The sequence below is a fragment of the Brenneria nigrifluens DSM 30175 = ATCC 13028 genome (assembly GCF_005484965.1).
Lineage (GTDB): Bacteria > Pseudomonadota > Gammaproteobacteria > Enterobacterales > Enterobacteriaceae > Brenneria > Brenneria nigrifluens.
The window spans coordinates 2120571-2178241 of the sequence record NZ_CP034036.1; the positions used below are offsets into that span (position 1 = coordinate 2120571).

Below are 57671 nucleotides of genomic sequence, written 5' to 3' on the forward strand. Positions count from 1 at the left end.
GATGAGGATGATTTTCGTATCCGTGTGCTATACGCCTATCAGCATCCGCTGCAGGGTGGCGCCGAGGCCGATTATGTCCAGTGGGCCACATCGGTGGCCGGTGTGACACGCGCCTGGTGCCTTAAACACATTCTGGGGATTGGCTCGGTTGGGGTCTACATCATGACCGATGGTGATGAGCGCAGCAACTTTGCCGGGTTCCCGGCCGGCACCGACGGCGTGGCGACCAAAGAAGTTTGGGGGCTTGACGGGACGGGAACGGGCGCCGCAACTGGTATGCAGTTGGCTGTTGCGGATTATATTTGGGGGCAACAGCCGGTCACGGCGCTGGTATGGGTGTGCTCACCGATCGCCAAATCCGTGGATTTCGTCATTGATGGCATATCCGGCGCCGACAGTACGGTAAAAGAGGCCATCGCCGCCGCTATCGACGGCGTGTTTTTCGACAAGGGCGATCCGCGGGGGTCCGCCGGTGCTGGCGTTATCTACCTCTCCGATCTTGTCTATGCGATAGCGGACGTGTCTGGCTCAACCGGGTTTGTTCTAACATCTCCCTCCGCAAACATTACGCTGGGAACCGGTGAGTTGCCCGTTCTGGGTAACGTGGAGTACACATGAGCGCACGTTACGGTACTGACGAATACACCTCAGCCATCCAGTCATTATTTCCCGTCGGCCGAGTCTGGCCCCGCGCCTCTGATTCGGTAATGACAACTCTGATCCGGGCGTTGGCGGCGGCGTACCGGCAAAATGATGCCGACGCCGTCCAGTTGTTGGTGGATGCTTTCCCCAAAACTGCCTCCGCACTGCTGCCGGAATGGGAGGCTACTTTGGGTCTGCCGGATGATTGTGCCTGTAACGCGTCCAGCGATGAAGCGCTGCGGCGGCAGGCGGTAGTATCGAAACTCATCGGCTCAGGCGGGCAGTCGGCAGCCTATTTTATATCGCTGGCAGAGGCGATGGGATATGGCATATCAATCAAACAGTACCGACAAGCCCGCGCTGGACTGTCTGTGTGTGGCGACGCTCTTAATGGGGATCGCTGGCCGTATGTTTGGGAGGCCACAGTTACCGATGTCAGTAATGATGCTACCTGTTCACTGAAATTATTATTATGCCGATTGTCAGAATTCTCTCCCGCTCACACTAAATTTTCGTCGTCTTACGATGTTTCGTCTCTATACGGGATCGGCATAGCTCTGTCTCTTGTAAACGGAATTTTGTCTGGCACCGTAACCGGAACCTCATGTATTGATGTTGCTGATGTTGATATCACGCTGATTTACACGCTACCTGATGGCTCGACAGTAACCGAGCGGCTGGTTACGGATGCCGCCGGTCAGTTCAGTACTGTGCCTGATGTCGGCGCTGATTTTACTGTTGTGGCTCGCGCGCAGGTTCTGACGCCTCTATGCGAATGGGAGAACGTAGAAAGCGGTGAGGTGATTACGAACATTTTTTTTAATGGGGCCGTGACGTATAGCGGCCAGTACACATACAGGGGTTGAAATGGCTAATCTGACCGAAACCGCAGAATTTACGGCGGACGTGCTGCGACTGGATACCGACACGCCGGTGCGCGGGTATGACGGGACGGATATTGGTCCGGCGAACGAACAGGCGCAGGCGTTGGCGAACCGCACAAAATTTCTGAAACAACGCATCGACAATATGAGTGCAACTCAGGTACGGTCTGTCAACGGCAAATCTGGCACTGTCACGCTGGAATATAGCGATGTGGGCGCTGACGCGGCGGGAACGGCCGACGCACTTATTACAGCGCATATCAATGATGCCGATCCGCATCCGCAGTATTTTAACGAGTCCCGCGGCGATGCGCGGTATGTGCAAACGTCGCTGGCAAACACCGGTAACGGCTGGCTGCAACTGGATGCATCCGGTAAAATCCCCGCGGCGCTGCTGCAAACGCTGACGTCCAGGTATGTTGTTGTTGCGGACGAGGCGGCACGGCTGGCGCTGGCGTCGTCGTCGAACCTGACCATATGCGCGCAGGCAGATATCGATACATTGTTTTATCTGAATGGCGGGGATAACCCGGCAGTGGCGGCAAACTGGGTTCAGGGGCAGGCGGCCACAGTTTCCGGCGTGTCGTCGGTGTTCGGGCGCACTGGCGCGGTGACGGCGCAGGCTGGGGATTATGACGCTGACCAGATTAATGAGACGGCGAACCGCAAATTTGCTACTCCCGCCGAGAAAACGGCTTGGAACGCGAAACAAGCGGCGCTCGTTTCCGCCACCAATATCCGTTCGCTGTTCGGCCAGTCGCTGCTGGGTTCCGGCAATCTAGCGCCCACACCGGCGCAAATGGGCGCAGCGGCAGCGTCGCATACGCACACCGTTTCTGACATCACAGATTTCACCCAGCAGGCGCAGGCATTAATTATCAACTCGCTGGAGGCGGGGCCGGGCGTCACGCTGGGACAAAACCCTGTTAGCGGTAAAACTATTATCAGCGCGTCAGGCGGCGGTTCTGGTGGCGGTGGTGGTTATATTGTTGTTGATCGCCCCAGCGCGACAGCCGAGCAAAATCACTCATTCAGTTTCAGCGTGCAGAGTGCATTTAATTTGACGGCGTACGCACTGAAAGAAGTCGCTGGCGCGACGAATCAGACGTATGTCATCGATGATTTTAATGCTGAGAGTGAATTGGATTACGACGCAACGAACGCTGCTGTTTTTGATGGCTCACTGAAACCATATACTGGCAGCACCCAGGCATTAATGGCTGATGGGGCGTTTTATTCTACCGATGTTCGCTCAGACGGAGAATATCTGTCATTGCAAAATGCAGCAAACTCCATTATTCCTGCAATGACATCAAACACGACCCCCACCGGATATGTTGCCAGCGCCAGCAGCCAGCAATCGCCGTACTTGCCGTACAGGGCGTTTGACGCAACCCAGCCGAATAACACGTATCAAAACTCATGGGTTAGCAGTACGGCTCCATCTGAATCATCGCCTCAATGGTTGAGAATAGATTTACCCTCAAAACAGATGATCACCAGATATACATTAATAAACCGTCCCCACACCAGCAATAACCCAAATGATGTTTTTGCCCCTATTTCATGGACGTTGCAGGGTAGCGATAATGGAACAGATTGGGATAATATTCATTCTGTCGTTGATGATGACCAGAATATTTACAAGGAACAAATCAGAAATTTTGAATTATCATCTCCTGTTAGCTATGCAAACTACAGGCTGTTATTTACTAAATCATATTATACTCGGGTTTCATTGCATAAATTTATAATAATGTCCGACAGTAAATTTATTATCGGATATGATGGGTCATATTACACAGCAGAAAATGGGCAGTTAACAGAGATAACCGATGAAATTAATAGTGAAACAATTACACAGCGTGGCGTTACTGGAATAAATAAACTGGATACAGAAAGCTATACTGGCATGTTTCGTGTTATATCAGTTAGTCAGTTTAATATTAAATCGGTTTATTTCCCATATTCTCAAATTGTCATTAATCAGCAGCTTATGTCGGCTGCGGCATGGTCACAAATCAACTCCGCAACCCTAACAGCAACGCAGACGAATGACGGCGCGGTTCGTGTGGCTGTTACGCGGGATTTAGTGAACTGGCATGTATGGCGCGGCGGGCAATGGGTTGATATCGGTGCGCTGACTACGGACACGGTAGGAGCGACAAAACTCATCACTGACGGTATGACGCCCGCAGATATCGGCGGCATCAACGCAGCACAGTGGACGCAGTTTTTTGACGCCAACGGCGGTGTACCGGACTATCTCGCGTTTGCGTTTGCTCTTGATATCACAGACCCGGCGACCGACGTTGCGACAATCGACCGCCTGGTGCTGAACGTCAACGAGGCATCAAGTTGGAAGTTGCAGACGCCGGCAGAAGTGGAAGTTCGTTGGCGCACCGACAGCGTGACGTTCCGCACCGTGACCGCAGGAAATTACAAACTGGCATACCAAATCCCGTAACGACTTACCTTAAAACCAAATACCCATAGCCGATATCGCGGCTTTTTTCATTTCTGGATAATACTATGCGAAAAATTGGTTCTCTGACAAACACCGCTGATAATAATGGTGAATTTACTGATGGCTATGCGGCGGCAGGTATTAAACCGACGCTATTACTGGCTGGTTGGCATAATACTATTCAGCGCGAGTTAGCCGCTATTGTTGAAGGAGCTGGAGAAGATTTAGACCCTAATGACGACGAACAAATAAGTAAAATTATTGGGCAAATGTCAGCGGTTATTAGTCATTATAGAAACTACGGTTATCCGGAATGGGAGAGTGCAATCCCATATTATGAGGGAGCCGTGGTTTATTATAACGGCTACCTGTATTTATCGCTGTTGGATAATAATGTTGCGCAAGTCCCTGGCACTGATGATTCAAAATGGCAACCGTACATCCAGCGCGAGGCCACCGAGGCGGAGGCGATCGCGGGCGAGGGTAGCGAGCAAGTTATTACGCCCAGACGCTTGCATGCTGGCGCCAGTTATCTCGACGACCAACTAAAAACTGCGTTGACGCCGTATCTAACTGGTATCGGTGAAATAACCCTCTGGGGTGGACCCGAATCATTAATCCCGAAAGGGAAGTTGAGATGTAACGGACAGTCATTTGATGTTGAGTTGAACCCAATTTTAGCACTGCAGTATCCGGACGGACGCGTACCAAACATAGATGACCGCTATGTCATTGGCGCCAGCGACAGCAACCCGGTAGGAACACTGAGAGAGGCTGATTGGGAACATTATCACCCTGTTGGGCAGTGGCAAGCCGATAGTGGATATGGAGCTGACGACGCGGATTTTATATCCGGTAGAAGCATTTCAAAAAGTGGTGGTGATTTATCTAAATGGGGAGGGAAAAATTACTATTCGCGAGGCAATTCAGGAGAGTGGCAAGGAATAGCAGAGAACACGGTACCGCGGCAAAATGCATCTGACAGTATCGATACTGGGGATCTTATACCCATAAACGATGGTGGCATGCACCCCGCTGATATCGGTCTTTATTACATTATAAAAACCGATCAGGCCGAATCCGAGCAAGGGACTGGGGCACCCACAGCTATCGTTATCACACCGGCTGCCGTGACAGTTAACGCAGGCACGACGCGGCAATTCACCGGAACCGTTCTACCAGCATCGCTCGCTGACGATTATCCGGTGTCGTGGGCTGTATCCGATCCAACGCTGGGCAGCATAGACAGTAACGGGCTGTATACTGCTACGGCGGGCCAGAGCGGCACGCAAACGATTATTGCCAGTATTTCAACCGGATTGACCGCTACAGCTACGGTGACGCAGCATATTTATCTCACGTCAATTACCATTGGAACCGTACCACTGGAGCTTATCGCTGGGAATACCTACAACATCCCTATTGCGTACTCGCCAGCCGGTTATACAGAATCCGTTAATCCCGCGTCCTCTGACGCATCAGTTGCCGCACTATCATCCGCCGGCACATTAACAATTAGCGGAGCGGGTACAGCTACGCTATCCCTTACAGGCGCTAGTTCCGGCGTAACAGCCTTGGTAACGATTACGGCGACAGAAGAGGAAGTGCCGGAGGTTTATCTCCAGATTGAAAACAATCTTTCTGAGATTGCCGCCGCCGGCGCGACTGCGCAGAGCGAAGCGCGGGACGCTCTGGACCTGGGCGAACTTGCGACGAAAGATAGCCTGACGGCCAGCGATGTCGGCGCTGTCCCGCAGTCCACGGAATCGCTCGGAACTGCGGACCTGAACACCGTTTTGACGCCGGGGCGCGAATTCCAGTCGCTGACGAGTAACGCAACGCTCGCCCGTAATTATCCCATTGCGCTGGCCGGCATGCTGGACGTTATCAAAACAACCGCATCGGGTATTCGGCAGGTGTATTACCCGTACAACAATACCGACGTTTATCACCGCTACTGTGTTGATGTTGGCACCAATCCGATGGTTTTCGGTACGTGGGTGAAAGGTGGCGGTTTTCTGGAAGCCAGCCAAAACCTCGCTGATGTCGCCGACGTAGCGCAGTCACGCCAGAATCTCGGGGTGAGTTACACAATATCGGCCGACGTCGCGCCGACCGACGCAACGGGATACGCTGCGGGCCATATCTGGTATCAGATCGAGGAATAATCATGCCGATTTATCGCAAAACAGAAGGGGGCGTTTTCGCCCTTATTTCGGCTCTGAATGTCAATGACGGCGGAGAATTTAAATCTGTTGCTGCCGCCTGGATCAATGACAACGGAACGTTTAAAAAAGTATTCCCCAGCTATACGGAATATGAAGACCCATCCGCATATTACGATATTGCCAACGCCACAACACTCACATTGACGCAGGGGAATGCATCTGAAACGACAAACCGCCTGTCGTGGATTGCGAATAGTGTTCGAATCCCATTGCTGAGTAATTTAGACAGTATTGGAACAGATGTGGATTGGTCGTACTACGACTACATCGTCGTAGAGACGGGGGAGGTCGTCCCTGTTGATATGTTTTCTACTGGCTCAAACCAGCCTACAGCCATAGGCGTGAAATACGACAGTGGCAGTTCGTCAGCATTAATACCCAGCACAGGGGCGTACCTGACATTACAAACATCAAACCCCACACTCCTCGACAGACAAACATTCTTGGGGTGGAATGCAAGCGGGGGGTATCAATACTTTAAAGTCCAACAGCAGGATTATTCATCTTTCTACGGGAAACAATTGGGCCTGCGTTGGCGCTGGCACAGCACTATCAACGATAAATACTTTGAGTACATTTTCACGAATGAGAATTTCGTGCTAACAGCACTGTAATACTCACGCAAAAAACGTGTGCCGCTCGGCAATAATGTCGAGCGCATCCTCAAGCGTCGGAACAGGATCGATGTGAATTGCTGCAGCTTCGGTCTCTCCGACGATAACTACGACGTAAAAACCTGAATCTTCAACAACAGCGTATGCGCCGAGCGGGCACTCAGTCAGCATGTCATTGTCTTCTAAAACGCAGATTGTCGTTCCGTGATAGTCGATAGTTTTCATTACAACACCCGCTAAAGCACCTGTTAATATGGAGTGGATATAAAAACAAGACTTAACTTATTGAATTACTTGGTACGCCCTACAGGATTCGAACCTGTGACCTACGGCTTAGAAGGGGCCAATATACAATATGATGCATCAACGATGCTATGGCGCAGCGACTCTTTGGTACGGAATCGATAAGAAAGGGTCATGAAATACGCAGTATTGTATGACGAGGTGATCGTCACGCTGTTTCTCGCCAGCCCGCGCCAACGGACGCTACCGTTGCAGATGTTTGCCGGCATTCGCGAAAACCTCGACCCGACCATCGCCGCCGCCGCGTCCATGATGGTGGGAACCGCGCTGATTCTGCTGATTGTGATGGAAATTTTACGCCGCCGCGCGGAGCGTCTGCGGGCAGGGCATTAACCCGGCGCCGCATCTCTTATCCCCCTCACACAATAAAAAGCAAATTACCTGACTGTTGCGAGAAAACAGGAAGGTAGTTTGCTTTTTTTATCATCGACGCAAAACCCGTTCCGCTTTGATGACAGGGATTTGCATAAATAGTCATACTGAAATTATTATTTATTACGCTATTTTATATTGAATTAAATAAAATTAATTATTGCTGAATCATATATTATTCAGCATATTGAGCTTGATAAGTAACGCCTCTACTATACCTGAGAAAATGTATTGATTCTCAGGGATGGAAGCCATGCGTGATTTTTTCAGGCTGCTGTTTATATCGCCGATTTTATTTTCTTATTGCGTATTTTCGGCCCCGCTTAACCCGGCGGACAGAAATGAAATACAACAACGGCAGGCGGAAGTTATTGAGCAGGCTAAACAGCAGCGGGAATCATTATTATTGTTAAATCAAACGCCGGCACGCAAGGCGGCCCATGATGATGTCGGCAGTGAAAACTGCTTTCCTATCAACGAAATTCAATATCGTCATGCTTCTCTGCTGCAGGCTAAAGATAAAAAAATATTAAATGAAAATTATATTAATCGTTGTATTAATGTTAATAAAATAAATCAGCTGATTCACGACGTCAGTAATTGGTATATAGAGCGGGGATATATAACCAGCCGCGCTTTTATCAGCGCGCAGGATTTATCAGACGGCGTGCTGAGGATCGATATCATGGAGGGGCGGCTGGAATATATCCGCATAAATAATCAATCCGCCCGCATGCTAAGCCAGGTATTTCCCGGCCTTGAAGGGGAGATTCTCAATCTGCGGGACATCGAGCAGGGAATGGAGCAGATCAACCGCATGCCCACCCAGCAGGTGAGCATTGAAATTCTGCCGGGAAGCCGGCCGGGGTACTCCATCGTCAACCTGACGCGCCAAAAACAGCTGCCGCTGAGCGTCAGCCTCGGTTTTGACAATAGCGGACAGAAAAGCACCGGAGAGCAGCAGCTAAACGGCAGCCTGTGGGCCGACAATCTGTTGGGCATCGCCGATCAATGGTTTGTCAGCGGCGGACGCAGCAGCAAATTCTCCTCCGGCCGCAATGCGGAAAATCTGCAAACGGGCGTGTCGTTGCCTTACGGCTACTGGAATCTCAGTTACGACTACGCCAGAAGCGATTACCGCAACGATTTCCTCAACCGGGATTTCCTCTGGCGCTCAACCGGCGACAGCCAGACGCATCGTCTGTCCCTGTCCAGGGTGATCTTTCGCAACGGCGAGATGAAGACCAGCCTGTCGGCGGGTATGACCCATCGCATCGGCCATAACTACCTGAATGACGTGTTACTGCAATCCAGCAGCCGAAGACTCAGCAGCGCCATTATCGGCATCAGCCACAGCCAGAAATTGTGGGGCGGGCTGGCCACCTTTAATCCGGCCTACAGCCGGGGCACGCGCTGGTTCGGCGCGGAAAGCGATAGCGGCAAATCCGCCGACGCGCCGCGGGCCGAATTTAACAAATTGACGCTGTCGGCGAGCTATTACTACCCGCTCGCCGACAGCGTCGGCTACCTCACCAGCCTGTACGGGCAATATTCGCCGCAGGCGTTATACGGCAGCGAGCAGTTGACGCTGGGCGGGGAAAGCTCGGTGCGCGGTTTCAAGGAGCAATATATTTCCGGCAACCGGGGCGGCTACTGGCGCAACGAAGTCAACTGGCAGGCGATGCGGCTCCCGGTGCTGGGCGACGTAACGTTCACCGCGGCGTTGGACGGCGGCCGTTTATCGGCTCATCAGCATGACTCGGAATCGGTCGGCACGCTATGGGGCGCGGCGGTCGGGGCGGCGATTGCCAACCGGCATCTGTCGCAGCAGGTAACGGTCGGCCGGCCGCTGCACTATCCGCGCTGGCTGAAACCCGATGCGCTGTCGGTCTATTACCGCATCGGCCTGTCTTTTTAAGCGTGGAAAGCGGAGGTTAGGGATGAAACCGATTAAAACATCGCAGCGGTTAATGGCCTATACGTTGATTAACCTGATTGCCTTTCAGCCCGTACTGCCGGCGATGGCGGCCGGCGTCAAGGTCGCCGCGGGCAATACCGCGCTGGATAACGCCGGGAACGGCGTTCCGGTGGTGAATATCGCCACGCCGAACGGCGCCGGGATCTCCCATAACCAATACCACGATTTTAACGTCGACAAGCAGGGACTGATCCTCAACAACGGCACCGCCCAGCTTAATCCCACCCAGTTGGGCGGATTGATCCAGAATAACCCCAACCTGACGGGAAAAGCGGCGGACGCCATCATCAATAGTGGTGTCGCCCAATCGCAGCACGCTCGCCGGTTACCTCGAGGTCGGGGGAAAGCAGGCCAGCGTGATGGTGGCCAATCCTTACGGCATCACCTGTGACGGCTGCGGATTTATCAATACGCCGCAGGTAACGCTGACTACGGGTACGCCCCAGTTTGACGCCCAGGGCCGTTTGCAGGCGCTTGAGGTTAAAGGCGGCGATATCACTCTGAGCGGCAAAGGGCTGGACGCCAGCCAGAGCGACTATTTAAGCCTGATTTCCCGCACGGCGCAGATTAACGCCGGATTAAACGCCAACGATACCCGCATCGTGCTGGGGGCGAATAACGTCAGCGAGGAGGGCGGCGTTACCGCCAGAGAGGACGCCGCCGGTGGAACCAGGGTGGCGCTGGATACCGGGGCGCTGGGCGGCATGTACAGCAACCGCATCAGGCTGGTATCCAGCGACAAAGGGGTCGGCGTCAACGTCGGTAATCTGAGCGCCCGCAGCGGCGACATCACCCTGTCGGCGAACGGCAAACTCAGCGTCGGCGACGCGATCGCCGCAGGCGATATTCGCGCCCAGGGAGAATCGCTGGCGTTGCAGGGCAAACAGCAGGCCGGCGGTGAAATCGCGCTGGGCGCGGCTGGCGGGATCGCGCTAACGGACGCCGCGTTACGGGCGGGGCAATCCGTCGCCCTGGCCGCCGAGGGCGAATTGAGCGCCACCGATTCGCGCATCAGCGCCGGCGTCGATGCGCAAGGGGCGGTGACTTCCGGCTATCAGCTGTCAATAAAGGGTGACGGTGTAACGTTCAGTAACAGCCAATTGGCCGCGGATAAGGTGGCGGTCAAGGCCGACAACGCATTACGCCAGGATGAGCAAAGCGCCATCAAAGCCGATAGCGAATTAACCCTGCACGGCAAGGATATTGCGCTGTCCGGCGCGGCGGACGCGCAGCATATCCGACTCGAGGCGCAAACGCTGACCGCCGCCGGCAGCGCCCGGTTGCAGGCTAAAGATAGCGCCGTGGTTCGTGCCGCCGAGCAAGGCGACTGGCAGGGCAATCTGACCGCGGGAGAAGACCTGACGCTGGAGGGCGGGAAAATCGTTCTGCGTGGCACCCTGGCCGGGAAAACGCTGAACCTGAAGCTGGATTCGCTGGATAATCAAGGCGATATCGCCTCATTGCAGGGACTGTCATTTGTCGGCGGCCAGCTTATTAACGGCGGTTCGCTGGCGGCGGCGGAGCAACTGACGCTCAAGGCGAACCGCCTTGACAACGCCGGGTTGCTCAGCGCCCGCGGCGAGTTGCGGCTCGAACTGCAAACCCTGCTGAATAATCAGGGAAAAATCCTCACCGAAAATCATTTGGTTATGCTGGCCGACAGCCTGAACAATCATGGCGTCGTGCAGGCGGAAAGTCTGGCATTGCACGGCGCCAATATCGCCAATCAGGGGGCTATCACGGCGCAGCAGAGTATCGATCTGTACGGCGGTACGATCGATAACCAGGGCGCCATTAATGCCGGTCAGGGGATCGATCTGCACGGCGGCGCCGCGCTTAACGGCGGCACGCTTAGCGCGGGAGGGACGCTGGCCGCCAATCTGGATACGCATCTTGATAACAGCGGAATGCTGCTGGCCGGAAAGGCTTTGGATATCCGCGCCGCGGGCGTCACCAATAGCGGTACGCTGACCGCGCCGGACCTACAGCTGCAAAGCGCTTCCCTCGACAATCAGGGGATAATTCAGGCCGAGAATTCTCTGACCGTCGACGCCGGGCAACGGCTGGTACAGCGTGCGGACGGCAAGTTACTGGCTGGGGATGCGCTGACGCTCACCGCCGCCGATGTGGAAACGGACGGCGAGTTGCAGGCGAAACAGTTTTTACTCAATGCGCAGCGCTGGCTTAACCAGGGCAAAATCAGCATCGGCGGCGATGCGCAGGCAGCGGCATACTCTCTTGATAATACCGGTAGCCTGCTGGCGCAGGGAAACTGGCGGCTGTCGGGCCATGATCTGGTCAATCAGGGGATATTGCAGGGCGAGCGGTTGGAGCTGCGCGCCAATAGCATCGTCAATAGCGGCCGCGCACAATCGCTCCAGTCAAGCGTGTTGCAGGGGGATAACGGCCTGATCAACAGCGGGGAGTGGCTTAGTGGCGATGCCTTGCAGCTAACATCCGCGGATATGGATAACTCAGGCAGCCTGCGGGCGCTGACCATACGGGCGCAGAGCGATCGGGTAAACAACAGCGGACAGATCAACGCCATCCACCGTCTCGATTTAACTATTGCCGACCGTCTGAACAATCAGGGAACGCTGTACGCCGATCGGTTGGCCCTTAGCGCGGGAGAGGTAAACCAGCAGGGTACGCTGGAAGGACGCTCGCTGCGGGTGGACGCCAGCGAACTGGATAACCAGGGAACGATAGTGGGCGTCGATGCGCTGACATTGGCGATTGGCGACAGGCTGCATAATCAGGGCGAACTGCTTAGTCAGGGCGACAGTACGTCCACGGCGCGGCTGATTGATAACCAGGGAGAGTGGCAGGCGCAGACGATAATGCTGCATGCGGACCGGGTATCCAATGCCGGTAAAATCCTCGGCATTGCGGCGCTGACGCTGACGGCACAAGACGCGCTGGTTAATCACCCGTCCGGTAAATTGCTTTCTCAGGGCGTGGCGGCGTTAACCGCGGCGGATACCGTGAATGCGGGAGACTGGCAGGCGGCCAGCCTGACGCTGGAGGCAGGAAATCTGAGCAATAGCGGCCGGATTCAGGGCGTTCAGGCGCTGACGGTGGCGGCGGGGAATCTGAGCAATGACGGATCGCTGATTTCGGGCGGCGATAGCCTGCTGTCGGCGCGTCAGATAGATAACCAGGGGACGTTACAGGGTAACAATATCGCCATCGCCGCCGATAGCCTGGATAACGCGGGCAAAATAAGCGGCGCGGACAGGCTGATGCTGGCGCTGGAGCAGAGTCTGGACAACAGCGGGGATTTGCATAGTGATCGGCTGCGGATTGACGCCGCCGGGGTGAACAACCGGGGCGGGCTGTTCGGCGTCAGCGATCTGCAACTGCAACTGCGGGGCGATCTGGATAACGCCGGTACGCTGAGCGGCAAGGCATTGGACTTGACGGCGCAAAACATCTTCCAGAACGGTCTTCTGGAAGGGCAAAGGCTGGATGTGAACGCCGGCACGTTCGACAATCAGGGCAAAACGCTGGGAGTGGACGCCCTGACGCTGGCGATCGGCGAAGGCTTGCACAATAGCGGCGTTTTACTAAGCCAGGGCGACAGTACGGTGACGGCGCAAACCGTCGACAACCACGGTCAGTGGCAGGCCGGAAATATCGCCCTGACCGCCGATGAGGTCAGCAATGCCGGGCAGATCGTCGGTATTGCGGCGCTGACGCTAACCGCCAACCAGTCACTTCGCAATCTACAAAGCGGCAAATTGCTGACGCAGGGCGTCGCCACGCTGCGGGCGGCAGATGCCCTTAATCAGGGAGAGTGGCAGGCGGGGAGTCTGCTGCTGGCGGCCCAGGGTTTCACCAACCAGGGCACAATTATTTCCGCCGGCGACACGCAGTTGAGCGCCCGCCAGATTAATAATCAGGGGGTGTTGTCCGGCAGCGGCGCTACGCTGCTGGTGGGCGAGGATATTCGTAATGACGGCGATCTGCTGGCCGCGGCCTCACTGTCGGTGGACGGGAATTATCAGGGCGCGGGGCGGTTACAAACCGACGGCACGCTAACGCTGCGCGGCGACAGCCTGCGTAACGGCGGGGATTGGCAAGGAGATATCCTCCGGCTACGCGGGCTGACGCTGGAGAATCAGGGAACGCTGCTCGGCAATACCATCGACGTCAGAGCCAATAATATGGTGAACGGCGGCGAGATTGCGGCGGTCGACGCATTGCGCTTAACCCTTGACGGTGGTTTGGAAAACCAGGGATCGCTATACGCCGCGGCGCTGACGCTTGGCGCCGCCGACCTTTTCAACCAGGGCGATATCAGCGCAGAGAGTCGCCTGACCCTCGATCTGAACAATACCCTGCAAAATAGCGGTGATATCTACGGCAATCTGCTGGCGGTCAACGCCGCTCAAGCCGCGAATGACGGCACGCTGACCGGCGTCGAGGGGCTGTCGGTCAATCTTGCCGGGGATCTGGTCAATCAGGGCGATATCGCCAGCCGATTGCTGTCCGTTGAGGCCGACAATCTGACCAACCAGGGCAATATGCTGGGGGTCAATGGCTTTCGGCTGGCGTTACAAAACGATCTGCACAACGGCGGGCTGATTAGCGGCAGCCAGGCGCTGGAGGTGACGGCGAAAAACATCGATCAGCGCGGGACGCTGGAAGGCCGAACCCTGACGATTCGGGCGGCCAATCTGGCTAATCAGGGAAAAATGCTGGGTGTGGACGCGCTTACGGTGACCCTTGATGCCGCCGATGGCGGACGGTTGCTGAATCAGGGCGTGCTGCTTTCCGGCGACGACACTCGGCTTTCCGCCTCGCAAATCGACAATCAGGGCATCATTTCCGGCAGTGGCGCGACGGTGCTGACCAGCGGTGAAACGCGTAACGACGGCGAGATTCTGGCGGCGCAATCTCTGTCGCTATACGGCGACTATCAAGGCCAGGGGTCGTTGAATACCGACGGCGCGCTAACGCTGCGCGGCGGTTATCTGCGTAACGCCGGTTACTGGGAAAGCCGGGCGTTGGCATTGGCCGGCGATACCATCGCCAATCAGGGAACCATCGTCGGCACTGTTGCCGAAATTATCGCCAAAGATGTCATCAACGACGGCGAGATTAGGGGCGTCAACGAACTGACATTCACGCTTGAGAATTCGTTAAGCAATCAGGGCGCGCTGAACGGCACGCTGCTGGAGGTAAGCGCCAATCGATTAAGCAATAAAAGAGAGATAAACGCCGTTGACGGGCTGACGCTGGCCGTCAACGATGGTCTGGATAATCAGGGCGCCTTATATGGCGCGGCGTTGACGATTGCCGCCCGCGATCTGGTCAACCGCGGCGCTATCACCGGCATCGACAGCCTGAAACTGAACCTTGCGCAGTCGCTGAACAATATCGGGTCGTTGAACAGTAATCTTCTGACGGCGGAAGCGGCGCAAGGGACGAATGACGGGCAAATCATCGGCGTTAACGGCTTATCGCTTTCGTTTAGCGGCGATCTGGATAATAACGGCTTGATTAGCGGCAACAATACGCTAAACGTCGCGGCCGGGCGACTTAACCAGCGCGACACGCTGGAGGGCCGCACGCTGCATTTACAGGCGGATGAGCTGGATAATCAGGGAAAAATGCTGGGCGTGGATGCGCTGACGCTGGCAATCAGCGGGAACGCCCGCAATCAGGGGAAATGGCTGAGCCAGGGCAACAGCACCCTGACGGCGGAGCGGGTGGAGAACCTCGGTGTGTGGCAGGCGGATACCATCGATGCCGCCGCCGCTCTGCTAACCAATAACGGTCAGATCGTCGGCCTTTCAGCGCTGAACCTGACGGTAAACGACGCTTTCAGCAACCAACAGGGCGCGCTGATTTCCAGCGGCGACGGCCGGCTTTCCGCCGGACGATTCGATAACCGGGGAACCTGGTCCAGCAGCGGGCAGACAACCCTCAACGGCACGGCTATCCGCAATGACGGCGATATCATCGCCAGCGCCGGACTGTCGCTGAACGGCGAGTATCAGGGCGACGGCCTGCTGTATACCTCGGGGCTGTTGGCGCTGCGCGGCAACCGGTTGACCAACACCGGTCGTTGGGAAAGCCGCGCCCTGCAACTGACCGCAGGGTCGTTGGACAATCAGGGCACGATTATCGGTGAACAGAGCCTTGAACTGGATCTGAGCGGGGATCTCACCGTCGGCGCCGACGGACAACTGCTGACCAACGGCGAATTGCTGGCCCAGGCGGCAAGCGTCAGCAATCAGGGATTCTGGCAGGGGAAACTGCTGGCGTTGACCGCCGACGCCTTGCTCAACCACGGCACGCTGGTGGGACAAAATATGCTCCGGCTGGCTTTGCAGCAGAGCTATCAGGGGAATGAGCGTTCGCAGCTGCTCAGTGACGGCCATGCCATCCTGACGGCAAACCGGGTAATGCAGAACGGGGAGGTGGCGGCCGATAACCTGCAACTGAATAGCGAAACGCTGGAGAACGCCGGCCGCCTGCTGGGGCTGAATCATCTGCAGATAACCAGCCAGGAAGCGCTGACCAACCGGGAGGGCGGCGAAATACTCACCAATGGCGACGCGGTGATTAACAGCGCCCGGTTCAGCAACGGCGGCGCGCTGCTGGCCGGCGATCTGCTGCTTAGCGCCGGACGGGTAGAAAATCAGGGCGAGATCTTCTCTCAGGGAACGGCAGCCTTAAGCGGCACGGCCTTTGATAACGGCGGAACCGTCACCGGCATCGGCGGCCTTGACCTGCAATTCACCGATTCGCTGCTTAACCGATCGTCGGGCCGTTTATTGAGCGGCGGCGTCGGCGCCATTAACACCGATAGGTTAATCAATCAGGGACTGTGGCAGTCTGACGACCTGCGGCTTATCGCCCGCGAGCTGGATAATCAGGGGCAGATGCTGGGGATTACGCAGGCCGCGCTGCAACTGAGCGGCGACTACCGGGGCGCGGCCGATAGCCAGTTGGTCAGCGGCGGCGCGCTAAGCGTTCAGGCGGGGGATATCGATAATCAGGGCGTCATCAATGCCGCCGACCTGACGCTACGCGGCGCTAACGGGCTAAATAATAACGGCGTGCTGCAGGGATCAACATCATTACGGCTTGAGAGCGCCGGGCAACTGAGCAACCAACAGGCCGGGCAGATTTTGTCGGACGGCACGACGACGCTGCAAGCTGCCGCGCTGGATAATACGGGCTGGTTGCAGGGGCGGGATCTGGACGTGCAAGCGCAGCAGTTCAGCCAGCAGGGCAGCCTGATTGCCCAGGATAAGTTGACGTTGCGTATTCCGCAGTGGGTGAATCACGGCCTGATTCAGGCGCAACGGGCGGAAATTATCGCCGATGTGCTGGAAAATCAGGGAACCTTGCTCGGTTTAACCCAGCTAGCGCTGCAAACCCGGCGGCTGATCAATCAGTCGGGCGGCAAGATCTACAGCGCGCAGGATCTAAGCCTTAAAACCGCCGAACTGCAACAGGACGGGCAACTGCTGGCGTTGGGCAATCTAACGGCCGATATCGGCGGACCGCTGGTGTTTACCCAGCTATTGGCGGCCGGGAAAAAATTAACGCTAAATGTCGCCGGCGATCTCGATCAGCGCGGTACGCTTCAGGGGCAATCGGTGGCGCTTACCAGCACCGGTTCGCTGACCAATCAGGGCGCTATTCTGGCCGGTGACGGCGATTCCACGATTAGCGCGCAAAATATTATTCAGCGGGAAGCGGGCAGTATTCAGGCCGGCGGCAACTTATCCCTGGCAAGTGAAAAAAATATTGATAATCAGGGTTTGATTGGCGCCGCCGGTGATTTATTGATGCAGGCTGGTTCAGCATTGAATAATACCAGTCTGCTGTATGCCGGCGGCAATATGCGGCTGTTTTCTGATTCGCTCAGCAATATATTCGGCAATATTCTGGCGGGTAATAATCTGTGGATTCAACGCGACGCTCAGGGCAATGCCAGCGCCTCGGTATTAAATAGCTCCGGCACCATCGAAACGCAGTCCGGGGATATTAATATTGTTACCGAAACCTTGACCAATCAGCGTGAGGGGCTGGTGGTGACGGAGACGGAATTGGCGGCGGAGTCTGTGCCGGATTGGGCGGGGGCGACGACGGTAAATATACCTCTCGAATGGTTTAACCCAGAGGATTATGGGTTGGTAACAAGCAGATCCGAACGATCGGTTGGAGGAATAAATACTCGATCCTACTTTTCATATAGATCGTCCTATGTTCCCTATGAAACTGCCGATATTCAGAAGGTGGCGATTACCAGTCAATCGATCAGCGTCTCCGCACAAGGGAACGCGGGAAAGATCAGTTCAGGAAGGGGGTTACTTATCACATCCGAGCAATTAACCAATGAAGCATCGCAGTTATTGTCAGCAAAGGATATAATCCTTATCGGTGATAGCTTAAATAACCAATCCTATCATGCCGGTTTTTTAACCGAATACTTAACATATATATATAAAGGGAAACAGCGGCCCAAGGAATATTACGAAGAGGGTAAATTAAAGAGCACTACCTATTCTGGTGGTTATTACAAAAGTGCCAACAGAGCCAGATATATTCCTTATCAATTAATCGACTCCCCAACCTACGAACAAACCGTTGGCGAAAGCTATAACTCCCTGATTCAGGCAGGCGGCACTATTACTGCCGACTTTAAAGAGGATATCAGCAATACCACGCTGCAACCGGGCAGCGGCGGGTTTATTCCCGGCACGGTAACGCCGGTATTAGCCTCCACGCAGACGCTGTCGCCGTTGCAGCAGCAAACCACGCGCCAACTGGCGGGTAACGATGCGTTGCTCAACCTGGGAGCAGTTAATCTAAGTAACACCCACGGAGATGCCGCGACATTGGCGGACAACGCCCAGGCGGTGGGCGCGACGGCTAAAAACGTATCTTTAAGCCAAGTGACGGACCCCGGTGCCCCGGCGGAGGGAACGACAACGCTGGAAAACGCCCAACGGCAGGCGCTAACCAAAAATGATGCCCTGGTGTTGCAACAGCCGGGACAGACTAATCCCGCTGCAACGGAAATCGCGTTAAGCAACAATGGCCAAATTTCGCCGCAACAGCCCGGCCCGTCGATTGATCGACCCGCACAGACAAATATCGAGCAGCCACAGGCGGTTGCGTTAAATCCGCTGGATGCCGCCGTCGGTACTGTGGCCGCCCCGGAAACACCGCAGCTCGCCGCGGATACCGCGGCGACGCCCATCAACGTTGAGTCGTCGGCGCCGTTTAGCCAGCTCTCGGTGGCGGAGCTGTTAAGCTCGATCGGTAACGGTCTGCAAGCATTAAGCGCTAACCCTCTGGCGGACTATCCGCTGCCTACGGGCAACAACGGGCTGCTGGTGGTCGATCCGGCCAGCGACAGCCGCTATCTGATTCACAGCAATCCCCAGTTGGAACAGCTGGGGCAAGTGGATAACGCGCTGTTCAGCGACCTGCAAAATATGCTGGGTCAACAGCCGTCCACTGCGGCGCAGATTGAAACCAGCGCCCAGTGGACGCAGGCGGACAAGGTGCTGGGGTCCGCCTATCTGCTGGATAAACTGAACCTGGATGCCGACCATGATTACCGCTTTCTGGGGGACGCCGCATTCGATACCCGCTATATCAGCAACGCGGTATTGAGCCAGAGCGGGAAGCGCTATCTTGAGGGCACCGGCTCAGATTTGTCGCAAATGCAGATGCTGCTGGATAACGCCGCCGCGGCGCAAAAAGGGCTGGATCTGCAATTGGGCGTCAGCCTGACGGCGGATCAGGTGGCCAACCTCAGCCAGAGCATCGTCTGGTGGGAAAATATCGAGGTTAACGGGCAAACCGTGCTGGCGCCGAAGCTGTATCTGGCGCAGGCCGACCAGAACAACCTGCAGGGCAGCGCCATCGTCGCCAATCAGGTGCAGTTGAGCGCGGGCGGCAGCGTCACCAATAGCGGTACGATTAACGCGGTGGAATTACTGGCCATCGCCAGCGGTGATAACATCGATAACCAGGAAGGAGGGCTGCTCAAGGCGGACGGCAGCCTGAACCTGGTGGCCTTGAACAATATCACCAACAGCGGCAGCCGTATTGAAGGCGGCACGCTGCATCTGGCCAGCATTAACGCCGATGTGATCAATAAAACCGAATCACGCCAGTGGCAGAGCGCTTCGGATGGCTTGTCCCACGGCGGTACGGGATCCATTACCTATAGCGAACTGGGCGTCACGGCGGCGATCGTCGCGGGCGATAGCCTGACCATCAGCGCCGGCAACGATGTGCGCAACCTGGCGGCCACACTGAGCGCCGGGCAGGATATGACGCTGAATGCCGGCAACAATATCGCCATTGAAGCGCGGACGTTAACCAATAACCGGCTGGATCAGGGCCGGATAAATCAGTCGTCGCTCAATACGGCGGTTCAGGGCAGCACCCTGAATGCGGGCGGCGCCTTGCAGGCCAACGCCGGCAACGATATCCGCATTGACGCCGGCGATCTCAGCGGGGAAACGGGATTATCGCTGGCGGCGGGTAATGATATTCAGCTGACGGCACAGCAAACCCTTGAGGAGACGCTGAGCCGCAACGGCGGCGGCACGGCCCAACGCCGTACCCAGGAGATTGCCGCCACTCAGTTGCTCAGCGGCGGCGATCTCAGCCTGAGCGCCGGGCGGGATATCCTCTCCGAAGCCGCCAGCCTGACCGCCGCAGGTAATGCCGCGCTCACCGCCGGCCGCGATCTCGACCTGTTGGCGGAGACCGAGGAAAGCTACAGCGGCAACTGGTGGAAGCGTCATGCCGACTGGCAGCAAAGCATCACCCAGCAAAGCAGCGAAATCACCGCCGGCGAGGGGCTGACCCTGCAGGCCGGAAATGATATCAATCTTCAGGCGGCGCAGGGCATTGCCGACGGCGCACTGACGGCGCAGGCGGGCAACGATATCAATCTGCTGTCCGCCACGGAAACGCAGCACACCTTCTTTGAAGAAACCAAAATCAAGAAGAAAACCTTTTCGAAAACGGTGACGCATACCATTCGGGATAATTTCAGTACCGAGGAAAAAGGCAGCCTGCTGTCGGGCGACAGCCTGGTGTTGCAGGCCGATCATGACATCAATGTAAAAGGCTCCGCCATCGCCGGCAATGAACTTGTTGCGCTTAAGGCCGGTAATAATATCGACGCCACGGCGAGTATCGAAGAACAGCGGGATTATGAGAAACAGACCAAGAAAAAATCCGGCCTGATGAGCGGCGGCGGGCTGGGTTTTACTATCGGCAAGCAATCCAGCACGGCGGAATACAACGGCGTTGAAACGCGCCAGAGCGAGGCCCGCAGCCTGATTGGCGCCGAGGATGGCAATGTGGTTATCCAGGCCGGGAAAAACGTCTCCGTTACCGGCAGCGACGTTATCGCCGCGCGCACCACCCAGAGCGACGATAGCGAGCGCGGAAATATCGCTATTCTCGCCGAAAACATCGCCATTGCCTCAGGCCAGGATACCCTCGATATCACCACCCGCTTTGAAAGCAAAAGCAGCGGTATCAGTATCGCCCTGAAAGGCACGCCGTATGACAGCTATCAGAATATGCGCGATATCGCCCAAACGGAAGGGGCGACGTCGCGCGTCCGGCTGTTGATCGGCGAAACGGCGGCGATGATCTTCGACGCGCCGCAAATTGCGGTGTCGGTGGGCAGTTCGTCCAGCAAAAGCTCGCAGCACACGCAGGGAGTTTATCAAATCGGCAGCGCCTTGACGGCGGCGGGAAACATTCAGTTGCAGGCCACCGGCGACGGTCAGCTCGATGAGCAAGGGAAAGCCCGCTCCGGCGACATTCTCGTCGCAGGCAGCGCGGTTGATGGCGGTGAAGACGTTCTGCTCAATGCGACGCGCGGCATCGCTCTGCAAAGCGTCAGCAACACCGAGCATACCATTCAGCAAAATTCCAGCAGCGGGTGGTCATTCAGCGACGCCATTGCGGGTATCGGTACGTCTATCCGCCATATCGGCGGCGGGCCGAATCATGGCGCCGGGATGATCCCGCTGGCCAGCGAGCAAACGCGGGAAACGCAGCAGGCCGACACCCTGGCTCAGACGGTCAGCACCGTCAGCGGGCGGACGGTGACGCTGAACAGCCAGGACGGGGATATTCTTGTGGCGGGGAGCGCGGTAAACGGCGTCGATGATGTCCTGCTGCAGGCCGGCAACGGTAATGTGGTGATTAATGCCGGGCAAAACAGCGCCCGTAACGAAACCACCGGCAGCAGTAAAATCATTGGCGACCTGGGCGGGGATGGCTACAGCGGAACGGTGGGCTGGCAGTCGACCAAATACCATGCGCTGGACGAAGTAAATCAGCAAAGTACGGTGCGCAGCCATCTGCAAAGTAATGAAGGTAACGTCAGCGTGGTGGCAAAAGAGGATGTGGCCATAGCGGGAACCGATCTGCGCGCCGGTGAGTCGCTGTCTCTGACCGGCCGCAATATCACGCTGGATCCGGCGGTGGATACCGAACTCCGCCTGCGCGAGCAGCAAAGCAGCCAGTATGGCGTCACCACCGCGCTGTCGGGTTACGTGGTAAGCGCCGTACAGGCGGTGGAGAAGTTATCGCAATCGGTGGAGGATAATCGCGATCCGCGGCTGAGTGCGATTTACGCCGCGCAGTCTGCGCTCACCCTGGCGACGCAGACCACCGTAACCGATATGAACAGCGCCGCCGTCAAGGTAACCGTAAGCGTGGGTGGCGGCTCAAGTCAGAGCAGTCAGCGGAAAGAGGCGGTGACGCAGGAAGGCAGCACCCTGTATGCCGGAGAAGAGATCCGTCTGGCGGCGGAGCGGGATATCACCGCAGTCGGCGCGGATATTCGAGCCCGCAATATCGAACTGAACGCCGGTGACAACCTGAATCTGGTTGCTGCGCAAAATGAAGAATCCATCACCGGAAGCAGCAGCGGCAGCCGGGCGGGCGTCGGGGTCGGTTTCGGTCTCGGGGGGCAACAAAACGGCTTTACGGTGGAATTATCCGCCAGCGCTCAACAAGGTAAAGAGAGCGGTAATAATCTGACGCATCAGTTAACCCAGGTGCATGCGACGGAGCAGGTGAAACTGGTCAGCGGCGCCGATACGCTGCTTAACGGCGCGGTAGTTTCCGGTCAGCGCGTGGCGGCGGACGTTGGCGGGGATCTGCTTATCAGCAGCACGCAGGATACAGCGACCTACGACAGCAAAAATAGCAGCGCGGGGCTGAATGTCAGTATCTGCGTGCCGCCGATATGCGGCGGTCAGACGGTGACGGCGTCAGGGAACGCCAATCTGAGTCAGCAGATACTGAATAATAACTATGCGTCGGTGCGCGAACAGAGCGGCATTAGGGCGGGAGACGGCGGGTTCGATATCCGGGTCGGCAACCATACGCAATTGGACGGCGCGGTACTGGCCTCTGAGGCGGACGCGGATAAAAACCGCCTCAGCACCGCAACGCTGGGCTGGCGGGATATCGCCAATATCTCCGATTACCAGGGTACTGGTTTTAGTATCGGCGTATCGACCGACAGTATGCCGGTCAGCAGTCTGGCGCAGAATAAAGACCGACAGAGCGGCATCACGCAATCGGCGGTGGCGCCGGCGGTGATTGAGATACGCGACGGCAGCGCACAGGGGCAGGATATCGCGCAGCTTAGCCGCGATACGGCCGGGGCGAACGACAGCGTAAATGACGGCTTTGACCGGCGGAAGGTTGAAGACAAACTGGCGATTCAGCAAGAAGCGACGGCGCTGGGCGCACAGGCGCTGGACGCTTACAAGACGTATAAGAAAAGCGAGGCCGTGGCGCAGGCCAGGACGCGCCTGACGCAGGAAGGCGTGAGCACCGACGAGATAGAGGCGCGGATACAAAGCAGCGAAGAGGTGCAGGCGGTCGAGCGTGAATATGGCGCAGGCAGCGAGTACTGGACGGCGGGAACGGCCCTGACGGCGGTACTGGCGGGAGGACTTGGCGGCAACGCAACCGGTGTGGTGACGGGAGCGGCGGCGCCGTATCTGGCGGGGCTGGTGAAGGAGGTGAGTCAGGACAATGAGTCAGCCCGCATCGCGTTGCATACGGTACTGGGCGCGTTTCTGGCCCAGGCGCAGGGCGGCAGCGCGGCGGGAGGCGCGGCGGGCGGGCTGGTATCGTCCGCCGGCGCGCAAGCGCTGACAACGCTCCTCTATCCGGGGGTAAAAGCGGAAGAACTGACGGGTGAGCAGAAAGAGCTGATAGCGAATCTGATCACCCTAGCGGGCGCTGGCGCGGGCGGACTTGTCGGTGGTAACCTTACCGGTGCCGGAAGCGGAGCGAATACGGCGAAGAATGAGGTTGAGAATAACTATCTGAGCAGTAAACAGATAGATGCGTGGTCGGCTGAAATGAAATCCTGCCAGGCAAATGGCGGTGACTGTAGCGGTATTATCAAGAAGTACGAGGAACTGAGTACCGCTCAGCAACAACAGCTTATCAGCGACTGTGCAACCAGTCCGACAACTTGCCAGCAGAAATATGGTGATGTGCTAGCTGATAGTCTGGCGGTGAAGCAGGCGATAGACCGTGCTCTGGGTGAAGATATCCCTATCAAGATGGTCTACGATCTGACAGCAACCTACGCGCAGCAAATGCAGGTGGAAGGTGTTGTCGCCACAAATAAAGTCTCTGAAGCGCTCCAGAAAGAATATGGTCTGGATGAGGTTCAGGCGGGTATTGTAGCGAGTACGGCAGCGGCGGCATTTGGGGGAATTAATAAGTACCAGCCCAATAAAGGTGCTGTGGGAAATATGGGGGAATTTTTCAAACAACCTGGCTTTGGTAGCCAAATGAAAGATAATGCTCAGAAAACTAGTCAGATCTTTCAGGGACAAAGTGTTTATCAGGCGAAGAAACCTGTTGGAGATTATATCGCGAAAGGCGATAAGTACTATCTTGATGGGCTACATAAAGATCACATCGAGGTTTTTGATAGTAAAGGAAAAGTTAAAGCCGTCCTGAATATTGATGGTTCTTACAACAGTTCAAAAACACAAGCCGCAATTAAAGAAGGACGGAGGGTGCCTAAATAATGAATAATTTATTCCTTAGCAATATGAAGGATGACTTTATTGTTATTTTGGAGGAGAAATCCTCTTCTCCGATAGATAAAGATCGTCTATCCATTGATTACGAAACAGATCTTGATGAGCTGATGGAAAAGTATTTAGGACTGTTACGTGAACAGGCAAGGCTGCTTTCGCAAGCTAAAAATAAAGGAAACGAGCTTGCAGTGTTGTCAGCTTTGTTAAAACTGAGAACTCATGCTATGAGTTTATCCAGTTTTTTTGATGCCATCGTTGAAGATACAGAAATTATCATCCGATTAGACTCATGGTCTGAACTTCCTGAAAAATAAACATTAATCCCAAATCCCGGCCCCTAAAACAGGCCGGGATTTTTTTATCTGTCATTCAGCCACAACGCGTATCAGCAGTTGGCCGTGCTCAACGGTGACAATCACCGGGGTATCTGTGCCAAATCCTGCGGCTTCCAGCCAGTGGCCCTTGAGGTGGAGGCTGGGGCTGCGGCTGTAATAGCGTGTCATATCATTTCGGTCTGCGTGGCGGCGGACGTTGGCGGGGATCTGCTTATCAGCACAGCGGCCTACGACAACAAAAATAGCAGCGCGGGGCTGAATGTCAGTATCTGCGTGCCGCCGATATGCGGCGGTCAGAAGGTGACGGCGTCAGGGAACGCCAATCTGAGTCAGCAGATACTGAACAATAACTATGCGTCGGTGCGCGAACAGGACGCTTACAAGACGTATAAGAAAAGCGAAGCCGTGGCGCAGGCAGCGAATACTGGACGGCGGGAACGGCCCTGACGGCGGTACTGGCGGGAGGACTTGGCGGCAACGCAACCGGTGTGGTGACGGGAGCGGCGGCGCCGTATCTGGCGGGGCTGGTGAAGGAGGTGGGTCAGGACAATGAGTCAGCCCGCATCGCGTTGCATACGGTACTGGGCGCGTTTCTGGCCCAGGCGCAGGGCGGCAGCGCCGCGGGAGGCGCGGCGGGCGGGCTGGTATCGTCCGCCGGCGCGCAAGCGCTAACAGCGCTCCTCTATCCGGGGGTAAAAGGGGAAGAACTGACGGGTGAGCAGAAAGAGCTGATAGCGAACCTGATCACCCTAGCGGGCGCTGGCGCGGGCGGACTTGTCGGTGGTAACCTTACCGGTGCCGGAAGCGGAGCGAATACGGCGAAGAATGAGGTTGAGAATAATGCGCTCAGTGACATCATTGAGAACAAAGCCTCCGGTGTGACGCAGGAAGAGAAGTACCAGAACGCCCGGAAGCAGCTTGAAGCGGCACAGGAAGAGTTTAAGGAGAAGTATTGCGCAGGGCTGAGTGCGGAAACGTGTTCAGCCAGGATGGAAGCGCATAGCCAGGAACTGCTGAAAGGCGCGGGTTTATTTGGTACTGATTTTGTTCCTATTGTTGGAGATATCAAGAGTTTTGCGGAAGCGCAGAGTGCGCTGGATTATCTGGCTGCGGCAGTAGGGCTGGTGCCTGTACTGGGAGATGGTGCTGGTAAGATTATCAAGGCAGCAGAAACCGCACTGAAGAAAGGGGATATTGCTGAAGCCTCGAAGCTGATTAATAAAGCCAGTGATGAAATTCAAGTCAAATGGGTTGATGAAAATGCCAGCATGAGTGAACGGGCACGTAACTATAACGATTCTGCTTCTGGTGCCCGTTCAAATATAGAAACGCAAAAAGGTCAGGCTCCTAGCATTGAGAGAGTTGATGCTGATGGAAAGGCTAAATCGGTTAGATTCGACGGTGTTGATGGCAATGTGATGGTTGACCGTAAAATATCTGTTGTTACGACGCAAAAGGCGAAAAATCAAGCATTACGGCAGTCTGAAGCACTTAAAAATAATGGCATGACAGGTCGATGGGAAGTCCCCAATCAGGCTCAAGCTAATCGGGCGCAGAAAATGTTTGATGAGCTAGGTATTAAAAATATTGAGGTGAAAATAGTTCATGAATAGAGATGTTAGGCTTGTGAAAGTGATCGCCGATTTAGCAATATTTTTAGAGTTTACAGACGATGATCATCTAGATCCTGATATAGCGGTTGATGCGATGGAGCAGATGGCTGCTGAACTTCAGCTCCTTGATGAAAAAGAAAAAGATGAATTAGTTAATATATTCAAAGATATCTCTTCTCAATATGAAGGTGATAAATGCGAATATGTAAGGGATCTACCTGAATCTTTGGGACTTGTTTAGCAAAGATCCCGGCCCCTAAAACAGGCCGGGATTTTTTTATCTGTCACTCAGCCACAATGCGTATCAGCAGTTGGCCGTGCTCAACGGTGACTATCACCGGGGTATCCATGCCAAATCCCGCGGCTTCCAGCCAGTTGCCTTTAAGGTGCAGGCTGGGGCTGCGGCTGTAATAGCGCGTCATATCATTGCGGTCTGCGTGGCGGCGGCTGACGTAGCCGACCTTCAGGCGTCGTAATGCTTGGGGTGTGGCGGTAGGGAAAGCGCGATGAAGCGGATAAGGAGCAGCCTGATATAGCTGCTGTGCGCGGTGATACTCGCCGGGCGGTAGCGTGTTCAGGGCAAAAAAATAGAAAGGGCAATTGCATTTGGCTCGATTACGGGTATTGCCGCATGGCTAGGTATTTTGATTTTTAAAATTTTGGATAAGTTTAAAAAGAAACCTCCTTCAGGCTCTTAGTAATATGATCCCGCCCATTTGGCCGGGATAGTCACTTTTACCAGTCAGAATCTAATCTCCGCCTCAATCACCAGTTTACCCTGCTCAACGGTGACGATAGACGCTTACAAGACGTATAAGAAAAGCGAGGCCGTGGCGCAGGCCAGGACGCGCCTGACGCAGGAAGGCGTGAGCGCCGACGAGATAGAGGCGCGGATACAAAGCAGCGAAGAGGTGCAGGCGGTCGAGCGTGAATATGGCGCAGGCAGCGAGTACTGGACGGCGGGAACGGCCCTGACGGCGGGACTTGGCGGCAACGCAACCGGCGTGGTGACGGGAGCGGCGGCGCCGTATCTGGCGGGGCTGGTGAAGGAGGTGAGCCAGGACAATGAGTCAGCCCGCATCGCGTTGCATACGGTACTGGGCGCATTTCTGGCCCAGGCGCAGGGCGGCAGCGCCGCGGGAGGCGCGGTGGGCGGGCTGGTATCGTCCGCCGGCGCGCAAGCGCTGACAGCACTCCTCTATCCGGGGGTAAAAGGGGAAGAACTGACGGGTGAGCAGAAAGAGCTGATAGCGAACCTGATCACCCTAGCGGGCGCTGGCGCGGGCGGACTTGTCGGTGGTAACCTTACCGGTGCCGGAAGCGGAGCGAATACGGCGAAGAATGAGGTTGAGAATAACTACTTCAACTTGGGTAAAGGATTGCAGGATTATAGTCAGTCGGTGATGTCGTTGTATACCAACACCAACCTGACGGATGAAGACGGCAACGTGTTGAATCCTATAACGGAAGAAGAACGGCAGTATGCGATGCATAAGCTGCTGACGGGGACTATTCCGGAAGGGCAAGATATTTCCCAAACGATAGTTGATGGATATACGAACGGCGTACTGATAGCGGGTGCATGGTATCTGGGGCCGGCGGCTTCAATAGGCAAAGTAGCGGTCGGTTCTGCGCTGGGTGGCGGCGCGAATGCCGCGTATCAATGGTATGACCAGAGTCAATCGGGTAATGAAAGCAAGACTTATGATTACTGGAGCACCACGGCGGCGTTGGTTACTGGCGGGTTGGCTCCGGGGCGTAATATCTGGCAGAATGTGGGGATCGCAGCGGGGGGAGCAGTGTTCACGGATGGACCGAATGTTGGAGCAGTGGGTGGCGCTGCGACTGGTGCTTTGTTTGGTGCAAAATTTGGTCAATATGCACCTGATATTATAAATTCGATAATAGGCAAAGATTTACCGGGGTTTGTCTATGATGTTGGGGGGGCATTCGTTTCAGAAACAGTGAACGATGTAAGTAAAGATGCTCTTAAAATAAAAGAGAGCAAAAAATGATGAAAAATATTTTTAAGTACATATTCGTTTTCTTTTATTTTTCATTAGCCTTTTTTTTACTTGGGTTACTTGTACGAATCGTTCTTGGTTTTATCCATCTAAACAAGTTCTATCTTTCATATGAAGGAGTTATGAGCAATTTGGTTAAAAGTCTGATTGCAGGGGGCGCTATTACATTAGCGGCAATAGCTTTCAATCTGATAGATAAATACAAAGCTCGAAAAAGGCCACCTTCTGCCCCCGAATAACTAGGCTAACAAATCTCGCCCTTATTGGCGGGTTTTTTACGTGGAGAATAACTTCTTCAGCCCGAATGACATGCCAAAAGGGTTGAAAGATGTAGGGTTATCAATGACATCGTTGTATACCAACACCAACCTGACCGATGAAGACGGCAACGTGTTGAATCCTATAACGGAAGAAGAACGGCAGTATGCGATGCATAAGCTGCTGACGGGGACTATTCCGGAAGGGCAAGATATTTCCCAAACGATAGTTGATGGATATACGAACGGCGTACTGATAGCGGGTGCATGGTATCTGGGGCCGGCGGCTTCAATAGGCAAAGTAGCGGTCGGTTCTGCGCTGGGTGGCGGCGCGAATGCCGCGTATCAATGGTATGACCAGAGTCAATCGGGTAATGAAAGCAAGACCTATGATTACTGGAGCACCACGGCGGCGTTAGTTACTGGCGGGTTGGCTCCGGGGCGTAATATTTTGCCGAACGTAGGTATAGCGATGGGAAGTGCGGTATTTACGGATGGTCCAAGTGTGGGAGCTATTGGTAGTGCTGCGGCAGGTTCTTGGGCTGGCGGCGCATTTGGGAAATATGCACCTGAAGTTGTACAAAAGGCGATTGGTAGCAATCCTGTTCCCGAATTTATTTATGAAGTTGGAGGCGCTTTTACTTCTGAAGTAGGAAGTAAAGCAGCGGAAGAACTCATAGAACAGGTTGGAGAGAAAAAATGAGAGGCAAGTTTACTTCAGCGGTATGTTTATTCGTTTACTGCCTCATATTTTTTTGGGTTTTAGGTTTTGGCTATCGTTTAATTATAGGTTCACTGTCTTATCTGCTGACGGATGAATGGGCTATAACGAAAGCGGAGTTAGTTAGAGTATTTTATTTGGGAGGTATGACAGGATGTATTGCATGGCTAGGTATTTTGATTTTTAAAATTTTGGATAAATTTAAAAAGAAACCTCCTTCAGGCTCTTAGTAATATGATCCCGGCCATTTGGCCGGGATCGTCACTTTTACCAGTCAGAACCTAATCTCCGCCTCAATCACCAGCTTACCCTGCTCAACGGTGACGATAGACGCTTACAAGACGTATAAGAAAAGCGAGGCCGTGGCGCAGGCCAGGACGCGCCTGACGCAGGAAGGCGTGAGCGCCGACGAGATAGAGGCGCGGATACAAAGCAGCGAAGAGGTGCAGGCGGTCGAGCGTGAATATGGCGCAGGCAGCGAGTACTGGACGGCGGGAACGGCCCTGACGGCGGTACTGGCGGGAGGACTTGGCGGCAACGCAACCGGCGTGGTGACGGGAGCGGCGGCGCCGTATCTGGCGGGGCTGGTGAAGGAGGTGAGCCAGGACAATGAGTCAGCCCGCATCGCGTTGCATACGGTACTGGGCGCATTTCTGGCCCAGGCGCAGGGCGGCAGCGCCGCGGGAGGCGCGGTGGGCGGGCTGGTATCGTCCGCCGGCGCGCAAGCGCTGACAGCACTCCTCTATCCGGGGGTAAAAGGGGAAGAACTGACGGGTGAGCAGAAAGAGCTGATAGCGAACCTGATCACCCTAGCGGGCGCTGGCGCGGGCGGACTTATCGATGGTAACCTTACCGGTGCCGGAAGCGGAGCGAATACGGCGAAGAATGAGGTTGAGAATAATTATTTGAAAGAGGAAGAGGCCCGTCAGCTTGATAAAGAAATGCAGGACTGCAAAGCCTCTGGCGGTGACTGTAATAAGGTGGTCGAGAAATATATCGACATTAGCAATAAAAACAGTAAGGAACTGATTGAAGCCTGTACCGGTGGCGGCGTTGCCTGTGTGAGCTGGCAGGAACTGATACAGGGGGCGACCAATGTGGCGAATGATGCTAACCCGCATCAAATCAGACTGGATGAAAAGCTGAAAGATCCAAGTGCCGCAGCACTGGTGAATTATCTCAACGGAACGGATCTTAAATTCCTGGCGGATAATATTACAACCGGTGATCGAATCATGGATGTGGTAATGACCCCAACCTCCTGGCCAGTAGCAATAATGGGCGGGAAGGCAATTATTACTAATGCAGTGAATAACACCAAAGAACAGCTTATTGCTGTGGGCGTAGGTGCTGGCTTAGGGGCTGGTATCCAATATGGTACGACAGGTGAAGTAAAACTGTCGGATGTAATTGGTTCAGTAATCGTTGGTGGGATTACCGCCGGTAAAGGTTACAACCCAACGATGGCATGGAACGCGGCTGGCGGCTATTACCAGGCTGAAATCAGCGGCGATGATCCGTTTATGGCGGCGTTGCTGAGTAAAGTCGGGGCTTCAGCGGGTTATGCAGCAGGTAACGTTATCAAAGTGCCATTTGATAAAAAACTAAATCCAATATCAAAGCAGTATGAATGGGTCCCAACAGGTGTCTGGACAATAACTAAACCAGCACCACAACATCCATTACCATCGATAGTAGGTAATATCGGTGATTCTGCCGTATCTGGTATGGTTCAGGATAAGTTGAAAGACGGTGGAGGCAAGTGATGAAAAATAGCACTAAATCATTACTTAACCTTTTATATTTATGCTGTGCGATGAGCGTAGTGTTGTTTATTTTGACAATGTTTGGACGTTTATTAGGTGCTTGGTTAGCTTGGAATATGAATGAAAACTTTCCGTTCTCATTAGATGATTTTTTTGTCTGCCTCAAACTCACTTGGATGGGGCCACCTGCTGGTTTTATTTTTTGGTATTTTTATTATCGCTGAATCCTTGATAAATCCCGGCCCCTAAAAAGGCCGGGATTTTTTTGTCTGTCACTCAGCCACAATGCGGATCAGCAGTTGGCCGTGCTCAACGGTGACAATCACCGGGGTATCCGTGCCAAATCCCGCAGCTTCCAGCCAGTCGCCCTTGAGGTGGAGGCTGGGGCTGCGGCTGTAATAGCGGGTCATATCATGTCGGTCTGCGTGGCGGCGGACGTTGGCGGGGATCTGCTTATCAGCACAGCGGCCTACGACAGCAAAAATAGCAGCGCGGGGCTGAATGTCAGTATCTGCGTGCCGCCGATATGCGGCGGTCAGAAGGTGACGGCGTCAGGGAACGCCAATCTGAGTCAGCAGATACTGAACAATAACTATGCGTCGGTGCGCGAACAGGACGCTTACAAGACGTATAAGAAAAGCGAAGCCGTGGCGCAGGCAGCGAATACTGGACGGCGGGAACGGCCCTGACGGCGGTACTGGCGGGAGGACTTGGCGGCAACGCAACCGGTGTGGTGACGGGAGCGGCGGCGCCGTATCTGGCGGGGCTGGTGAAGGAGGTGAGTCAGGACAATGAGTCAGCCCGCATCGCGTTGCATACGGTACTGGGCGCGTTTCTGGCCCAGGCGCAGGGCGGCAGCGCCGCGGGAGGCGCGGCGGGCGGGCTGGTATCGTCCGCCGGCGCGCAAGCGCTGACAGCGCTCCTCTATCCGGGGGTAAAAGCGGAAGAACTGACGGGTGAGCAGAAAGAGCTGATAGCGAATCTGATCACCCTAGCGGGCGCTGGCGCGGGCGGACTTATCGATGGTAACCTTACCGGTGCCGGAAGCGGAGCGAATACGGCGAAGAATGAGGTTGAGAATAATGCTTTGGGCGCGGATGCCGGTACGGCATTTGGGTTCTGGTTTGGTAAGACTCCTGATTGTGATACGGATTGTAAAGCCGAGATAGCGAAAAAAACCGCCAAAGGTAATGCAGTAGTTTCTGCCGGTATTGCCAATACGGCGGGAGTTGCCTCATTAAGTGGGCCTGCTACGGCCATGTGGCTGTTGGGGGCCGGAGCAAATGCAGGTGTTCAGTATGCTGATAATGGGGAAGTGAATCCGATTAATGCAGGGATTGCAGGTTGGGTGAATGTTATCAGTATGGGTAATGGCCTTTGGGGAACGGTAGGCTGGAATGCAGCAGGCGGCGCACTGACGAACACGATCAATGGGGACGATCCGTTGACCGGGGCAATCACAAATGGTGCCGGAGCCGTATTTGGATATGGACTTGGTAAGGCAGCGAGTGTTGGTACAAATGCTGCGGGTAAATGGATAACTGGAGATTGGGAGCCGAAGTTTAATCCAACACTTCTCAAACAAACGGAAGTGAAAGGACAGTTTGGGATCGCAAAGGAAATGCTGCCTAGTAAGCTTCCTGGTGCAGTAGGCAATGTAACTTCGTCTGTTAGCTCAGAATCGAGTGGTAATACCGTCCAAAAGTTAATTGATAAGGTGGAGAAAAATGCAAAGTAACCACCGAAAAAGTTGGATCTTAAATACCCTATTTCCACTATTTTTTATCAGCGCAATTGTTCTTGCTGTAATTATCGCTAGCTTAGTTACAAAAGCTTTTTTTGCAGGGGTGCTGTGGGTTATGGGGGGGGAATTTGATATGACATGGAATGATGTATTACGGATATCAAAGATGGGCTTGTATGGCGGTGGAATACTAGGGGGCGGGATAGCTTTAGCTCGCTATTTAAAAATCAGAGGTTTTTAAGTCTCTATATTATGATTATCCCAGCCACTTGGCTGGGATTTTCGTTTTTACCGGTCAGACCCGCAGCTCCGTCTCAATCACCAACTTCCCGCGTTCCACGGTGACAATAACCGGCTGACCGGTGTTAAAGCCGAGTTCTTCCAGCCACCTGCCGCTGAGCTTAAGCTGCGGGCAGGGCGGCTTAGTTGTTGGGTGTGAACAGCGGAAAAGGTAAAGATGCTGAAGCGGTGTTCGGGCGTTTGTCGCAGAAATATCGGCGTATAGCCTGACCGTATCGTCGCTGGCAGAACAGGATATCGAGGCGATAGGCGACTATATCGCGCAAGATAATCCGGTACGTGCGCTGAGCTTTACCGAAGACCTGTACCAGCAATGTTGTCTGATAGGCGAAAACCCCTGGCTTTACCGCGAGCGCCCGGAGTTGGGGCAATCCATCAGAAGTTGTGCCTATGGACGTATCTTATCCTGTACGGCACGAAGGATACGAAAGTGAGGCTTGCCGCTGTGCTTTTTTCTGGCGGATAGCAATGCTCTATGATGACGCAACGTTGCCCGCTCTACGCGCATCCGCTTGCTACTTCTCTATCAAAAATCATTATAAATATAATAAAATCAATAAATTAAAAATATGGCATGGTTTTGGCTTACTTAAATTCCATCTTGTATACTAGATGGAATTTAAATCATGGCACTGTCACCAACGTCAGGACTTACTCTTCAGGAGTGGAAGCAGTACCACCAGCGGCATGCCGAGACGATCGGCGAAACGCTGGAACATTTGCTGATCGGCCTATCCTTGGCGGATCCGGCCTGGATCTACCTGATTACCCCGGAGCAGTTACGCGCCCAGGTTGAGCCGTTACTGGCCGTTTACGCTGAAAACCCGGATTCATTGCCGCTCTTTGGCGTACCCTTTGCGGTAAAAGATAATATCGATGTGGCAGGCTGCCCGACGAGCGCCGCGTGCCCGGCTTTCACTTATGTCGCGCAACAGGATGCGACCGCCGTCGCCAAACTGAAGGCCGCGGGGGCGGTGGTGGTCGGAAAAACCAACCTTGACCAATTTGCCACGGGGTTAGTCGGTACGCGCTCGCCATTCGGGGCGGTCACCAATACCTTCAATGCGCAATACGTTAGCGGCGGATCAAGCTCAGGCTCCGCGTCGGTACTGGCCCGCGGCCTGGTCGGTTTTTCGCTGGGGACGGATACGGCGGGTTCCGGACGCGTTCCCGCCGCTTTCAACAACATTGTCGGTTTAAAACCGACCAAAGGCTGGCTATCCGCCAGCGGCGTGGTGCCCGCCTGCCGCTTGAACGACACGATCTCCGTTTTCGCCTTAACCGTTGAAGACGCTTTTCTGGTTGCCGAGATTGCCGGGGGATTCGACGCCGGCGATGCCTATTCGCGGATCAACCCGGCGCTGGCCCCGGCAGCTCTGCCCGCCACGCCGCGTTTCGCCGTTCCCGCCGAGCCGATCTTTTTTGACGATAAGTTGGCGCAGCGCGCATGGGAAGCCGCCTGCGATGCGCTGAAAAACATGGGTGCGACGCTGCACCCCATCGACTTCGGGGCATTCAGTCAGCTTGCCGAGCAACTCTATCAGGGCCCTTGGGTGGCCGAGCGCACCGCATCCGTCGGCGATATGCTGCAACAGCCGGAGAAAATGGATCCGGTAGTGCATGGCATCATCGCCGGCGGCGAACGCTTCAGCGCGGTTGAAACCTTTAAAGCCGAATACCTGCGCGCGGAATTAACCCGTCAGATTCAGCAAACGCTCAGCCAATTCGATGCCCTGGCGGTGCCGAGCACGCCGACGATCCGTACCATCGCCGAGATGGCCCGGGAACCAGTGCGGTACAACTCCCAGTTCGGGGTTTACACCAACTTTACCAATCTTGCGGATCTGTCGGCGCTGGCGCTGCCGGGCCTATTCCGGGCGGACGGCTTACCGGCAGGCATCACGCTGATCGCTCCCGCCTGGCACGACCGCGCGCTGGCGGCGTTTGGCCGGCAATGGCAGTCGCAACAGGCGATTAGCCTGGGGGCGTTAGGCAAGGCCCGACCGACAAGTCAGCCACCGTTGCCGCCGTCTCCATGGCATGTTCGCGTGGCGGTGGTCGGCGCACACCTGAGCGGTATGCCGCTTAATCATCAGTTAACCAGCCGGGATGCGGTTTTGGTCGAAGAGACGCAAACTGCCGGCTGCTATCGCCTGTACGCGCTGGCCGACACGCAGCCGGCCAAGCCCGGTCTGGCCAGAGCGGCAGAGGGCGGCGCCATCACCGTTGAACTGTGGGATATCCCGCTGGCGCGTTTCGGCGAGTTCGTCGCGGAAATTCCGTCGCCGTTGGGGATCGGTACGTTAACGCTGGCCGATGGCCGTCAGGTGAAAGGCTTTATTTGTGAACCGGCGGCGCTGAGCAATGCCGTTGATATTACCGAGTTCGGCGGCTGGCGTAACTGGCTGGCCGGTCAGAAAACGCCCCATGTTTAACATCGTAATGATTGCCGCCCAGCATCACGAAATCGCCTGACGGGCCATTCGTACCCTGAAACCCGGCGATCCCCTGCTGTGGCTGGAATAGGCGGGAACAACATGAAACAAGATACGCGCAAAAACAGCAAGGGCCGCCCGGAGTCGCTGGCCGAACGCGTCTATCAGTCGCTGAAAAACGACATCTTTGATTTTCGTCTGATGCCCGGCGACCGCTTTAGCGAAAGCGAAATCGCCGAGCGGATGGATGTCAGCCGTACGCCGGTGCGTCAGGCGCTGTTCCGGCTGGAGCGCGGGGGCTACGTCGATGTCTATTTTCGCAGCGGCTGGCAGGTCAGACCGTTCGATTTCGCCTATTTTGAGGAGCTGTATGATTTTCGTATCGTGCTGGAGTGTGAAGCCGTTCGCCTCCTGTGCGGCATGGCGCCGGGACGCTGCGCCGAACTGTTGGCCGATCTGAAACGCTTCTGGATTGATGACCCGCGGCTGGACGACGGCAAAACCGTTTCCCGCCATGACGAAGGTTTCCATATGCATCTGGTCGCGGCGGCCGGGAACCGCCAAATGGAGCGCGTGCATGCTGAACTGACCGAAAAGATCCGCATTATCCGTCGTCTCGATTTCACCCGTGCAGATCGTGTCGATGCGACCTACAACGAACACGCCCGCATTTTGCTGGCGGTATTACAACAACACATCGAGGAGGCGCAGCGTATTCTGACCGACCACATTTCACAGAGTAAGGCCGAGGTGCGGAAAATCACCCTGCATATGTTACAGCAGGCAAGGCCGTAATCTGTTCCACAGGAATCATCATCCAATACTATTTAAGGACTCAGAGATGAAAAGACGTTCATTGCTTAAAGTATTCGCGCTCTCCGCTACGGTTGCCGGTATGGGGCTGGCATGGGGGGGGCAGGCGGCGGATACCATCAAAGTCGGCATCATGCACTCGCTCTCCGGTACGATGGCGATCTCTGAAACGCCGCTGAAAGATGTGGCGCTTATGACCATTGACGAAATCAATGCCAAAGGCGGCGTCCTGGGCAAGAAACTTGAACCGGTGGTGGTTGACCCGGCGTCTAACTGGCCGCTGTTTGCCGAAAAGGCCCGCCAGCTGTTGACGCAGGATAAAACCGCCGTGGTATTTGGCTGCTGGACCTCGGTATCGCGTAAATCCGTCCTGCCGGTATTTGAAGAATTAAACGGCCTGCTGTTTTACCCGGTGCAATATGAAGGCGAAGAGATGTCGCCGAATGTGTTCTACACAGGCGCGGCACCCAACCAGCAGGCGCTTCCCGCGGTGGAGTACCTGCTCAGTGAAGACGGCGGCGCCATCAAACGTTTCTTCCTGTTAGGCACGGACTACGTTTACCCGCGTACAACCAACAAGATCCTGCGCGCGTTTCTACATGCGAAAGGCATCCAGGACAAAGATATTGAGGAAGTGTATACGCCGTTCGGCCACAGCGATTATCAGACCATTGTTTCCAACATCAAGAAATTCTCGACCGGCGGCAAGGCCGCCGTGGTATCGACCATCAACGGCGATTCCAACGTTCCGTTCTATAAAGAGCTGGCCAACCAGGGCATCAAGGCCACTGACGTTCCCGTGGTGGCCTTCTCGGTAGGGGAAGAAGAACTGCGCGGCATTGACGCCAAACCGTTGGTGGGACACCTGGCGGCGTGGAACTACTTCCAGTCGATCGATAATCCGGCAAACGCCGAATTTGTCGCCGGCTATCGCGCCTATGCCAAAGCCCGTAATCTGCCTAATGCCGACACCGTAGTAACCAACGACCCGATGGAAGCCACCTACGTGGGTATTCATCTGTGGGCGCAGGCGGTTGAGAAGGCCGGAACCACGGATGTGGATAAAGTTCGTGCGGCGATGGCCGGACAAACGTTCGCCGCCCCCGATGGTTATACCCTGACCATGGATCAGACCAACCATCACCTGCACAAGCCGGTAATGATCGGCGAAATCGAAGGTAACGGTCAGTTCAACGTGGTTTGGGAGACGGAACAACCGGTTCGCGCGCAGCCGTGGAGTCCTTACATCGCGGGTAACGATAAGAAACCCGATCACCCGGTGAAATCGGCGCAATAGCGGATGCCGCGTTGCGGACTCTCTTACCTGCCTAATCCCCGGCTGCGGGGATTAGGTAAAAACACTTTCCTTTAAATAACGGGCATTGCGATGGTTATTCGTCAGTTATGTAATTTGTTTTTGTCGCTGTGTCTGGCGGCGCCAACGGCAGCGCTGGCCGGACCGGCGGCCGACTTTGCGGCGGCGAGCCGCAGCGGGCAGGCGGAAATGCTGCAGTCATGGGCGATTGCGCCGGACGCAGCCCGACTTCCCTTGCTACAGGCGCTGCGCAGCGAATCGGTGGTGCTCGATCAAAATAAACGGCCGTTCAGCGAAGAGCGGGGCAAACTGCTGCCGCTGGAAGGCGACGTGCGGCCGGAGGGCGCGACGAAGAAACTTTTTATGAATAATCGCCTGCGGGTGTTGATTGGCAGCGCGTTGGCTTCCCATCAGCTAGTCAGCGATGACGCCGCCGTTCGCCTGCGCGCCGCGCGCATGCTGCAAAACGATGCGGTAGCCGAGCAGTTGCCGCTGCTGACGCAGCGCCTTGCCGCCGAGCAGGACAGCGATGTATCCGCCGCGCTGAAGATCGCCATCGCCGGTTTGCAGTTGACCGACGCCAACCCGCAGGTGCGGCTTAATGCGGTGAAGCAGCTGGGAGAGACCGGCGATCCGCAAATGCAGGCGCGCTTGCAGCAGCTCACCCAGCCGGAAAATGAGCCGGACGCCGGGGTGAGAAGCGCTGCGCTTGCGGGGCTGAAAAATATCAAACAAAGCCTGATATTAGGCGATCTTTTAGGGCAGGCGTTTACCGGTTTATCGCTGGGATCGATTTTGCTGCTGGCGGCCCTGGGGCTGGCGATCACCTATGGTTTACTGGGCGTTATCAACATGGCGCACGGCGAAATGCTGATGCTGGGGGCGTACTCGACCTGGCTGGTTCAATCGCTATTTCAACGCCTTGCGCCGGAGTGGCTGGCGTATTACCCCTTATTGGCGCTGCCGGTCGCTTTCTTTATTACCGCCGCTATCGGCATGGCGCTGGAGCGCACCATTATCCGCCATCTTTACGGCCGTCCGCTTGAAACCCTGTTGGCGACCTGGGGGATCAGCCTGATGCTGATTCAATTGGTACGGGTGCTGTTTGGCGCGCAAAACCTGGAAGTGGCCAATCCCGCCTGGCTGTCCGGCGGTCTGCAAGTGCTGCCCAATCTGGTGCTGCCTTATAACCGTATCGCGGTGATCCTGTTTGTAATGGGCGTACTGCTGCTCACCTGGCTGCTGCTGAATAAAACTCGGCTCGGTCTCAACGTGCGGGCGGTTACGCAAAACCGGGCGATGGCCGACTGCTGCGGCGTACCCACCGGACGGGTCGATATGCTGGCTTTCGGGCTGGGATCGGGCATTGCCGGGCTGGGCGGCGTGGCGCTGTCGCAATTGGGCAACGTCGGGCCGGAGCTGGGACAGAGTTATATCATCGACTCCTTTCTGGTGGTGGTATTGGGCGGCGTGGGACAACTGGCGGGGACGGTGGTGGCCGCGTTCGGACTGGGGATTCTCAACAAAGTGCTGGAACCGCAGATCGGCGCCGTGCTCGGCAAGATCCTGATTCTGATCCTGATCGTGTTATTTATTCAAAGACGGCCGCAGGGTTTGTTTGCATTAAAAGGGCGGGTAATTGACTGATGAGACAACCACTAACGTTAACCATCGCGAAAAAAGCGCCGGGGCTGGCGACCGGCGTCGGCATCGCTGTTCTGGCCGCGCTGCTGATACTGCCGTTTTTTGCACTGTTGCCCGCGGATAACCCGCTGGCGCTCTCCACCTACACGCTGACGCTGATCGGCAAAATCCTCTGCTACGCCATTGTCGCCGTGGCGCTGGATTTAGTGTGGGGATACGCCGGGCTGCTTTCGTTGGGGCATGGTCTGTTTTTCGCGCTGGGCGGCTATGCCATGGGCATGTATCTGATGCGGCAGGCCACGGGAGAAGGGCTGCCGGCTTTTATGTCGTTTCTGTCATGGACTGAACTGCCGTGGTTCTGGCTCGGCACCCAACATTTCGTCTGGGCGCTGTGCCTGATTGTGCTGGCGCCGGGGCTGCTGGCGTTGGTATTCGGCTGGTTCGCCTTCCGTTCCAAAATTAAGGGCGTTTATTTCTCCATTATGACCCAGGCGCTGACCTATGCCGGTATGTTGTTGTTTTTCCGCAATGAAACCGGGTTTGGCGGCAACAATGGCTTCACCGGATTTACTACGCTGCTCGGCTTTCAGGTTACGGCGACGAGCACGCGTATCGGGTTGTTTGTCGCTACCGTGCTGTTGCTGACGATCAGTTTACTTATTGGTTTCGCACTGGCCCGCAGCAAGTTTGGCCGCGTATTGACGGCGGTGCGCGATGCGGAAAACCGGTTGATGTTTTGCGGCTATGATCCGAAAGGCTTCAAGCTGTTCGTCTGGACGCTTTCCGCCGTGCTGTGCGGGTTGGCCGGGGCGCTCTACGTACCGCAGGTGGGGATTATCAATCCAAGCGAAATGTCGCCGACCAACTCGATTGAGGCGGCTATCTGGGTCGCGCTGGGGGGACGAGGGACGCTGATCGGTCCGCTGTTAGGCGCTGGCATCGTCAACGGCGCCAAAAGTTGGTTTACCGTGGCGTTCCCCGAATATTGGCTGTTCTTCCTTGGTCTGATTTTTATTCTCGTTACGCTGTTTCTGCCGCGCGGCGTGATTGGTTTGCTCAATCGGAGGAAACATGACTGAGCCACTTTATACGCAGCCACAGCCGTCGGATCGCCATCGGCATCAAACCGACCCGGTACTGCAACTGGATAAAATCAATGTCAGCTTCGACGGCTTTCGCGCCCTGACCGATCTGTCGTTACAGATCGGCGTAGGGGAACTGCGCTGCGTGATCGGTCCGAATGGCGCCGGCAAAACCACGCTGATGGACGTGATCACCGGCAAAACGCGACCGGACAACGGCAGGGTATTTTACGATCAGCACACCGATCTCACCATGCTCTCCCCGGTGGAGATTGCCCGCGCCGGTATCGGGCGAAAATTTCAAAAGCCGACGGTCTTTGAGGCGTTGACGGTATTTGAGAATCTGGAAATCGCCTTGAAGACCGATAAATCGGTGTGGGCCTGTCTGCGCGCCACGCTCAGCGGCGAGCAGCGCGACCGCATCGATGAAGTGCTGACGCTGCTGCGTCTCGGCAATGAGCGCCGGCGTTTGGCCGGGCTGTTGTCGCACGGTCAAAAACAGTTTCTGGAGATTGGCATGCTGCTGGTGCAGGATCCGCATCTGCTGCTGCTTGACGAACCCGCCGCCGGTATGACCGATGCCGAAACGGAATATACCGCCGAATTATTCCGCAGTCTGGCGGGGCGACACTCATTAATGGTGGTGGAGCACGATATGGGGTTTGTGGAAACCATCGCCGACCACGTCACCGTATTGCATCAGGGGCAGGTACTGGCGGAAGGTTCGCTGCGTGAAGTACAGGCCAATGAGCAGGTTATCGACGTTTACCTGGGGCGCTAAGATGTTACAGATATCTGAACTCAATCAATATTATGGCGGCAGTCACATTCTGCGCGGCCTATCGTTCGAAGCCAGAGCGGGCGAGGTGACCTGCCTGCTGGGCCGTAATGGCGTCGGTAAAACCACGTTGTTAAAGTGCCTGATGGGCTTAATTCCCGCCAAATCGGGCAGCATTCGCTGGCAGGGGCATTCGATCAACGATCGTAAACCGCATCAGCGGGTACAGGCGGGCATCGCCTATGTGCCGCAGGGGCGGGAAATCTTTCCGCGTTTAACCGTGGAAGAAAATCTGCTGCTTGGCTTGTCGCGTTTTTCCGGTGCGCAGGCCAGAAACGTACCCGAGGAGATCTATCGGCTTTTCCCTGTGCTGCAGGAGATGAAACAGCGGCGCGGGGGCGATCTGTCCGGCGGTCAGCAGCAGCAACTGGCCATCGGGCGGGCGCTGGCCTGCAAACCGCAGCTGTTGATTTTGGACGAGCCGACCGAAGGCATTCAGCCGTCGGTGATCAAAGAAATTGGCGCGGTGATCCGTCAACTGGCGCTGCGCGGCGATATGGCGATCCTGCTGGTCGAGCAGTTCTATGATTTTGCCGCCGAACTGGCGGACAGCTATCTGGTGATGTCGCGCGGGGAGATCGTACAACGCGGACGGGGCGAGGAGATGGAAAAAGACGGCGTGCGCGCGCTTGTCGCTATTTAATCGGGAATCAGGCATAGGCGCAGAGAAAAATTCCGTTCATTGTCTTCGCGATGAACGGAATCATCCTTATCAACTAACGATAGATCGCATCCCGCAGTTCGGTCACGAAGCGGCCGGACATCCCTTCATACAGGGTATTGGTGAGCGCCACCACGCTAAGCCCCTGTTGCCGGTCGACAAACCACGAATGCCCGTAAACGCCGCCCCAGCGCCAGGTTCCCACCGATTCCGGGGTGTCTGCCGCAGCCGGATCGCGCAGCACGGAGAAGCCCAGACCGAAACCCAGACCGGGGGCGTCGGGAATAGCGTAGCCGCCGGTTTGATCGCGGCCCATCTCCGCGACCAGTTCGGCGGCGAGCAACGGCGCGCCGCCTTGACGCAGCGTTTCCAGCAATGTCATGACGTCAGCGGCGGTGCCGACCATCCCGGCGCCGCCTGAGGGATAGGCCCGCTGATTAAGTGCGCGGGCAGGGGAATAGCGGACGCCGACGCTCTCTTCTGAAAACGGCACGATTTCATCCTCCTGTAAACGGTGAGGTAGCGGCGTGTCATTGACATAGGGGGTGGCCAGACGTTGCGCATCGCGGCAATAAAAATCAGTATCATCCATGCGCAGCGGACCTGTGACCAGCTCCCGCACGGCTTCTTCCAGCGGCTGGTTGCAAACCCGTTCAATAAGCGCGCCCAGCACGTCCATCGACAGTGAGTATCCCCACGCGCTGCCGGGCTGAAACGACAGCGGTACGCTTGCCAGCCGGCGCAGATTTTCCGCCAGGGTAACATCCGCGTTATCCAAACCGTCGGAAACGCCGGCGCGTGCGTAAGGTCCGCGATCGTCGCTTTCCTGAAAACGGTAGTCCAGCCCGGCGGTATGGCTGAGCAACCGGCGCGGCGTGATTACTGGAATATCGCCGTTTGCCAGCCGCGGCTGAAAATCGGGCAGCCATCGGCGGATATCCTCATCAAGATCCAGCCTGCCTTGATCCACCAGCACCATCGCCGCCGTCGCCACAATCGGTTTAGTCACCGACGATAGGCGAAACAGCGTATCTTCCGTCATTGGCTTTGCGGCCTCCCGATCGGCCAGTCCGGCGGCGCGATGGAACAGGTTTTCGCCATGCCGGCGGACCAGAACCACGGCGCCGACGATACGCCGTTCGGCGATGGCTCGATCAATCACGGCATTCAGCCGGGCGGGCAGGTTTTGGTTGGCGGCTTTGTTGTCGATAGTCGGCGGCGAGATTTGTGACATGACCAGCTCCTGGTTTTCATACGCGCTGCGCGGATAAAGGAAAATATACCCTTTCAGTTGCGCATATTCATCGATTTTATGCGGCCCGGCGTTAAAGCTCAAAGCCGGGCGCAACGACTTTCGGTTTGCATTCCGCGGGCTTGGGCGTTCCGGCCGGAATATTTTTACAGTCGGGCGCGAAAGGATTAAGCGCATTGCGGTTGAGATAGAGGATAAACAACAGCACTATGATCAACGGAATCAGGATACGTTTTCTTTTCATTAGACGGAGATATTCTTGTTGTGTCGGTTATTAAACTGTACGGCCGGCGGTAACGCGTGATTCAACGCCGCCTGTTGATGTAATGCCGCCTCGGCCAGTTGGGCAAAATAGCGCGCGGCAGGAGAGATGGCGCTTTCGTCAGGATTGAATTGCGGATGATGCAGCCCGAACTCGCTGTTCGAGCCAATGCTGACAAAGGCCCCCGGTATCTGCTGAAGATAGAGCGCAAAGTCTTCGCCGCTCATTTGCAACTCGGCATTTTCCACCTGGTAACCCGCATCATGAGCGATTTTCTTGCTGAAATCCACCCAGTAGGGGGTATTGACCACGGAGGGTGGTCCCGGCTGCCAGTTCAACTGCGCTTTCGCCCCCAGGGCGAGGGTAATGCCGTTAATCAACTGCTCGATACGCGCCGGAATCTGCTCGCGGATCCGGGTGCTGTAGGTGCGCACCGTACCTTCCAGTTCCACCGTCTGCGGCAGTACGTTCCAGGTGTTCCCGCCCTGGATGCGCGTAACGCTGATAACCAGCGACTCCAGCGAGCTAAAGCTGCGGCTGGGCAAAGTTTGCAAGGCATTTACAATATTGCAGGCGGTGACGATACTATCAATCCCTTCTTCGGGTTTGGCGGCGTGGGCGCCTTTGCCCGTTACTCTAATGGAGAAGCGGTCGACGTTGGCGTAAAACGCGCCGCTGCGGCTGGCGAAAGTACCGGCTGGAAGCTCAGGGGCGTTATGTAAGCCGAAAATGGCGGAAACGTCGTTCAACGCGCCGGCGCCGATCAGCTGTAGAGCGCCGGTGGAGACCTCCTCCGCCGGCTGAAAAAGAATGCGCACTTTGCCGGGCAGCGCCTGTTCGCGTTTTTTCAGCAGGCAGGCGGCGCCAAGCATCACCGCGGTGTGAAAATCATGGCCGCAGGCGTGCATCACCCCGGCGTGCTGCGAACGAAAAGCCACATCGGTCAGTTCTTCAATGGGAAGGGCGTCGATATCGGCGCGCAGCGCGACGATCGGACCGGGACCGTCGCCAATTTCCGCCACAACGCCGGAAGTTAACGCCAGCGGCAGTAAACGAATGCCTTTCTTTTTTAGCCAGCGGATAATTTTAACGGTGGTTTGGTGTTCCTGATTGGATAGTTCCGGGTATTGATGCAACTCTCGTCGCCAGGTGATGAGTTGTTGGTCGAACGGATCGTTACGACAGTCAGAATGTTCAGACATAGCGAAAACCATTTAATGATGAGTTGAATCAAAGGTAGTTGAAGGGTTGGGCGAACATAAATACCGTCTTGTTATATTTCATAGCGGATTATCATGACCGGCCGCATTCGACATTCGCCCGAATTTCTTCTGTCGCCTTTGTCTTCTTTACAACAATTAGTCACGTTATTGTACCTAACCCCCCGCGCCAGGTCGAACCCCTAATATAAAATATCTTTGTTTATCAGTGTGTTGATGTATTTTATGCGGCTGGTATGCCCCCTGCAAGATAAAAGGGACATTCACGGTGCAAGAGGAATACATCATGGCAATACGTCAGTGTGCGATTTATGGCAAAGGTGGGATTGGCAAATCCACCACCACGCAAAATCTGGTGGCGGCGCTGGCCGAAATGGGTAAGAAAGTGATGATTATCGGCTGCGATCCCAAAGCGGATTCAACGCGCTTAATCCTCCACGCCAAGGCGCAAAACACCATTATGGAAATGGCCGCCGAAATCGGTTCGGTGGAAGATTTGGAGCTGGAAGACGTGCTGCAAATCGGCTACGGCGGCGTGCGCTGCGCCGAATCCGGCGGTCCGGAGCCGGGCGTCGGCTGCGCCGGACGCGGGGTGATTACCGCCATCAACTTTCTGGAAGAGGAAGGCGCGTATGAAGACGATCTGGATTTCGTGTTTTACGACGTGCTGGGCGACGTGGTGTGCGGCGGGTTCGCCATGCCGATTCGTGAAAACAAGGCCCAGGAGATCTATATCGTCTGCTCCGGCGAAATGATGGCGATGTACGCGGCCAATAACATTTGCAAAGGGATCGTCAAATACGCCAAGTCCGGGAAGGTACGTCTGGGCGGGTTGATTTGTAATTCCCGTCAGACCGACCGGGAAGATGAGCTGATCATCGCGCTGGCCGACAAACTCGGCACCCAGATGATCCACTTCGTCCCGCGCGACAACATCGTGCAGCGCGCCGAAATCCGCCGGATGACGGTGATCGAATACGATCCGACCTGCAAGCAGGCGGATGAGTACCGCACCCTGGCCGGCAAGATCGTCGACAACGGCAAAATGGTGGTCCCGACGCCGGTCACCATGGATGAGCTGGAGGCTTTGCTGATGGAGTTCGGGATCCTCGATGAAGAAAACGAGGCCATTATCGGTAAAACCGCGGCGGAAGAGGCGGCATCCGCCTGAGGAACATCATATGACAGACACCATTATACAGCGGAATCAGGCGCTGATTCAGGAAGTGCTTGAGGTCTTCCCGGATAAAACCCGCAAAGAGCGCGCTAAGCATATCATGACCGTTGAGCCGGGGATGGAGTCGGTGGGGAAATGCATGATTTCCAACCGCAAGTCCCAGCCGGGCGTGATGACGGTGCGCGGCTGCGCCTATGCCGGTTCGAAAGGAGTGGTTTTCGGGCCGATCAAGGATATGGCGCATATCTCGCACGGGCCGATTGGCTGCGGCCAGTACTCCCGCGCCGGACGGCGTAACTATTACACAGGAACGAGCGGTATCGACAGCTTCGGCACCGTGAATTTCACCTCGGATTTTCAGGAGAAAGACATCGTTTTCGGCGGCGACAAAAAGCTGCGCCAACTGATTGATGAGCTGGAACTGCTCTTCCCGCTTACCAAGGGGATCAGCATTCAGTCAGAATGCCCGGTGGGGCTGATTGGCGATGATATCGAAGCCGTGGCGCGCTCGGCGAAAGAGCAGCTCGGCAAGCCGGTGATCCCGGTGCGCTGTGAAGGATTTCGCGGCGTATCGCAATCGCTGGGGCACCATATCGCCAACGATGTGATCCGCGACTGGGTATTGCCCGCCCGCGACGATCAACCTTTCGCCGCCACGCCGTATGACGTCGCCATTATCGGCGACTACAACATCGGCGGCGATGCCTGGTCTTCCCGTATTCTGCTGGAGGAGATGGGGCTGCGGGTGGTGGCCCAGTGGTCGGGCGGCGGCACGCTGGTGGAAATGGAAAAAACGCCCAAGGTGAAGCTCAACCTGGTGCACTGTTACCGTTCGATGAACTACATCTCACGCCATATGGAAGAGAAATACGGCATTCCGTGGATGGAGTACAACTTCTTCGGTCCGACGCAGATCGCCGCCTCGCTGCGCAAAATCGCCGCGCTGTTCGACGGCGCCATTCAGGCGAATGCGGAAGCGGTGATTGCCCGTTATCAGGCGCAGACCGACGCGGTGATCGCCAAATACCGCCCGCGGCTTGAGGGGAAAAAAGTGTTGCTGTACGTCGGCGGGCTGCGTCCGCGCCACGTTATCGGCGCTTATGAAGATCTCGGTATGGAGATAATGGCCGCCGGTTATGAGTTCGCCCATAACGACGACTACGACCGTACCTTGCCCGACCTGAAAGAGGGAACGCTGCTGTTTGACGATCTTAGCACCTATGAGCTGGAAGAGTTCGTCAAACGCCTGAAGCCGGACCTGGTGGGGTCGGGGATCAAGGAAAAATATGTGTTCCAGAAGCTGGGCATGCCCTTCAGGCAGATGCACTCCTGGGATTACTCCGGGCCTTATCACGGCTATGACGGCTTTGCCATCTTCGCCCGCGATATGGATATGACGCTGAACAACCCTTGCTGGACACAGCTACGCGCGCCCTGGCTGCAATCCGCCTGAGGCCCGACATCCTTTTGTCCCGTCAGTTCACCGATTTGTGGCGCGGGAGGAGAATACGATGAGCCAGAATACCGAGAAAGTAAAAGCCTGTTACCCGCTGTTTGAACAGCCGGAATATCAGGCGTTGTTCGCCAGCAAAAGCGAGCTGGAAGAGGGGCACGGCAAGGAGCGCGTGCGGGAGGTCTTCGAATGGACGACGACCCCGGAATATGAGGCGTTGAACTTTCAGCGCCAGGCGCTGACCGTGGACCCGGCGAAAGCCTGCCAGCCCCTGGGCGCCGTGCTCTGCGCGCTCGGGTTTGAAAAAACGTTGCCTTATGTGCACGGTTCCCAGGGATGCGTCGCCTATTTCCGCACCTATTTCAACCGCCACTTTAAAGAGCCGGTGGCCTGCGTCTCCGACTCGATGACGGAAGACGCCGCGGTATTCGGCGGCAACAACAATATGAACCAGGGACTACAGAACGCCAGCGCGCTGTATAAGCCGGAAGTGATCGCGGTTTCCACCACCTGCATGGCGGAGGTGATCGGCGATGACCTGCAGGCTTTTATCAGCAATGCCAAAAAAGACGGCTTTGTGGATGACGCCATTGCCGTGCCCTACGCCCATACGCCCAGCTTTATCGGCAGCCATATCACCGGCTGGGACAATATGTTCGAAGGGTTCGCCCGCACCTTTACCCAGGGCGTCGAGGGGTATCAGCCCGGCAGCAACGGCAAAATCAATCTGGTCGCCGGCTTTGAAACCTATCTCGGCAACTACCGGGTACTAAAGCGCATGATGGCGCAGATGGCGGTGCCATATTCGCTGCTGTCCGACCCGTCGGAAGTGCTGGATACCCCGGCCGACGGCCATTATCGCCTGTATGCCGGCGGCACCACCCAGGCTGAAATGCGCGATGCGCCCAACGCCATCGATACGCTGCTGTTGCAACCCTGGCATTTGGTTAAAAGCAAAAAAGTGGTGAGGGATGACTGGCAGCAGCCGGCCACGGAGGTTGCGGTGCCGATGGGACTGGCCGCCACGGATGACTTTCTGATGACCGTCAGCCAACTGACCGGCAAGCCCATCCCGGAGGCGCTGGCGCTGGAGCGCGGCCGGCTGGTGGATATGATGCTGGACTCTCATACCTGGCTGCACGGTAAACGCTTCGGCATTTACGGCGATCCCGATTTCCTGATGGGGCTCACCCGCTTCCTGCTGGAACTGGGCTGCGAACCGGCGGTGATCCTCTGCCACAACGGCAACAAACGCTGGCAGAAAGCGATGAACAAACTGCTGGAGTCGTCACCCTACGGCCGGGAGAGCGAGGTGTTTATCAACTGCGATCTGTGGCATTTCCGTTCGCTGATGTTCACCCGTCAGCCGGACTTTATGATCGGCAATTCCTACGGCAAGTTTATTCAGCGCGATACCAAAGCCAAAGGCGACCAGTTTGAGGTTCCGCTGATCCGCATCGGTTTCCCGATCTTCGATCGCCACCATTTACACCGGGCGACCACCTGGGGCTATGAAGGCGCGATGACCATGCTGACCACGCTGGTAAACGCCATACTGGAAAAGCTCGATGGCGACACCATGGCGCTGGGTAAAACCGATTACGGTTACGACCTGGTTCGCTAACGCTGACGCCGCGCTGTATAGACGTACGGCGCGGCTTTTGCCGACCCACAGGAGGGCGGATGGCCAACATCATTCTTCGTCAGCGCGCTGACGGCATACATTGTTACATCGCCAAAAAAGATCTGGAAGCCAGAGTCACGTTTCTGGAGTTCGACCAGCCCGACCGCTGGGGCGGACGGATTCAGCTTGAAGGGGGGCAGGACTGGTTTATTACGCCGCTGGCGGCGAAGCCTACGTTTCCCGTCACGTTGCGCGCCAAAAAATATGCAAGCTAACCGTCGATCGCCGCCGCGACGATCGCGATAGACACCGGAGATGCTCATGAGCCTGACACGGGACGATTTACTTTTCTGGCGGCTGTTTGCCCTGGCGCAGCTGCTGCCGGAAATTGCCCCCGCCACCTTGATTAACTGGCTGGAAGCCACCTGCGATGAGGCGCTGACGCTGGAGCGGCTGTCCGCCCTGTCGCTGGATGAGCTATCCCGCCATTTACCCGTTGATAACCACGTACTTACCGTCGCCCGCTGGCAGCAAATCATGGATTGCCTGCACGGCAATCTTCCGCCTCATTTAACCGAACAGTCCGAACGCAAGCAGGGACAACAGTTACAGGCGGCGTTCGCTTCCAGCAACGGTTTGACGGTTAACGGTCACTTCGGCCAGTGCCGCCTGTTCTTTATTTACGCCTGGGATCGGCAAGGGCCGTTTCTCAGCGCCTTGCGGCGTTATCAGCCGCAGGAGGGGGAAGAGGGGAACGAAGGGCGCTTGCGCCTGCTGAGCGATTGCCACCTGCTGTTTTGCGAGTCGATCGGCGGGCCGGCGGCGGCCAGGGTGATCCGCCACAATATTCACCCGATCAAGGTTCCCGCGGCCACCACCATCGACGGGCAATTACAGGCCCTGCAAGAGATGCTCGCCGAGCATATGCCGCCCTGGCTGGCGAAGCGGCTGGGGAAAGACAACCCGCTGCAACGGCGGCAGTTCGGTTTTTGAACCATAAGCCGACGGGCGATGCCGTGCCCGTCAGGCTAGTTGCCTGAGGATATCTCTTTACCGACCCAGGCCGCGCCCCGTACGCCGCTGTCGTCGCCGTGAACCGCCCGCACGATAGGGGTACAGAACCGATCGGTGAAGGTGTAAGCGGCCACGCGCGATGAGATGTCCCGGTATAGCGCCGGTACATTGGAAAGCCCGCCGCCGAAGACGATCACATCGGGGTCAATCAAATTCACTATCGTTGCCAGCATTCTGGCCAATTGGTCGAGGTAGCGATCAAATTGACGAGCGGCCGCGGCGTCCCCCAATTCCGCCAGCGCCACGATGTCCTGCGCCGTGGCCTTGCGTCCGGTAAGCGACAAATAACGCTCGGCAAGCCCGGTGCCGGAAACAAAAGACTCCACGCAGTTGCGCTGCCCGCAGTAGCAGTTGGCGGCGGGGCCATCCCTGGCCGGATCGTAACCCGGCAAAGGGTTGTGTCCGCACTCAGCCGCATTGCCGTGGCCGCCGGCAATCACCTGCCTATCGATCACCAGCCCGCCGCCGCAGCCGGTGCCGAGCGTGACGCCAAACACCATGCGGTGGCCCTTGCCGGCGCCGTCCAAGGCTTCAGACAGGGTAAAGCAGTTGGCGTCGTTGGCGATGGCGACGCGCTGGTTCAGGCGCCGCTGCAAATCCTGCTGCAGCGGCCGGCCGTTGAGCGGCAGAATGTTGGAGTTCTTGATCAGCCCGGTAAGCGGCGAAACGCCGCCCGGCAGGGCAATGCCGATCGACAACGGAACGCTAAACCTGCCCTGCAGCGCGGCGATTATCCGGCACACGTCGCTCAGGAACTGGGCGTAGCTCTCTTTGCGGGTGGCGGTGCGCTGTTGCAGCAGCACCGCGCCATTTTCATCGAGCACCGCGGCGGCAATTTTTGTGCCGCCGATATCCAGGCCTAAATATGGCATTGTCTCCTCCACTGCGGCCGGGCGACGGGCCGCCGCTTAGTACAGACCGGCCTTGCCGGTGGAGCCGAACAGCGCCATTTTGTATCGGATCACCGCTTTGGCCGCATTGATGGGTTCCGGGTAGATGGCGTTCGGGTCCCACCAGGTTTCCCGGCTTAGTATCTCACGCGCCTTTTGAAAGTAGGCGTACTTCATGTCGCTGGAAATATTGATTTTGCCTACTCCCAGCGTTACCGCTTCGGCAATCTCGGCGTCCGGGTTGGCGGAACCGCCGTGCAGCACCAGCGGGATCGTCAGCCGCTCGGAGATGTCGCGCAGGATGTGCATTTGCAGTTGCGGTTTCATATCCTTCGGGTAGATGCCGTGCGCGGTGCCGATCGCCACCGCCAGCGTATCCACGCCGGTGCGTTTGACGAAGTCTTCCGCCTGCGCCGGTTCGGTATAGATCACCTTGGTGACGCCGCCTTCTATAGTGGTGCCGGTATCGCCAATGGTGCCCAGCTCGCCTTCAACGGAAACGCCCACCGCGTGCGCCAGTTCCACCACTTCGCGCGTCAGCGCCACGTTTTCCTCATACGGCAACAGCGAACCGTCGATCATCACCGAGGTGAAGCCGCACTGGATGGCGCGCAGCACGTGGGCGATCGACGCGCCATGATCCAGGTGGATGACAAACGGCACCGGGCTGCGCAGCGTGCGTTCGCGCACGTAGGCAAAGAATTCGTCGGTAACGAACTCCAGCTCGCTGGGGTGGATGGAAATAATCGCCGGGGTATGGGTGGACTCCGCTTCTTCCACCACCGCACGGATAAAGCAGCTGTCCGCCACGTTGAAAGCCCCGATGGCGAAACGGTGCTCACGGGTGGGCTTTAGCATTTCGTGCATTGAAATCAACATGTTACTCTCCTTTCGTCTCTGATTAGGGGTAAAAATTTCCCGCACCGGCGCGGCGCGCCGATGGTTATGCGTGAACGAGTGAAACCCGGATTAGGCCTTTTGGGCGGAGCCGGACCAGCCCAGATATTCCAACACCACTTCGCGGCAGGCGGATTCCATTACCGCCATCACCTCGGCCAGTTCGCTGGCAGGGTGCTGTTGCAGAACCTGTTGCAGCGCGGTTTTGCCGGCGGCGAACACCGCCGCGCCGACGTTGATCTTCGCCACGCCGTACCGGCTGACGCGGCGGATATCTTCGGCGCGGGTGCCGCTGCCGCCGTGCAGCGCCAGCGGCACCGACGATGCCTCATGCAGCGCGGCCAGGCGCTCGAAGTTAATCTGCGGCGTTACGTCGGGCGGGTACAGCCCGTGCGCGGTGCCGACCGAAACGGCCAGCAGGTCGATGCCGGTTTGGCTGATAAACGGCCGCACGTCTTCCACCTGCGTCATCTTCACCGCGGCATCGGCCAGATCGTAAACCGGCGCATCGGCGATATGGCCCAGTTCGCCTTCCACGCACACCTCCGCGGTGGCCGCTATCCGCGCCACCCGGCGGGTCTGGCGGATGTTTTCCGCCAGCGGCCGGCTGGAGGCATCGATCATCAGGCCGCTGAAACCGGCGCGGAATGCCTGGCCGATCAGATCGAACTCGGTGCCGTGGTCCAGGCTGAGCGCCACCGGCACCGTGGCCTGCTGCGCCAGCGCGCCGACCACTGCCACCGCTACCGGAGGCGGAAAATGCGCGCTGTGCCCCTGATAAACGTTCAGGATCAGCGGCGCCCGCTGCCGCTCGGCGGCGCTGATGGCGGCGCGCGCGGTTTCCAGATTGAAACAGTTGATCGCCAGCACGGCGTACTGCCGCTGACAGGCGTCGGCAATAACGGCTTTCATTGGGGCGTACATAGCCACTCCTGTTTATTCAAGGGTGAATTTGATGTCTTCGTCGCGTACGTTGCTGTCGTCGATATCGTCGAACTCTTCGTCCGCCTGCGTGACGCGTTTTTTCATCAGCGACAGCATCACGCCGCAGATAACCGTGCCGATGCCCAGCGCCAGGCAGAACATCAGCGGTTTGGTGAACAACGGCACCACGAACATGCCGCCGTGCGGCACCGGCGCTTCTACTCCCCAGACCATGATCAGCCCGCCGGCGATGGCCGAGGCGACCACGCAGCTAGCGACGACGCGCAGCAGATCGCGCGCGGCGATGGGGATCACCCCTTCGGTGATCATGCAGATTCCCATCGGAAAAGCGGCCTTCAGCGCCTCTTTCTCCGCTTTGGTGTATTTATGGCGCGTCAGCAGGAAGGAGAGGGTGATGCCGAACGGCGGGATGATCGAACCGACAAACTTCACCGCTTCCGGGCCGTAGATGCCGTCCACCAGCATGCCGTCGGCGAATAGCGACATGGTTTTATTCACCGGCCCGCCAAAATCGAAGGTGGCCATGGCGCCGAGGATCGCGCCCATCAGGAACTTCGAGCCGCCCTGCATGGATTCCAGCAGGTGGATCAGCGCTTTTTGCAGCCAGACGATGGGCTGGCCGATAAACGTCATCATCAGTAGGCCGGCTATGACGGTGCTGAGCACCGGCAGGATCATCACCGGCATCAGCCCCTGCATCGAGGCCGGCAGTTTGATGTAGCGGCGCAGCAGCAGCACGGTATAGCCCACCAGAAAGCCGCCGAGGATGCCGCCGATAAAGCCGGTCTGGATCTGCCCGCAGATAAAGCCGACGATCAGTCCGGGAGCGAATCCGGGGCGGTCGGCGATGGAGTAGGCGATGGCCGCGCTGATTAGCGGCACGATCAGTCCCATGCCCCAGCCACCGATTTGATTGAGCATCCAGGCGAAGCTGCCGGTTTTTTCCGCCACGTTGGTGCCGCCAATCACCTGGCCGAGGGCGATACAGATACCGGCGGCGACGATCAGCGGGATCATCCAGGAAATGCCGGTAAGCAGGTGCCCCTTTATTTCCTGGCCAAGTCTATTTTTGCTGTCGTTCATAATGTTATTCCCGAAAAGTTAATCTTCAGGCGCCTGCCAGCGAGCCCGCCACTTTTTCCAGAAACTTCACCGGGGACTTAATCACCACATCGGTTTTTACCCGGACGACCGGTTTGTCCTTGAATCTTTCCTCCCCTTTTATCTTGATGTCGGTGGCTAGGATCACCACGTCGGCGGCGGCGATATCCTCCGCGGATAATGCGTTTTCCGTGCCGATGGTGCCCTGGGTTTCCACCTTGATGTCGTGGTTCAGCGCCTTGGCGCCCTTGATAAGTTTTTCCCGCGCGATATAGGTATGCGCGATGCCTGCCGTGCAGGCGGCTACACAAACTATTTTCATGTTATTCCTCGTCTTTTCCGGATTAGCAGAGGTCTGTTTCCGCATACTGGCCGAACAGTTGGATAATTTTTTCCGGGTCGGGCTCGTTTAGCAGTCGGGCAATCACCTCATCGTCGGCCAGCGCGCCGGCAACCTGAGACAGCAGGCGGATGTGCGTGGTGTTCTGGTCTTCCAGGCGCACGGCGAAAAGAATGATGCAGCGGACGTTGCTGCCGTCCAGCGTCTCCCAGGGGATGTCCTGCCGGGTGCGGCCGATGGCCAGCGTGGTCTGGGTCACCGCGGCGGATTTGCCGTGCGGGATGGCGATATGATTTTCAAAACCGGTGGAGCCTTCGGCTTCGCGCAGCCAGACGTCGCGAATAAAGGCCTCTTTGCAGATAATGGCGCCGTCCTGATACAGCAGTTCGGTCAGTTCCTGAATAACTTCTTCTTTATTCCGCGCCGTCATGGCTAATTTGACGCGATTGGCATTGAGAATCTTATTAATGTCCATCCACTTCACCTCAAGCAATTAAAAGGAACTAATATTCAGCCGCCGGGAGTAAATTCACCGCCTGATGCAATTGACCGGCAATCACCTTTTCCGTGACGCGCTTGATGTCATCGTCGTTAAAAAACGCCGAAACGTAGACGATAGGGGTTTGCCGCTCTTCCAGGTGGATGGTGGAGATCACCAGATCCACCGCTTCCTGGCGGCAAAACGCCGCCATGCTGCCGGCGGAAACCACGCCGACGATGATCCAGTCCGGGAAAGCCCGCAGGATGCGGCTTTTGAGCAGGTGCGAAGTGCCGACGCCGCTGGAGCACACCACCAGAATGCGCCGGTGGGCGATTTGCCGCTCCAGCGCCGCCTGGAAATGTACCGTCAGGTAGCCCACCTCGTCTTCGGCGATCGGCGGTAGTTGAAAGCGTTGGCACAGCAGCTGCGTAACGCGTTCGGTAATATGATAAATATCCCGCAGCTCGCTTTTTATATCTTCCAGCAGCGGGTTGCGGATGCGAATATGGTATTGCAGGCGATTAAGCAGCGGTTTAATATGAATCAGCAGACCGTCATACAATAATATATCCGCCCGCAGATCGATATTTATCAGAGCGGAAAATATATCAATCAGCTTTAGCGTCACCCGCCGTGATGCGCCGTTGGATAATTGTTGCCTGGCCACAGCGCGGTCGCCATGTTCTTCAATCACAATGCCGGAAGAAACAATGTACTGATAGATAAACCAGACCTCGTTATCGGGCAGGCGGTTATTAATTCTTTGTTCTATTTGTTCAATCATATTTTTCGCAATGCTGAATATATGGCGGTCAATCTGGTTATGATGCGTTTCCTCGCCCTGCGGCAGAGAATTACCCTGCGCCATACGGTGCATCATAATTAATATATGGGTGAAAATATTGATATAATAAGGCTCCCCCAGCGGGTAAGAGAGCTGCCGTTCCATTTCCTGCAACAGTTGCTGGACGAAGCCGACGTCCGGCTCGCCGAAATAGTGAATCAGCGCATGGAAGCTGCCGGGATCGAGGCGCGAGTGGTTAAGGCTGCCCGGCTCTTTGTGGTTCATCACCTCATTGATCAGGGTGGCCATGGCCAGGCGCACCTGGTTTTCGCTCCCTTCGATATGGGTGCCGCTCTGGCTGCGGATCAGGGTTAACCCCAGCGGCCTGATCCAGCTTTCGATAATCTTTAAGTCGTTGACGATTGACGCATTGCTGATGAAGTAGCGCTCGGCCAGCTTGCTGATCGAGGTATCCAGCGGCGTGTCGCTGAGCAGCTGCGAGGCGATTTTCACCCGGCGCACATTATTGGCCAGCGCGTCTGAACCGCCGTCATCCGCGACAAGCTGTTGTTCCAGACGAATAAGATTTTTAACATCATCAGAAATTAACAGAATTCCCGCGCCGACTTTTTTCTCTGGGTAGATATTCCAACCGGCAAGAAAGCTTTCAATAAATTGCATATCTCGATGTACGGTCTTTTCTGAAATGTTCAGATGGGTTGCAATATTTTTAACCGTTACATAGCTTTGATGCTGTAACAAATACTTCAATAATCTGTTTTGTCGCGAGGTAAGTGGTTGCATAATATAACCCTTGTATTCTGCGTCAAACATGATGTTAATTATTATTAGTATAGGTTTTTTCTTTTCGTATGCTTATCATCCTTTTGCTAATAATGAATATAGATTCCCGGACAAATAACGGCCATACTAAATTTTGTCCGACAGATGGGACAAAATTAAAACATTAAGAGAATAGGGTGTTAATTTCGGCTGGATCACATTTTACCGGCCGTTAAATGTGATGACGATCTCGTATTAATGAAAAATATATTATTTACGGTTATTTTATATGCTGCCGGCTTTGAGCCGCAAAAAAGCGACAGTTGTTGGTTTTGTTGCATAGCCGACAATATAAAATTCAAATAAATCAAATAATTAACTTATGGCATATCGATTGCATCGCCGATAGATGGAGTCTTATTAATCGTGCCGAGGTGAGTGATGAGAAATAGCGAAATCGTGGCGTTAATGGATCAACCCGCCTGCGATCATAATGGCGGCGGGAAATCCGGTTGCAGCGCTCCCAAGCCGGGTACGGCGGCGGGCGGCTGCGCGTTTGACGGCGCGCAAATCACCCTGTTGCCGATTGCGGATGTCGCCCATCTGGTGCACGGCCCGATTGGCTGCGCGGGCAGTTCCTGGGATAACCGCGGCAGCCATAGCTCCGGGCCGCGGATTAACCGGCTGGGATTCACCACCGATATGAGCGAGCAGGACGTGATCATGGGGCACGGCGAGCGGCGCCTGTTTCATGCGGTACGCCATATCGTCGAGCGCTACCATCCGGCGGCGGTGTTTATCTACAACACCTGCGTACCCGCCATGGCGGGTGACGATATCGAGGCGGTGTGCCGGGCGGCGGAGCAGGTCAATCAGGTTCCGGTCATCGCTATCGATGCCGCCGGATTTTACGGCGGCAAAAACCTGGGCAACCGCATCGCCGGCGACATTATGGCGAAAAAGGTGATCGGGGGGCGCGAACCCGCGCCCTGGCCGGCGGATTTCGCCATCCCGCAAGCGCAGGGGCACAGCATCGGTCTGATTGGCGAGTACAACATCGCCGGCGAGTTCTGGCATGTGTTGCCGTTACTCGATCGTCTGGGGATCCGCGTGCTGGGAAGCCTCTCCGGCGACGCCCGCTTCGCCGAGCTTCAGACGTTGCACCGCGCCGAAGTCAATATGCTGGTGTGTTCGCGCGCGCTGATCAACGTGGCGCGCCACCTTGAGCTTCACTACGGCACGCCCTGGTTTGAAGGCAGC

49 protein-coding genes and 2 pseudogenes (2 of these 51 cut by a window edge) are annotated in these 57671 nt (G+C 56.2%); 36 read left to right on the forward strand and 15 right to left on the reverse strand.

Annotated elements, in window-relative coordinates; all coding sequences use genetic code 11:
* From EH206_RS09910 to EH206_RS09935, 5 genes are all read left to right on the forward strand, one after another.
* On the forward strand, positions 1-618 hold the 3' portion of the coding sequence (locus EH206_RS09910; protein WP_009112634.1) for a baseplate J/gp47 family protein. Its footprint begins 558 nt before the window's first position; 618 of the gene's 1176 nt are visible here — the last part of the coding sequence; its start codon lies off the left edge, out of view; it ends in the stop codon at positions 616-618.
* A complete protein-coding gene (locus EH206_RS23545) occupies positions 615-1508 on the forward strand; it encodes a YmfQ family protein (RefSeq protein WP_009112635.1) in 894 nt (297 codons plus the stop codon). The genes EH206_RS09910 and EH206_RS23545 overlap by 4 nt, the downstream gene beginning before the upstream one ends.
* Before the next feature lies 1 nt (position 1509).
* The gene (locus EH206_RS09925; protein WP_009112636.1) at positions 1510-3993 is read left to right on the forward strand and encodes a discoidin domain-containing protein; all 2484 of its coding nucleotides are present in this window, start codon (positions 1510-1512) and stop codon (positions 3991-3993) included.
* Positions 3994-4058: 65 nt separating this feature from the next.
* Positions 4059-6161, forward strand: coding sequence for an Ig-like domain-containing protein (locus EH206_RS09930; RefSeq protein WP_009112637.1), 2103 nt, complete (start codon positions 4059-4061; stop codon positions 6159-6161).
* A 2-nt stretch (positions 6162-6163) separates the two neighbouring features.
* Positions 6164-6835 carry a hypothetical protein gene (locus EH206_RS09935; protein ID WP_009112638.1) on the forward strand — a complete coding sequence of 224 codons (672 nt, stop codon included), beginning with the start codon at positions 6164-6166 and terminating at the stop codon, positions 6833-6835.
* Positions 6836-6838: 3 nt separating this feature from the next.
* Here the strand turns inward: EH206_RS09935 and EH206_RS09940 are convergent, their stop codons facing one another.
* Positions 6839-7060: a hypothetical protein gene (locus EH206_RS09940; RefSeq protein WP_040343144.1), complete on the reverse strand. Its 222-nt coding sequence runs from the start codon at positions 7058-7060 to the stop codon at positions 6839-6841.
* A 198-nt stretch (positions 7061-7258) separates the two neighbouring features.
* On the opposite strand from EH206_RS09940, the pseudogene EH206_RS09945 reads away from it, so the two are divergent.
* The 5 genes and pseudogenes from EH206_RS09945 to EH206_RS09960 form a co-directional block, all read left to right on the forward strand.
* Positions 7259-7471 (forward strand): annotated as a pseudogene (locus EH206_RS09945) (ABC transporter permease); the annotation flags it as partial.
* Between the two features lie 292 nt (positions 7472-7763).
* Positions 7764-9428 (forward strand): ShlB/FhaC/HecB family hemolysin secretion/activation protein, encoded by a 1665-nt coding sequence (locus tag EH206_RS09950; protein WP_009112639.1) that lies wholly within the window; start codon positions 7764-7766, stop codon positions 9426-9428.
* Positions 9429-9450: 22 nt separating this feature from the next.
* Positions 9451-9879, forward strand: coding sequence for a two-partner secretion domain-containing protein (locus EH206_RS23515; RefSeq protein WP_281280149.1), 429 nt, complete (start codon positions 9451-9453; stop codon positions 9877-9879).
* Positions 9785-24568 (forward strand): hemagglutinin repeat-containing protein, encoded by a 14784-nt coding sequence (locus EH206_RS09955; RefSeq protein WP_281280150.1) that lies wholly within the window; start codon positions 9785-9787, stop codon positions 24566-24568. The genes EH206_RS23515 and EH206_RS09955 overlap by 95 nt, the downstream gene beginning before the upstream one ends.
* Positions 24568-24894 (forward strand): hypothetical protein, encoded by a 327-nt coding sequence (locus tag EH206_RS09960; protein ID WP_009112641.1) that lies wholly within the window; start codon positions 24568-24570, stop codon positions 24892-24894. The genes EH206_RS09955 and EH206_RS09960 overlap by 1 nt, the downstream gene beginning before the upstream one ends.
* Positions 24895-24945: 51 nt before the next feature.
* On the opposite strand, the gene EH206_RS09965 is transcribed toward EH206_RS09960, so the two are convergent.
* Positions 24946-25083 (reverse strand): SymE family type I addiction module toxin, encoded by a 138-nt coding sequence (locus EH206_RS09965; RefSeq protein ID WP_083832778.1) that lies wholly within the window; start codon positions 25081-25083, stop codon positions 24946-24948.
* A gap of 15 nt (positions 25084-25098) precedes the next feature.
* Between EH206_RS09965 and EH206_RS09970 the strand changes: the two genes are divergently transcribed.
* The 3 genes from EH206_RS09970 (at position 25099) to EH206_RS09980 (ending at position 26769) form a co-directional block, all read left to right on the forward strand.
* Positions 25099-25362: a hypothetical protein gene (locus EH206_RS09970; protein WP_050815600.1), complete on the forward strand. Its 264-nt coding sequence runs from the start codon at positions 25099-25101 to the stop codon at positions 25360-25362.
* Between the two features lie 80 nt (positions 25363-25442).
* Positions 25443-26528, forward strand: a complete 1086-nt coding sequence (locus tag EH206_RS09975) for a VENN motif pre-toxin domain-containing protein (protein ID WP_232216583.1) — start codon at positions 25443-25445, stop codon at positions 26526-26528.
* Positions 26521-26769, forward strand: a complete 249-nt coding sequence (locus EH206_RS09980; RefSeq protein WP_009112644.1) for a hypothetical protein — start codon at positions 26521-26523, stop codon at positions 26767-26769. Before EH206_RS09975 ends, EH206_RS09980 begins: the two co-directional genes overlap by 8 nt.
* Positions 26770-26812: 43 nt before the next feature.
* Here the strand turns inward: EH206_RS09980 and EH206_RS23395 are convergent, their stop codons facing one another.
* On the reverse strand, positions 26813-26950 hold the full coding sequence (locus EH206_RS23395; RefSeq protein WP_335341477.1) for a SymE family type I addiction module toxin: 138 nt from the start codon (positions 26948-26950) through the stop codon (positions 26813-26815).
* A gap of 366 nt (positions 26951-27316) precedes the next feature.
* Between EH206_RS23395 and EH206_RS09990 the strand changes: the two genes are divergently transcribed.
* The 6 genes from EH206_RS09990 (at position 27317) to EH206_RS10015 (ending at position 31520) form a co-directional block, all read left to right on the forward strand.
* Positions 27317-28543, forward strand: a complete 1227-nt coding sequence (locus EH206_RS09990; protein ID WP_009112646.1) for a VENN motif pre-toxin domain-containing protein — start codon at positions 27317-27319, stop codon at positions 28541-28543.
* Positions 28540-28791, forward strand: a complete 252-nt coding sequence (locus EH206_RS09995) for a hypothetical protein (protein ID WP_009112647.1) — start codon at positions 28540-28542, stop codon at positions 28789-28791. Before EH206_RS09990 ends, EH206_RS09995 begins: the two co-directional genes overlap by 4 nt.
* Before the next feature lie 40 nt (positions 28792-28831).
* Positions 28832-29512, forward strand: coding sequence for an adhesin (locus EH206_RS10000; RefSeq protein ID WP_137739231.1), 681 nt, complete (start codon positions 28832-28834; stop codon positions 29510-29512).
* Positions 29509-29760: a hypothetical protein gene (locus EH206_RS10005; RefSeq protein ID WP_009112649.1), complete on the forward strand. Its 252-nt coding sequence runs from the start codon at positions 29509-29511 to the stop codon at positions 29758-29760. The genes EH206_RS10000 and EH206_RS10005 overlap by 4 nt, the downstream gene beginning before the upstream one ends.
* Positions 29761-29850: 90 nt before the next feature.
* Complete coding sequence (locus tag EH206_RS10010) at positions 29851-31296, forward strand: VENN motif pre-toxin domain-containing protein (RefSeq protein ID WP_170218447.1); 1446 nt, start codon at positions 29851-29853, stop codon at positions 31294-31296.
* A complete protein-coding gene (locus tag EH206_RS10015; RefSeq protein ID WP_009112651.1) occupies positions 31296-31520 on the forward strand; it encodes a hypothetical protein in 225 nt (74 codons plus the stop codon). Before EH206_RS10010 ends, EH206_RS10015 begins: the two co-directional genes overlap by 1 nt.
* A 48-nt stretch (positions 31521-31568) precedes the next feature.
* Here the strand turns inward: EH206_RS10015 and EH206_RS10020 are convergent, their stop codons facing one another.
* Positions 31569-31706: a SymE family type I addiction module toxin gene (locus tag EH206_RS10020; RefSeq protein WP_040343151.1), complete on the reverse strand. Its 138-nt coding sequence runs from the start codon at positions 31704-31706 to the stop codon at positions 31569-31571.
* A 3-nt stretch (positions 31707-31709) separates the two neighbouring features.
* Between EH206_RS10020 and EH206_RS10025 the strand changes: the two genes are divergently transcribed.
* From EH206_RS10025 to EH206_RS10035, 3 genes are all read left to right on the forward strand, one after another.
* Entirely contained in the window at positions 31710-31985 is a 276-nt protein-coding gene (locus EH206_RS10025) for a hypothetical protein (RefSeq protein WP_040343153.1), read from the forward strand.
* An 89-nt stretch (positions 31986-32074) separates the two neighbouring features.
* Positions 32075-33034, forward strand: a complete 960-nt coding sequence (locus EH206_RS10030; RefSeq protein ID WP_232216584.1) for a VENN motif pre-toxin domain-containing protein — start codon at positions 32075-32077, stop codon at positions 33032-33034.
* Entirely contained in the window at positions 33024-33281 is a 258-nt protein-coding gene (locus tag EH206_RS10035; protein ID WP_050815604.1) for a hypothetical protein, read from the forward strand. Before EH206_RS10030 ends, EH206_RS10035 begins: the two co-directional genes overlap by 11 nt.
* A gap of 54 nt (positions 33282-33335) precedes the next feature.
* Here EH206_RS10035 and EH206_RS23550 read toward each other — a convergent pair whose 3' ends face one another.
* Positions 33336-33587 carry a SymE family type I addiction module toxin gene (locus EH206_RS23550; protein ID WP_342774622.1) on the reverse strand — a complete coding sequence of 84 codons (252 nt, stop codon included), beginning with the start codon at positions 33585-33587 and terminating at the stop codon, positions 33336-33338.
* On the opposite strand from EH206_RS23550, the pseudogene EH206_RS10045 reads away from it, so the two are divergent.
* The 8 genes and pseudogenes from EH206_RS10045 (at position 33547) to urtE (ending at position 42110) form a co-directional block, all read left to right on the forward strand.
* Positions 33547-33806, forward strand: a pseudogene (locus EH206_RS10045) (type II toxin-antitoxin system RelE/ParE family toxin). The gene EH206_RS23550 and the pseudogene EH206_RS10045 overlap by 41 nt on opposite strands.
* A 160-nt stretch (positions 33807-33966) precedes the next feature.
* Positions 33967-35775 (forward strand): allophanate hydrolase, encoded by a 1809-nt coding sequence (gene atzF / locus EH206_RS10050; RefSeq protein ID WP_009112654.1) that lies wholly within the window; start codon positions 33967-33969, stop codon positions 35773-35775.
* A gap of 102 nt (positions 35776-35877) precedes the next feature.
* Positions 35878-36570 (forward strand): GntR family transcriptional regulator, encoded by a 693-nt coding sequence (locus tag EH206_RS10055; protein WP_009112655.1) that lies wholly within the window; start codon positions 35878-35880, stop codon positions 36568-36570.
* A gap of 46 nt (positions 36571-36616) precedes the next feature.
* On the forward strand, positions 36617-37885 hold the full coding sequence (gene urtA / locus EH206_RS10060) for an urea ABC transporter substrate-binding protein (RefSeq protein ID WP_009112656.1): 1269 nt from the start codon (positions 36617-36619) through the stop codon (positions 37883-37885).
* A 90-nt stretch (positions 37886-37975) separates the two neighbouring features.
* The gene (gene urtB, locus EH206_RS10065) at positions 37976-39550 is read left to right on the forward strand and encodes an urea ABC transporter permease subunit UrtB (protein WP_009112657.1); all 1575 of its coding nucleotides are present in this window, start codon (positions 37976-37978) and stop codon (positions 39548-39550) included.
* Complete coding sequence (urtC, locus tag EH206_RS10070) at positions 39550-40626, forward strand: urea ABC transporter permease subunit UrtC (RefSeq protein WP_009112658.1); 1077 nt, start codon at positions 39550-39552, stop codon at positions 40624-40626. The genes urtB and urtC overlap by 1 nt, the downstream gene beginning before the upstream one ends.
* A complete protein-coding gene (gene urtD / locus EH206_RS10075) occupies positions 40619-41410 on the forward strand; it encodes an urea ABC transporter ATP-binding protein UrtD (RefSeq protein ID WP_009112659.1) in 792 nt (263 codons plus the stop codon). Before urtC ends, urtD begins: the two co-directional genes overlap by 8 nt.
* Position 41411: 1 nt before the next feature.
* Complete coding sequence (gene urtE / locus EH206_RS10080) at positions 41412-42110, forward strand: urea ABC transporter ATP-binding subunit UrtE (protein ID WP_009112660.1); 699 nt, start codon at positions 41412-41414, stop codon at positions 42108-42110.
* Positions 42111-42183: 73 nt separating this feature from the next.
* On the opposite strand, the gene EH206_RS10085 is transcribed toward urtE, so the two are convergent.
* The 3 genes from EH206_RS10085 to EH206_RS10090 form a co-directional block, all read right to left on the reverse strand.
* Complete coding sequence (locus EH206_RS10085; protein WP_009112661.1) at positions 42184-43362, reverse strand: serine hydrolase domain-containing protein; 1179 nt, start codon at positions 43360-43362, stop codon at positions 42184-42186.
* Between the two features lie 91 nt (positions 43363-43453).
* On the reverse strand, positions 43454-43624 hold the full coding sequence (locus tag EH206_RS23050) for a hypothetical protein (protein ID WP_009112662.1): 171 nt from the start codon (positions 43622-43624) through the stop codon (positions 43454-43456).
* On the reverse strand, positions 43624-44844 hold the full coding sequence (locus tag EH206_RS10090) for a M20 peptidase aminoacylase family protein (RefSeq protein ID WP_009112663.1): 1221 nt from the start codon (positions 44842-44844) through the stop codon (positions 43624-43626). The genes EH206_RS23050 and EH206_RS10090 overlap by 1 nt, the downstream gene beginning before the upstream one ends.
* Before the next feature lie 304 nt (positions 44845-45148).
* On the opposite strand from EH206_RS10090, the gene nifH reads away from it, so the two are divergent.
* The 5 genes from nifH to EH206_RS10115 are packed head-to-tail and all read left to right on the forward strand — an operon-like array spanning position 45149 to position 50109.
* Positions 45149-46033: a nitrogenase iron protein gene (nifH, locus tag EH206_RS10095; protein WP_009112664.1), complete on the forward strand. Its 885-nt coding sequence runs from the start codon at positions 45149-45151 to the stop codon at positions 46031-46033.
* A gap of 10 nt (positions 46034-46043) precedes the next feature.
* Positions 46044-47492 (forward strand): nitrogenase molybdenum-iron protein alpha chain, encoded by a 1449-nt coding sequence (gene nifD / locus EH206_RS10100; protein WP_009112665.1) that lies wholly within the window; start codon positions 46044-46046, stop codon positions 47490-47492.
* 58 nt (positions 47493-47550) lie between these two features.
* Complete coding sequence (gene nifK / locus EH206_RS10105; protein WP_009112666.1) at positions 47551-49116, forward strand: nitrogenase molybdenum-iron protein subunit beta; 1566 nt, start codon at positions 47551-47553, stop codon at positions 49114-49116.
* A gap of 59 nt (positions 49117-49175) precedes the next feature.
* A complete protein-coding gene (gene nifT / locus EH206_RS10110; protein ID WP_009112667.1) occupies positions 49176-49391 on the forward strand; it encodes a putative nitrogen fixation protein NifT in 216 nt (71 codons plus the stop codon).
* Positions 49392-49443: 52 nt separating this feature from the next.
* On the forward strand, positions 49444-50109 hold the full coding sequence (locus EH206_RS10115) for a NifB/NifX family molybdenum-iron cluster-binding protein (protein WP_040343833.1): 666 nt from the start codon (positions 49444-49446) through the stop codon (positions 50107-50109).
* 35 nt (positions 50110-50144) lie between these two features.
* Here the strand turns inward: EH206_RS10115 and EH206_RS10120 are convergent, their stop codons facing one another.
* From EH206_RS10120 to EH206_RS10150, 7 genes are all read right to left on the reverse strand, one after another.
* Positions 50145-51062, reverse strand: a complete 918-nt coding sequence (locus EH206_RS10120; RefSeq protein WP_009112669.1) for an ROK family protein — start codon at positions 51060-51062, stop codon at positions 50145-50147.
* 36 nt (positions 51063-51098) lie between these two features.
* Positions 51099-51959 carry a ketose-bisphosphate aldolase gene (locus tag EH206_RS10125; protein WP_009112670.1) on the reverse strand — a complete coding sequence of 287 codons (861 nt, stop codon included), beginning with the start codon at positions 51957-51959 and terminating at the stop codon, positions 51099-51101.
* Between the two features lie 90 nt (positions 51960-52049).
* Positions 52050-52901 carry a class II fructose-bisphosphate aldolase gene (locus tag EH206_RS10130; protein WP_009112671.1) on the reverse strand — a complete coding sequence of 284 codons (852 nt, stop codon included), beginning with the start codon at positions 52899-52901 and terminating at the stop codon, positions 52050-52052.
* 12 nt (positions 52902-52913) lie between these two features.
* Positions 52914-54005, reverse strand: coding sequence for a PTS fructose transporter subunit IIC (locus EH206_RS10135; RefSeq protein WP_009112672.1), 1092 nt, complete (start codon positions 54003-54005; stop codon positions 52914-52916).
* A 25-nt stretch (positions 54006-54030) separates the two neighbouring features.
* The gene (locus EH206_RS10140) at positions 54031-54345 is read right to left on the reverse strand and encodes a PTS fructose transporter subunit IIB (protein WP_009112673.1); all 315 of its coding nucleotides are present in this window, start codon (positions 54343-54345) and stop codon (positions 54031-54033) included.
* 22 nt (positions 54346-54367) lie between these two features.
* A complete protein-coding gene (locus EH206_RS10145) occupies positions 54368-54838 on the reverse strand; it encodes a PTS sugar transporter subunit IIA (protein WP_009112674.1) in 471 nt (156 codons plus the stop codon).
* A 28-nt stretch (positions 54839-54866) separates the two neighbouring features.
* Complete coding sequence (locus EH206_RS10150; protein WP_009112675.1) at positions 54867-56432, reverse strand: BglG family transcription antiterminator; 1566 nt, start codon at positions 56430-56432, stop codon at positions 54867-54869.
* A 420-nt stretch (positions 56433-56852) separates the two neighbouring features.
* Between EH206_RS10150 and nifE the strand changes: the two genes are divergently transcribed.
* A protein-coding gene (gene nifE, locus EH206_RS10155; protein WP_009112676.1) for a nitrogenase iron-molybdenum cofactor biosynthesis protein NifE crosses the window boundary here: on the forward strand, positions 56853-57671 show its 5' portion. It continues 558 nt past the right edge of the window; 819 of the gene's 1377 nt are visible here — the first part of the coding sequence; the start codon lies at positions 56853-56855; its stop codon lies beyond the right edge, outside the window.

Coding starts and splice junctions, on each gene's coding strand:
- EH206_RS23545 (WP_009112635.1), top strand. CDS start 615: ATGAGCGCACGTTACGGTACTGACGAATACACCTCAGCCATCCAGTCA.
- EH206_RS09925 (WP_009112636.1), top strand. CDS start 1,510: ATGGCTAATCTGACCGAAACCGCAGAATTTACGGCGGACGTGCTGCGA.
- EH206_RS09930 (WP_009112637.1), top strand. CDS start 4,059: ATGCGAAAAATTGGTTCTCTGACAAACACCGCTGATAATAATGGTGAA.
- EH206_RS09935 (WP_009112638.1), top strand. CDS start 6,164: ATGCCGATTTATCGCAAAACAGAAGGGGGCGTTTTCGCCCTTATTTCG.
- EH206_RS09940 (WP_040343144.1), bottom strand. CDS start 7,060: ATGAAAACTATCGACTATCACGGAACGACAATCTGCGTTTTAGAAGAC.
- EH206_RS09950 (WP_009112639.1), top strand. CDS start 7,764: ATGCGTGATTTTTTCAGGCTGCTGTTTATATCGCCGATTTTATTTTCT.
- EH206_RS23515 (WP_281280149.1), top strand. CDS start 9,451: ATGAAACCGATTAAAACATCGCAGCGGTTAATGGCCTATACGTTGATT.
- EH206_RS09960 (WP_009112641.1), top strand. CDS start 24,568: ATGAATAATTTATTCCTTAGCAATATGAAGGATGACTTTATTGTTATT.
- EH206_RS09965 (WP_083832778.1), bottom strand. CDS start 25,083: ATGACACGCTATTACAGCCGCAGCCCCAGCCTCCACCTCAAGGGCCAC.
- EH206_RS09980 (WP_009112644.1), top strand. CDS start 26,521: ATGAATAGAGATGTTAGGCTTGTGAAAGTGATCGCCGATTTAGCAATA.
- EH206_RS23395 (WP_335341477.1), bottom strand. CDS start 26,950: ATGACGCGCTATTACAGCCGCAGCCCCAGCCTGCACCTTAAAGGCAAC.
- EH206_RS09995 (WP_009112647.1), top strand. CDS start 28,540: ATGATGAAAAATATTTTTAAGTACATATTCGTTTTCTTTTATTTTTCA.
- EH206_RS10005 (WP_009112649.1), top strand. CDS start 29,509: ATGAGAGGCAAGTTTACTTCAGCGGTATGTTTATTCGTTTACTGCCTC.
- EH206_RS10015 (WP_009112651.1), top strand. CDS start 31,296: ATGAAAAATAGCACTAAATCATTACTTAACCTTTTATATTTATGCTGT.
- EH206_RS10020 (WP_040343151.1), bottom strand. CDS start 31,706: ATGACCCGCTATTACAGCCGCAGCCCCAGCCTCCACCTCAAGGGCGAC.
- EH206_RS10025 (WP_040343153.1), top strand. CDS start 31,710: ATGTCGGTCTGCGTGGCGGCGGACGTTGGCGGGGATCTGCTTATCAGC.
- EH206_RS10035 (WP_050815604.1), top strand. CDS start 33,024: ATGCAAAGTAACCACCGAAAAAGTTGGATCTTAAATACCCTATTTCCA.
- atzF (WP_009112654.1), top strand. CDS start 33,967: ATGGCACTGTCACCAACGTCAGGACTTACTCTTCAGGAGTGGAAGCAG.
- EH206_RS10055 (WP_009112655.1), top strand. CDS start 35,878: ATGAAACAAGATACGCGCAAAAACAGCAAGGGCCGCCCGGAGTCGCTG.
- urtA (WP_009112656.1), top strand. CDS start 36,617: ATGAAAAGACGTTCATTGCTTAAAGTATTCGCGCTCTCCGCTACGGTT.
- urtB (WP_009112657.1), top strand. CDS start 37,976: ATGGTTATTCGTCAGTTATGTAATTTGTTTTTGTCGCTGTGTCTGGCG.
- urtC (WP_009112658.1), top strand. CDS start 39,550: ATGAGACAACCACTAACGTTAACCATCGCGAAAAAAGCGCCGGGGCTG.
- urtD (WP_009112659.1), top strand. CDS start 40,619: ATGACTGAGCCACTTTATACGCAGCCACAGCCGTCGGATCGCCATCGG.
- urtE (WP_009112660.1), top strand. CDS start 41,412: ATGTTACAGATATCTGAACTCAATCAATATTATGGCGGCAGTCACATT.
- EH206_RS10085 (WP_009112661.1), bottom strand. CDS start 43,362: ATGTCACAAATCTCGCCGCCGACTATCGACAACAAAGCCGCCAACCAA.
- EH206_RS23050 (WP_009112662.1), bottom strand. CDS start 43,624: ATGAAAAGAAAACGTATCCTGATTCCGTTGATCATAGTGCTGTTGTTT.
- EH206_RS10090 (WP_009112663.1), bottom strand. CDS start 44,844: ATGTCTGAACATTCTGACTGTCGTAACGATCCGTTCGACCAACAACTC.
- nifH (WP_009112664.1), top strand. CDS start 45,149: ATGGCAATACGTCAGTGTGCGATTTATGGCAAAGGTGGGATTGGCAAA.
- nifD (WP_009112665.1), top strand. CDS start 46,044: ATGACAGACACCATTATACAGCGGAATCAGGCGCTGATTCAGGAAGTG.
- nifK (WP_009112666.1), top strand. CDS start 47,551: ATGAGCCAGAATACCGAGAAAGTAAAAGCCTGTTACCCGCTGTTTGAA.
- nifT (WP_009112667.1), top strand. CDS start 49,176: ATGGCCAACATCATTCTTCGTCAGCGCGCTGACGGCATACATTGTTAC.
- EH206_RS10120 (WP_009112669.1), bottom strand. CDS start 51,062: ATGCCATATTTAGGCCTGGATATCGGCGGCACAAAAATTGCCGCCGCG.
- EH206_RS10125 (WP_009112670.1), bottom strand. CDS start 51,959: ATGTTGATTTCAATGCACGAAATGCTAAAGCCCACCCGTGAGCACCGT.
- EH206_RS10130 (WP_009112671.1), bottom strand. CDS start 52,901: ATGTACGCCCCAATGAAAGCCGTTATTGCCGACGCCTGTCAGCGGCAG.
- EH206_RS10135 (WP_009112672.1), bottom strand. CDS start 54,005: ATGAACGACAGCAAAAATAGACTTGGCCAGGAAATAAAGGGGCACCTG.
- EH206_RS10140 (WP_009112673.1), bottom strand. CDS start 54,345: ATGAAAATAGTTTGTGTAGCCGCCTGCACGGCAGGCATCGCGCATACC.
- EH206_RS10145 (WP_009112674.1), bottom strand. CDS start 54,838: ATGGACATTAATAAGATTCTCAATGCCAATCGCGTCAAATTAGCCATG.
- EH206_RS10150 (WP_009112675.1), bottom strand. CDS start 56,432: ATGCAACCACTTACCTCGCGACAAAACAGATTATTGAAGTATTTGTTA.